Here is a 56678-nt window from a genome sequence, read left to right as displayed (position 1 = left end):
CACCAACCTGATCAAACAAACCGCGGCCCAGGACGATCCCTATGCCGATTGGGCCATCGTGCAACTCGAAGAAAAACTGATGCAGGCCAAGGCTGGGATGCGGGAACTGACCCAACAGCTGGATCGGATCAGACAGGACCTGCCGACACAGATCGACATGGGGGACAACCTCAACATCCACCCCGTCACCTTGCCGTTGTACATCGGCAGCCAGCTGGGTTTTCTCGCGGTCTACCTGCTGACCGACTACGACACCCTGGTGCGTCGTACCCTGTTGGCTCATCACACCGCCCTGATCGGCCGTATCGACATGGAAGCCTGGATCGACGACGGCGCCCATCTGCTGCGTAGCCTGTTCGGTCAGGCACAGCGCTATCGGCATGCCGGCGTCACGCGTGATGACATGGCGGCGAACAACGCCCGGGCCATTGCGGCCATTGAGAAACTGGGTTTGCCCCCGATGGACATTCTTGAGGGTCATCGCCGCTCCCAGTTTGCACCGCCAATCACTCGCCGTGGTGCGGTGGCAGTGGATGATGCCGACGCGTTGGCAGAGGACGCGGGAGAGCCCTCTGCGACAGTGGATGAGCCGGAGGACGAAGCATGAATCCGATGATCCCGGCTCAACCAATGCCCTTCGAAGCGTTAACACCGGATGCCTATCGACAGCTCGAACACGCAGCCTCCCTAAAAGGCCTTTTAAAACCTTTTAAGGGTAAGGGGGAGTTGGAGCACCTGGCGCAGGTGGCGAGGGAAATCGAGGCGCAGTTATGTCACCTGATGGAGGCTGTGGTGCAGCAAGCCGGACAGCCCCCTTACTCGCTGCTGGACATTCGTTTAGTGCTGCAGAACACCAGCGCAGGCAGCACCTTTTTGCGTTGGCGCACCCGTGACTTCGCCCGTATGGGGGTTGCGGTCTGGGAACGCCAGATCTGCAACAACGCCCTGCCGCAGGCCGTACGCGAGAGATTGCACCGCTTCGAATGCGATCGCATTGCACTGAACCTGCAGATGAGCGTGGTGCATTCGCTCTACCGCCAGGCCACGACCTGCGCGATCAACATGGCCAGTGCCGAACGGCTGCTGCGCCAGTTCACACCCGCAGTGGAGGTATCACGATGAGTACTTTTTTCGTTGGCGAAGGCAATATCGGCAGTGCGCCAGAATTCCAGGAGTTCGCCTCTGGCAATGACGAGCCGCGGCGTTTGCTACGGCTGAATGTGTACTTTGACAACCCCATCCCACGCGAGGGCAGCTATGAAGATCGGGGCGGCTATTGGGCGCCGGTTGAGCTCTGGCACCGTGAGGCTGAACACTGGAGCACCCTGTACCAGAAAGGCATGCGCGTACTGGTCGAAGGTCGTACGGTGCGCGATGAGTGGGAGGACAGCGAAGACAATGCGCGGGTGACCTTCAAGATCGAGGCCCGTCGAGTCGGCATCCTGCCTCACCGGGTGCACAGCGTGGTCATGCGGGAACGCTCCAGTGAACCGACGACCGCTCAAAATACTGAGCAGGCCAGCTCGCCGACCTCGAAACCCAGGAAACACAGAGGGCAATCACCTAAGGCCTGAACGACTTCAGGCATAAAAATTGCGCCTTTGCGCGAAGTTCCTGGCCTGTCATTGCTCGCGGCTCATGAAGCCCCCCACCCAGTTACAAACGCTCCAATAAGGTAGCAGCTTCAGCCCATTCAAAGCCGCCCTCACCGACTAATATGAGGAACCTGCCATTCGGGTTTCTCATATCTCGCACCTGCTACTTCGAACAACGCTGCTCCGAACTCAATCCGGAGTAGTTATATGCGCCTCTTCCTCTGCGAAAAACCTTCCCAGGGTCGTGACATCGCCAAGGTTCTCGGAGCCACTCGGCGTGGTGATGGTTGCCTAATCGGCCCCGAGACAACTGTCACCTGGTGTATCGGCCACCTACTGGAGACGGCCCCGCCTGAAACCTACGGCATTCAGTACAAAAACTGGTCGTTGGATCATCTACCTATCATTCCCGTGCAGTGGCAGGTCGAGGTCAAACCCAAGACTGCCGCGCAGTTCAAAATCATCAAACGCCTGCTCAGCGAAGCCACCACCGTTGTCATCGCAACCGACGCCGACCGAGAAGGTGAGATGATTGCCCGCGAGTTGCTGGAGCTCTGCAAGTATCCAGGCTCCGTTCAGCGCCTCTGGTTGTCCGCCCTCAACGAGGCGTCGATTCGCAAAGCCCTCTCCTCGCTGAAGTCTGGTCAGGAGACCTTCCCGCTCTATCACTCGGCCCTCGCCCGCAGCCGTGCCGACTGGCTGATCGGCATGAACCTCAGTCGTTTGTTTACCCTTCTTGGTCGGCGGGCAGGCTACGACGGCGTTTTGTCAGTGGGGCGCGTCCAGACACCCACCTTACGTCTGGTGGTCGATCGGGATCGTGCGATTGCCGGCTTCGTCCCGGTACCTTACTGGAACATTGAGGTACACCTATCGTCGATGGGCCAGCGATTCATCGCGGCGTGGTTACCGCCATGCTCAGGACGGGACGAGTCGGGGCGTTGCCTACAACAAGTGCTTGCCCATCACGCGGTCCAAACAATCACCGACGAGAAGTCCGCCACGGTAATCTCGTTACATACTGAGCACTTCCGAGAACCGCCGCCCCTGCCCTTCGACCTAAGCACGTTGCAGGAAGTCTGCTCGCGTAAGCTGGGGCTCGGCGTCCAGGAAACCCTGAACATCGCCCAAGCCCTGTATGAAACCCACAAAGCCACCACCTACCCGCGCAGCGATTGCCGCTATTTGCCAGAGAATATGTTCAACGAGGCTCCCGCGGTACTAGACGCCCTGCTCAAAACGGATCCTGCACTCAGACCTGCATTCGAGGACCTCGATCAATCATTGCGCTCCCGCGCATGGAACAATGCCAAGGTCACTGCGCACCACGGCATCATCCCCACCATCGAACCGGCAAACCTGGTGCGGATGTCCGAACAAGAACGCCATGTCTACGAACTGATCCGTAGCCACTACCTAGTGCAGTTTCTTCCGCATCATGAGTTTGATCGGACCCAGGTCGAACTGGCGTGTGGCGAAGAACGATTGACCGCTGTGGGCAAACTGATCTTGGTCCAGGGCTGGAAAAGCTTACTCTCCGAAAACACCGAGGAGGATGAGCCCAGTCACAAATCCCAAGTCTTACCCATCTTGCAAAAGGGAGCGCAGTGCGCAGTGGACAATGCCGAACTCAAATCCATGCAAACGGCCGCTCCTAAACCTCTCACCGAGGGTGATCTGATCAAGGCGATGAAAAACGTCGCCAAGCTTGTCAACGACCCACGCCTGAAACAGAAACTTCGGGACACCACCGGTATCGGAACCGAAGCCACACGAGCCGGCATTATCAAAGGGTTAATTGATCGCGGTTATTTGCTGAAGAAAAAACGCGCCTTGATGGCCACCGCCGCGGCCCATACCCTGATCGAGGCGGTACCAGCAGCAGTCGCAGATCCGGGTATGACCGCAATCTGGGAACAGGCGTTGGACGAAATCGAAGCGGGACGCCTGACCCTAGATGCGTTCGTTGCCAAGCAGGCGAACTGGATTGCGCAGTTGATCGCACACTGCCGCTCGCTCACGTTGGCAATAGCGCTCGAAACGAACCCAGGCTGTCCCATGTGCAACGCCTCAATGCTCAAACGAAAGGGCAAATCAGGACCGTTCTGGTCATGCTCCCGATATCCGGATTGCAAAGGCACTGTGTCAATCAGTAAAGATACGCGTCGCTCATAATGTTCCATGGGGCGATAACCATGAAAATGGTGCGTTCTCCGCCTTGACCTAGTCCCATCCTCTCTGCTGTAGTGGCTCAGGGTAATCGCCAACGGCAACCCAAGGCCGATTAGCTCCGGGCAGTTCGGTCAAACTCTTCGAGTTCGGAGTCTCCTCTTCTGCGGGATCTCGTTCCCGTTTTGTGCTCGACCTGATTGTGGTGGCGGATGACCACTGTTGCCTCTACCCGGCAATAGCGGTCATCCGCTTCGGCGATCGTATTCAGTCCCGGAGCCCACCGGGGAAACAAGGGGCACCCTTTGTGCGCGGATGCGTGCCAGCATGTTCCGACCCAGGCCACGACAAGGGTCGGTTGACGAATCATTGCGCAGTTCAACCAAGTTTTGCGAGGAGCTTGTCGACTGCGTAAGACCGTCAAAGGTGGCTTTTCTGTTCCTTGCCTGACACTCCGTCAGGCCCACTCTTCATTTTGTTCATGCCAGTGAATACCACTCTAATCCAGGCGTAAAAAATCGGGTTGCAGCGTCTTGACGCTCCCCTTTGACAGGCTTATACAAAGGGCGTGGTTCGCTGTCGTTGACAGCCCAGCCCAGGTGGCCAGAACCTTCAAGGCTACGCCACGTTCGTGGTGGTTTACCCAAGTGCGATTAGCGTTCGGAAGCTCGCGCGGTTGCCGCTTCAGCGGTGATGAATGCCGACTACTCCATGCCTGTGGATTACCACCGCAAACGCTCCTCTACTGCACAGCTATTCCTTCAGAAGCATCATTCTGATGGTCATCGGTTTGCCGGTGACGAGTCGTTCATCGCTCGACTTCATCTTACCCACCCTGACGGGGGCTCACTTTCCCGTCAGGGGCTGTGCGTCGCCGTTTTCCCTTGAAACAGGAGAACCACCATGGCCTACGCCAACCAATCCCAAGAAGCGACCTCTTACTTCAACCTGCACACCGTCGGTATCGGCTACCTCAACCGTGTTCGTGAAGTACAGGTCCGCCGCGGTCAGCCATTCATGGCCTGCGATATCGCAGCCTTGCATGGTGCCACTGATGCAGTGGAGTACACCCGCTTTGATTGCAAAGTCGCTGGTGGCGAAGCTGACCGTTTGATTCGTCTCTATATGGACGCCGTCAAGGCCGAGAAAAAGGTCTTGCTGTCGTTCCGTATTGGTGACCTGTGGATCGACCCATTTCTCTATGAGAAAGGCGATAAACAAGGCCAACCTGGCGCCAGCCTGAAAGGTCGTTTGCTGTTCATCGACTGGATCAAGGTCAATGGCAAGTTCGAATACAAAGCGCCCGCCAGGCAGGAAGCAACAGCACCTGCTGAGCAAGCGCCAAACCGTGAGCCGTCCCCAACTTCGGCTGATGCCGAAGTTGAGGATACCGACAACCCTACAGACTCCAGGATTGAACCGGAATCTCCAACCACTCCCCGCACGGCCCGCCGTGTCGCCACACGTGCTGTTCAGTCCGTCTGAACAATCCATGATGTTTTACATCAAGGCGCTCAATCGAGCGCCTTTTCTTCAACCAGCACAGGAGAACCAATATGGAATCCTTCTGGCTTTGCGACGACTGCCTGTTCGCTGCGGCTTACGAGGACTACAGCACGTTATCGCTGTATCACTCGCAGGATGAGGTCGAACAACGCATCGCCGCGATACATCGTGGGCTGGTTCGGTTGATGCCCATCAGTGCCGACTTCGATCCCGAAGCCGGATGGGGAATAAGAGCCTTTTCTCCATTGCCATGCGATGGTTGTGGTTCACATCTACACGGTCAACGCCATCGATTCACTCGGCTGTAAACAGCGCGTCACCTGCTAATGCCCACGACTCCACACCCACCTTGGGGATACCACTCCCCTCGGGCGTGTACCCCTGATTGTTCCCTTCGGAGGTACCGCCATGAGCATCCAACTCACACTGATTGAGCCCTCGGATTTCGAGGCTGATCGCATTGTCCAAGAAAACCAACTGATCGACGAAGCGCTGCATATTCTGGATCGTCGGCTGTTCGCCCGAGGCCCTATCCTGACGTCGCCTGACGCCGTGGCCTCATACCTAAAACTGCACCTTGTGCGACAAGAGCATGAAGTCTTCGGCGTGATTTTTCTCGATGCCAAGCACCGGGTGCTGGCGTTCGAAGTCCTCTTTCACGGCAGCATTGATGGCGCCAGCGTTTACCCCCGCCAAGTCGTTAAGCGGTCCCTCGCGCATAACGCTGCGGCCGCCATTTTTGTTCACAACCACCCCTCAGGGTGTACGGAGCCCAGCCAGGCGGATCTCATCTTGACCGCACGGTTGAAAGAGGCCTTGGCCTTCATCGACGTGTGCGTACTGGATCACTTCATCGTGGGCGAAGGTCGTCCTCTCTCCCTTGCCGAATACGGCTGGCTTTAACCCTCACAGGCGCCTACGGGCGCCTTGTTCATTTTCATTCTGGAGAACCCTCATGAACCCCACACGCCAAGCCCCTGCCCTGCTAACGGCCTCAAACCCATTTGTTCGCGGTTACGACAACCTTCGTATTGAACGGCTGCTACTGATCACCTACGAAGACGACTGCCCTCCCTGCTTTCGACCCTTGCACGACTCACAGGCCCATCTGTCCGACGATGAGCTGCAGCTGGTCCCCTGCCTGTTCAATGACGATTTCGCCTTGATCAGCGAAGGCCAATCCATTCCGGAGGAGTTGGATGAACACTGCCAGTGCACCGGACTGGTGCGCCAAGTGATTTACGCCGTGATGGGCGAGATGTTCAACAAGCAGCATCACGTCGGCGATCTGTACTCCCTGGAAGAAGCCCAAGCCATGGTCCATCGCTTACGCTTCGAAACGGGACACTACAGTCGAGCCTGGGAGATCAGTACCGCACACCTTTCTGAAGAAGCGATGTTCTATCTGGAAGGTTGGGTCAGTCACTCCGCTCCGAGGCAAACCAGTCTTTTGTTCGAGCTTTTCACGTTGCCGGATTGCTGCGGCATCGGCTGCAAGCTGATCGGCACACCATGGACGGACGAGAACTTGCTGAACATTGAGGGCAAACGTTATTCAAGCTTGAGACAAGAGCAACTCGACGCCGGCACACCGGAAGCCCTGGTTACGGTGTTGTACCTGGCCGCGTTGGCGGATGTGCGATTGTTGATCTTCGACCCCGACGCCACCGTCTTGGATGGACTCGCCATTTTTGATGAGTAACTACGCGTTCTGCTTTAACACGACCCGCTTTGAATCAACTTTCTCACTGAATCGCTCCTTCACCTCATGTCAGGTTCTGCACTGAATCTGACATGAGGTTTTTTCCATGGAGCGTTTTTTCACGCCTATCTGCCTACTGGGTTTGTTGAGCGCCTGCACCGCGCAAATCCCAGCCCCATTGCCGACCCATCCAGAAATCGGCAGTGGCTCCAATCAGGCACAGCACTCGAGGGGCACAGCTGAAGAAAGCCGTCCGGCAGAACTTCGTTATGGCCGCTATACGCTTGTCAGCACCAAGCCCACCACGGAACAACGCGATCTTCTCGCCCAAATCATCGAGGTGAGCATCCCGTCCAGTCTGAGCCCTTCGGTGCAGGATGCGTTGCAGTACGTATTGCAGCGCTCGGGCTATTCGCTCTGTCCCGTTACCGCGTCAGTAAGGGTGCTCTTTACTCGGCCCCTACCCGCGGCCCATTACCGGCTTGGGCCAATCCCTTTGCGCAGCGCGCTACAAGTGTTGGCTGGCCCCGCCTGGCACCTCACGACCAATGAAATCAACCGATCGGTCTGCTTCGAACAGCAGAAAACGGATGCCGGTGTCGCGCTGATCACACCCGTCTCGCCCCATCAGTCGGAGGCGCGACCATGAAAGCCTCGACGCTTCAAACCCTCATCATTGGATTGCTTTGCCTGGCAGTCGCAGGTCTGAGCGGTGGTTTGTACAACCAGTTTCAACGCGTGGCCGAGCTACAGAGTACGAACACTCAGCACCTACACACTTTGGACACCCTGCAACGTGATTCAAACGCCCTCAAGGACGCACAGGAGAAGCTGCAGTACGCGCTGAAAGACCTGAAGCAGATGGTCGATACCGGTGAGCAACAGGCCAATACCCTCGATCCGATGCTGGATCAGTGGGCGCAAGAGATACAGGAACTGCGCGACGGTCTGGCAACCCGCGCCACCGAGGCGGACATGACCGCGCTACGCGCACGCCTTGAGCAAGTCGAGCAACGGCTCCTGGAGTTCAAGACCCAACCATCACCCCCACCACCGACGTCTTCCGCGGCCAAACCGAAAAAGACCGCTCGCGTCAGGCCCGTCCCCCTCTCGCTACCGTTCTCGGTGTTGAGTGTCGAATCCCGCGGGGGTGAGCGCTTTCTGGCGGTCGCACCTCATGACAGTCGCTCTCTCACGGATGTCCGGCTGCTACATAGCGGTGAGCAGCAAGGGGCTTGGCGCCTGAAAATATTGGAGCCGAACTCAGCCATCTTCGCGGTGGCCGCTCAGCCAGATCAGACCGTGCTCCTCCCTTGAGAAGTGATCATGAACAGAGCGCTACTGCCCACCGTTGTCTGTCTCGCTTCGTTACTGGCCATGGGCGCTGCGATGGGCAACCCCGTCACGACACAGTCACGGACCCAGGACACGCAGTCTGCTCCGCTGGGGCGCTCTGACTCTGAACAGGCGGCGAACTGGGGTCTAACGAAGCAGGAGTGGACGCGCTTCGAACAGATCCAAGCCGGCCCGCGCGGTTTCTGGAGCCCGAACCTCGATCCGTTGACCGCACTCGGAGTCGAGGCCCAGACCGACCAAGAGCGCCAGCGCTATGCCGAATTACAGGTAGCGCTGGAAGCCAAACGCGCCGAGCGCGAGCTGGCCTACCAAAACGCTTACACCGCAGCCTGGGCCAAGCTGTTTCCTGGGCTACTGCCGATCCAGGGCATGGCATCCCAGTCTCCTGTCAGCTCGTCAGTCGCGCCACGCCAGGCCCTGTTTGTGGAGGACCATTGCCCGGCGTGCACCGCCGAAACGCAGCGTCTGCAAAGTAGTGGCGCTGCGTTCGATATCTACCTGGTGGGCAGCCAAGGCGAGGATGACCGCGTCCGTAGCTGGGCCCGGCAAGCACACATCGATCCGGCCAAGGTTCAACGTCGGCAGATTACCCTGAATCATGACCGTGGTCGCTGGTTCGGCCTGGGTGCCCCGGGGCCACTGCCTGCCACATTTCAAGAGGTGAACGGACAATGGCAACGCCTCGACTGAGTGGTATAGCGCTCATGCTGACGGTGCTCGCCGTCCAAGCTGACGAACTTCCGCCTCCTGCGTACCAACTGGCGGCGCATGGCGCCGAGATCCCTTCTACGGTGCTGTTCGCGATTGCTCTGCAGGAGAGTGGCATCCCCATCCATGGGCGACTGCTGCCCTGGCCTTGGACCTTGAACATCGCCGGAACACCCTACCGCTTCGCCACTCGCCAGGCCGCCTGTCACGCTTTGCTTCAGGCGCTCGCCCGACATGACGCCAAGCGGGTCGATGCTGGACTCGGACAAACCAACCTGGGTTACCACGGACAACGTTTTTCAAGCCCCTGCGAAGCCCTTGATCCCTACCGAAATCTCGCCGTGACCGCCGAGCTGCTGCGGGAGCATCACGTCGCCGTCGGTGATTGGGTGTTGGCTGCCGGACGCTATCACCGCCCGGCGGGAGGAACGCCGGCCGCGCGTTACCGCGCTCGCTTTTCCCGGCAGCTCGAGCGGTTGCTGGTCTCCTTCGAACAGGGCACACCACCATGAAGCAAATATCCTTTACCTGCTATTTCATCTTGCTCTTAGAACCTTTCGCCCAACCGGAACTGGCCGTAGCCTGGGATCAGCCTAGCGACTTCACCCGATCCCATTTTCAAGTTGCCAGGCCGTCAATAAACAACAAGATCCAACCTGATCGGGCCATGCATGCGGACCTGTCTACGTTTGCCGATGAAGCCTGGATACTGCCCATCCGCAGCTCCCACTTGAGCCCCGGCCAGATCACGTCTCGCGCCCTGAACATGCCGGGCTTGCGGCCATTTTTTCTGGTCGGTGACGATCCCCAGTCGCTGACTTGGCTGCGTCAACGCGCTGCTGAACTGCAGGAAATGGGCGCGGCTGGCCTCGCCGTCGAAGTGGCCGATAATGAAGCCCTGGCCCGGATTCGAGCAGCCGCTCCGGGCATCACCATCCTGCCGGTCAACGGCAACGACATCGCCACCCGCCTGCAGATTGAGCACTATCCCGTCTTGATCACTGCCACCTCACTGGAACAGTGAGTCCAGGTCATGGCCGAGCATGCGATGGAGTCCAAGCTCCGGCCAGCGGTGGAGCTGTATACCGTAGCAATCTGTATCGCTGCCGCGGTGTTGTGCGTGTACTCGCCCTGGGCTGTGGCCCTGTCACCCGAGATCGGTCTGGTTGCAGCGCTGGCCTATGCCCTGTTCGGCCTTATCCGGCTGCGACAAGCTTGGGAGGTGCTGCGTTATCGGCGCAATATCCGTCGGCTGCCCCGCTACGAGCTGACCAGTCGGCAGATTCCGGTCAGCCGCAAGCGTCTGTTCATGGGCCGAGGATTTCGCTGGACCCGCCTGCACACCCAGCGCTTGGTCGAGGCCCAGGATCCGGCGGTCGCCCACTATGTCGACCAACCGACCAGCTACCGCCTGGCCCGTGGACTCGAACGGCGCCTGGAGCATGCACCGTTTCCACTCTCGATACTGGCCCGTGTCACGGCCTGGGACAGTGCCTTCAATCCGTTGCGCCCTCTACCCCCCGTAGGTGGCTCGCCGCTGTTGCATGGAGTCGAGCCCGACGAAACGGAGGTCAGTCTACCGCTGGGCGAACGGGTCGGACACACCCTGGTGCTCGGCACTACCCGTGTCGGCAAGACGCGGCTCGCCGAGGTGTACATCACCCAGGACATTCATCGCATCGAACATGAGGTGGTCATCGTCTTCGATCCGAAGGGCGATGCTGACTTGCTCAAGCGGATGTGCGTCGAAGCTAAACGGGCCGGTCGGGAAAAGGAATTCTATGTTTTCCATCTGGGCTGGCCGGAAATCTCCGCGCGCTACAACGCGGTGGGACGTTTCGGACGCATTTCGGAAGTGGCGTCACGCATTGCTGGGCAGCTCAGCGGCGAAGGTAATTCCGCGGCCTTTCGCGAGTTTGCCTGGCGTTTCGTCAACATCATTGCCCGTGCCCTGATCGAGTTAGGCCGGCGTCCGGACTACCTGCAGATCCAACGGCATGTGGTCAACATCGACGCACTGTTCATCGAGTACGCCCAGCAGTTTTTCGCCAAGACCGACGCGAAGGCGTGGGAGGTGATCGTTCAGCTTGAAGGCAAGCTCACCGAGAAGAACATCCCCCGGCATATGATCGGGCGCGAAAAGCGTGTGGTGGCCATCGAGCAGTACCTGGCGGTGAAGCGGGTATTTGATCCGGTACTGGATGGACTGCGTTCGGCGGTACGATATGACCGTACTTACTTCGACAAAATCGTTGCCTCGCTACTGCCGCTGCTGGAAAAACTCACCACCGGCAAGACCGCCCAGTTACTGGCCCCCAACTACACCGATTTAGATGACCCGCGACCAATCTTCGACTGGATGCAGATCATCCGTAAGCGCGGCATCGTCTACGTCGGCCTGGACGCGCTGACAGATGCTGAGGTGGCCGCCGCAGTAGGCAACTCCATGTTTGCTGATTTGGTCTCGGTCGCGGGCCACATCTACAAACATGGCATTGACCACGGCCTGCCCCAATCGGGTAACAACAGTGACAAGTTGCCGATAAACCTGCACGCCGATGAGTTCAACGAGTTGATGGGCGATGAGTTCATTCCGCTGATCAATAAGGGCGGTGGCGCCGGCATCCAGGTGACGGCCTACACCCAGACCCTCAGTGATATCGAAGCGCGCATTGGTAACCGCGCCAAGGCCGGTCAGGTCATTGGTAACTTCAATACCTTGCAGATGCTCCGCGTACGCGAGACCGCCACTGCGGAGTTGCTCACCCAGCAGTTGCCCAAGGTCAACGTGCTGACCAAAACCCTGGTGTCAGGTGCCACCGACACCTCCGATCCTGAGGCCAACACGGATTTCACCTCGTCCTCACAGGACCGTGTCAGCAGCACCAGTGTGCCGCTGATCGAGCCTGCTCATATCGTCAGTTTGCCCAAAGGGCAAATGTTCTCCTTCCAGGCCGGTGGGCAGCTCTGGAAAGTCCGCATGCCATTGCCAAAACCCTCCAACGACGATGCCATGCCCAAGGACCTGCAGGAGCTCACCCAACGAATGCGGGCCACCTACAACGAGCAGGCAGGGCAATGGTGGAGCGCAAGCGGTGGCGGCCCAACAACAAACTTCGATCTGGATCAGGTGGGGTAGCCCGCCCCTGCCACAGGTTTCGATTCAGCAGAAAACTATCCAGAAGGTGTCGTGACGACATCAACACTGCAGCGCGCAATGGAGTGAACGATGGCGACTTCCGTCCAGAACACGCCGCCACAACCGATCCAGCGCCCGGGGTTGATCATCTCGGCGATCAGCCTGGTCCTGCGCATCATCGGATTGCTGATTGCCTCGTTGCTGTTCTCGATCCTCATCGAGTTCGCAGGTCTACTGCTGTTCTGGGGCGATCATGGCTGGCGACATAGTCAGGCCATGCTGACCAACGAACTGGGGTGGCTCAGCGAGCACTTCAAATCGTCACTGATCCTCCAACAGCCTGGGCAGACGATTGTCCAGTGGCTGGACCTCCTCAACCAATGGTTGTTGGTCAAGACTGGCTTTGCAGATTTTGCCCAGCAGGCGCGGGTGTCGAACCAGGGCAACGACTTCTGGAGCTGGATCAATCAGCTCTACCTAAGCATTGAGGATTTCGTGCTGGCGGCGGTGTATGTCACCTTCACCTTCGTGGTGCGCCTGACCATTCTAGTCCTGGCCACACCACTATTTTTGTTGGCCTCGTTCACCGGTTTTGTCGATGGCTTGATGCGCCGCGACCTACGCAAATTTGGCGCGGGCCGAGAAAGCAGTTTTGTTTATCACCGCGCCAAGCGCACGGTAATGCCACTGCTGTTCGTGCCATGGATCATTTACTTATCCCTGCCTTTTTCGCTCAATCCCATAGCTATTTTCTTGCCTTGCGCAGTAATGCTTGGAGCAGCAGTTGCGATCACAGCGACAACGTTCAAAAAATACCTCTAAGTACCTTTAGTTAAGACAATTCCTATAACTAGGCAGGATTCAGTGAACCCACTGATTCAAAGTGGAAAAACCACAGGCTTGCCCGTCTCAACGATAAGCCCGTAAGCCTTGGCAATCCGATAGATCGCGTGTGGCTATTCAGGCTGTTGATGTGTCCGGTCATGTCTGATTTATTGCCTGTCCGGTGGACGCTAAAGCGGCCCCCTTCTTGATCTAGCCCCGCGTTTGACGTCGAGTGTCTACGGCTGCCGACTTAGGCATCCTCAGTCGGAGGTGTTTCGACAGGAAACCCTACAAAGGCATAAATCTTCAAAAGCTCCTCGTTTTCTGCATCGCCCTTGACGGACCCGTCCTCATTGAAAAGATCCGGAAAAAGTTTGTCCGCTTTAACCGTCATTTCGTAAGTCGTCCTTGTAGAGTCGCCGATTTCGTCAGAAGTGACCTCGTTGATGAAAAAGTATTTATAAAAATCCTTCAGATGCGTATCGTCGGTGACAAAGTGAGTTCTGAGAAAACCACCTGGCGTTCTTCTTCCCTCTCCCTCGATCAACTGCGATAACTTCCCGATCCGTTGGATGATCTGAATGTCACCCAAGGCATTGCTTGAGCTGAACTTACTCGGGTCTTGCTTGAACTTAAAAACCTTTTTCGCAGCTACACAACCATAAATGCATGCCAGCGAAGCCAAAATCAACGGGTGACCTTTGTGAATCCCAAGGCTGCCTGCTTGATCACAGATCGCTTTGACCGTTTCGAGTCTTTTAGAAGCCGCAGGTTTATTGAAGATTTGCAGACTGTTAACGAAATTTAGAAACTCATGATAACTAGGGCCTAGGATTTCTGGATGTACACCCTTGAGGTCTGTCACGTACGTGGATACCAGTTCCACGCTCTCGACTAGCCTGGCATGCTTGAAAAACCGCTTAAGAGCGGTCAGATCTCGCCCAGCTTCGTCAATCAGCCCCTCTACACTGAAATTGCTATTTGTGTCGCTAGCCTTTTCCATGAGAGCAGGTAGGTAGGAAATCCCGTTTTGCGGCAGGTCATTCAGCCTTAAATCGGCTAAAGATGGCGGTTCTGTCAAGATGTCATCCGGGTCACGCTCAAGCGAATCCTTGATGTGACTGATCGTGCAAAGATCCAAAAAAAACAGTGTCGGTATTGCGGTGCTCCATTGCTGATAAAACTCTATGAACTCACGATTTTCGGGCGTGACCTGGATCTGCATGCTGAATTGCTGTTTCTTCATACCGTCAACTCTTTAGATGGTTATTATCTATGACGACCTATGCTGCAATTTCTTGTATCAAGCAGAATGCCCTGGATCGAGCAAGACAGATGGGGGTACTGTCCAAAAAATCAACCCCGTACTTCCGTTAAAATGACCACCGCAGAAAAAAATTCGTAGATGAGGTATTTATAGGGGCCAAACGTTCAAGGCCGTAAAAATGCCTTGGACACCTATGTTATCTCTAGATCTTGTGGACGCTGAACGGTCGTCCCTCTACCGACTTGGCCCCTTTTTTTGAGGCTGGGGTTTGTGGCGTACCTGGTGCGCAACTCCTTTAATCAGAAGCCAATTCCATTTGCATTACGTACGTCCCGACGTTCAAGCAACCTTCTCCAGCATAGCTGCCACCAATACGACGAAGCCCCCCTCACCCGCTCCTTCCCCAGAAAAAGCGATTCATCAGACGTCAAATTTCTTACGGAATAATTCGACTTCTGACTTGATTCTGCTCCCAGATCCATATGGGCCAGCATCATGCCAACTACCATCTTTCGCTGCTTGTTACTGCTCTCGCTGGCTATCGTCCATGGCAGCAGCTATGCCACGTCCGACCAAGAGCAGGTCCAACTCAGCCTTATCCAGCGGCAACTCGACACCATCGAACGCCTTGCCGCTCGTGCTGAGGCAGCCAATACGGCTGAACCACACGAACGCTATCGCTTCGACTATCCGCGCTTAATCCAGGATATCCAACGCATCCGTCACGGAGTCCAAGCCTACCTATCCCCATCCCGCGTTCAACCCCGCGACCCCAGTGAATTAGTCGGCGATTACCGCCTCGACACGCCGACCGCGGAGCCGTCGCCATGAGCATGACTGACGCGCAGAACTCAGCTTTCCAAAACGCCTCCGGCTTCGCACCGCAGAGCAGTTCGACCCTCTGGCTGTCCGTGGTTCTGGTCCTGGCGTTGCTCTGGTGTGCCTGGGTGGTATGGACGGCCTACCGGGGCTGGGCGACAGGAAGCATGCGCTTTGGTGCCTTTGGCGGCAGTACTGCGCGCGTACTGCTCGCCTTGCTGATTTTGATGTTCTTCACCCTGTCCTAATATCGGAGATCGCGATCATGCTCAAGTGCCTTGTCCCTATCAAAAACAACCTGCGTGATCGTACAAGCCAACGCTTGATCGGTCTGCTGCTGGTCCTTGGTCCAGGCCTAGCTTTTGCCGAGCTACCGACCATGGAAGCGCCTTCCCGCGGCGAAGGATCCGGATTGATCGAGACAATCAAAAACTACGCCTACGACGGCGGCATCCTGCTCGGTCTGCTGATCGCTCTGCTCGCATTTCTCGGTGTCGCCTGGCATTCGCTGACGGTGTATGCAGACGTCCAGAACCAGCGCAAGACCTGGAAGGATCTCGGCGCTGTGGTCGGCATCGGGGCCCTGCTGGTGGTAATCATCATCTGGTTCCTGACCAAGGCCGCCGCGATTTTGTGAGGTTGGCATGAACGACACTATCGAACGTCTTGCCGACGGCACCTTGGTCTTTCTGCCGGAGCGACTCAATCGTGATCCTGCCGTGTTGCGCGGTTTAACCAATGATGAGATGTGGGTAGCGCTCGGCACTGGCGCTGTCATTGGCCTGCTGCTAGGCGTTCCTCTGGCGATCGCCACCGCCTCCATTGCCGTGGCGCCGACCAGCATGATCGCAGGCATGGCGGTGGTGTTATTTGCCGGTGGCACACTACTGCGTCGGGCCAAACGGGCTCGCCCCGAGACCTGGTTGTACCGCAAGCTCGAATGGATACTCGCCAACCGTTGGCGCCTGGGGCGCGGCAGTTTGATTCTCCACTCCGGCGCCTGGACCGTTCGCCGTTCGCGTCGACTGCGCCCTGCCCTGTCCCGGTGCCAGCCATGAGTCGTTTTCGGAACAAGGTGGACGCCCAGCAGGCCCACATCTTCAGCCTGCGCCTGGCGGTAATGATCCTGACCCTGCTCTGTGCCGGGCTCTGGTATGGCTGGCGCTCGGCACCGACCGATCTGACCGTGCATGTGCCGCCAGATCTGCGCTCGGGCAGCACTCGCAAGTGGTGGGATATCCCCTCAGAGAATGTGTATGCCTTTGCCCTGTACATCTTTGGTCAGCTCAACCGCTGGCCCTCAGATGGCGAGCAGGATTATCGCCGCGCTATCTATGGCTTGCAGTCCTACCTGACCCCCTCTTGCAAGGCTTTCCTCGATGGTGACTATGAGTACCGCAAGGCTGCTGGCGAACTGCGTCAGCGGGTGCGTGGTGTCTACGAGATTCTGGGCCGAGGTTACAGCGAAGATCCGGAACTCAGGGTCAAGCAACTCGACCGCGACAGCTGGCTGGTCAGGCTCGACCTCAATGCCGATGAGTATTACGCCGCCGAACCGGTGAAACGGGTGGTGGTGCGATATCCATTGCGCGTGGTGCGTTTTGACCTGGATCCCGAACGCAACAAGTGGGGACTGGCGCTGGATTGTTATCAAGGCACTCCGGAAAAAATCTCCCTGCCTGGAGGTGAGCCATGAAGCGCATGTCTACCCTGGGACTCACCGTCGCACTGATGTTATGGGGAGCTGCAGCGCAGGCCGTCGAGTTGATGCGTTGGGAACGCCTCCCCCTCGCAGTCCCGCTGGTGATCAATCAGGAGCGGGTGGTCTTTGTCGATGAGGATGTTCGAGTTGGCGTGCCCTCAACCCTAACCGGCAAACTGCGCGTGCAGTCAACCGGAGGCACGCTGTACCTGCGCGCGTCGGAAGCCATTGCACCGACCCGACTGCAACTGCAATCGGTCACGACGGGCGAGATCATCCTTCTGGATATCGCGGCCACACCCGGCGATCAACCGCTGGAGCCCGTGCGCATTCTCAAGAATGTTACGGTGCAAGCTACCGAGGCTGAATCCAGCACCGTCCCTGTTCCAGAACGTACACCGATCCCGGTCGCTTTGACGCGCTATGCCGCACAGAGCCTGTACGCGCCGCTGCGCACCGTGGAGTCCCTGCCCGGCGTACGCCGCGTACCGCTCAAGCTGCGCACCGAACTGCCGTCTCTGCTGCCCACCGAAAACGTGTCCAGCACGCCCATCGCCGCCTGGCGACTCGGTGATTACTGGGTGACGGCGGTGAAGTTGCGCAATCGTGGTTCAGCGACAGTGCGACTCGATCCGCGTCGACTTCAGGCCACCCTGTTCGCCGCCACCTTCCAGCATGCTTTCCTCGGACCTGCCGGCAGCGCTGAAGACACCACGATTGCCTACTTCGTCACCCGCGGTGGCGGCCTCGAACACGCCGTGCTGCTCCCGCCCGTTGCGCGAGGTGCTGACGATGAAGGCTAACGCCTTGCTCAAATGGCTGGTACCGGCTGCGCTGCTGGCCGTGGTGGTGATCATCCTGAAAAGCTGGGTCGCGGGTAGTACTCCCTCTCCAGAGCACCCGGTTGATCAGGGCAATCTTCAGTTATCCGCCGAGCAAGCCAAGTCGCTCGGCATTGCGGGCGATACCCCACGCGACACGGTCGCCACCCTGGTCGGCCAGGTGAAGGCCATGCGCAGCGACATGCTCAGTTTGAAGAAACACAACGATTCGCTGTTGACGGAGAACAACCGCCTGCGTGAGCGGGAAAGCAGTGTTGATTCGCGCATCCAGACCGCGCTTGGCAGCGTGACTCAGCAGGTCGATGAAGGCCGCCGACAAGCCAATGAGGCCCGACTCAAAGCGGAACAAGACAGTCGCCAGGCTCGCGGTCTACTGACGCAATTGCAGGAACAGTTGTCGGGGCTGACCGGCAAAAGCAAGGACATGCCGATCGGATTGGGGCTAGAGCCTGGCGATGGGGCTCAGTTCGAAGGGCGACACTCTGCCACTGATACGCTGCAGTGGATTGAACCCTCGGATGCTTCGTCCACCAACGCCGGAGGCAAAACCACGACTTCCTCCGCACTGAGCCTGCCTACCGCTTTCAACTCTCTGGAAGGCTTGAAAGACAATGCGATTGATCGCAGCCAGAAACAGCTACGTGCAGTCACCCAGGGTGAACGTGACCTGACACGATCCGCTGATCGTACCGAAGGTGCGAAGCCGGTCTACACCATTCCTGAAAACGCCACGCTAATGGGCTCGGTCGCCATGACCGCGCTGATCGGCCGAGTGCCGGTGGATGGTACAGTGAATGATCCCTATCCCTTCAAGGTGCTGGTCGGTCCCGAGAATCTGACGGCCAACGGCATCGACCTGCCGGACGTCGCGGGCGCCGTGATGAGCGGCACCGCATCCGGTGATTGGACCCTGTCTTGCGTGCGCGGACAGGTCGAGTCAATCACCTTTGTGTTTACCGATGGCACCATTCGCACGGTGCCTCAGCCGAAGGCAGTCGCCAGCCGCAATGCCTCCACCACCCAGAGCTCGAACACCGACAAGATCCGCGGTGGACTCGGTTACTTGTCCGATCCGTATGGCATTCCTTGCATCGCCGGCGAGCGCCGCTCGAACGCCCAACAGTACCTTGGCAGCCAGAGCTTGATCACCGCAGCTGGCGCCGGGGTCGCTGCCTTGCTCGGGGATGAGCAGAACAACAGCAGCGTGATCAGTTCGGGGGGCAGTACGCTCGGGGTCACCAACAGTACGGGCAACAGCGCGTTGAATTCAATCCTCAGTGGTGGTGTCAGCGACATCCGCGAGTGGGTGAACAAGCTGTATGGCGAGGCCTTTGCTGCCGTGTACGTCCCCCCGGCAGCAAAAGTCGCACTGCACCTCGACCATGAGATCACCATCGACTACGAGCCCAAGGGCCGGAGCGTTCGCCATGAAAAAGACCATGCCTCTCTGCCTCAGCTGGATTAGCGTGCTCTGCGTGGTCCTGACGGGGTGTTCCACCGACAAGGAAACGCTTCTGCCTCACGGTGAGCAAACCATGCTGGACATCTGGAACGGCGCCGGTTCGCAAGGCACTCAGCAGCAACTGCTGGATGCTCGGCAGCAGTTACGCCGTCCGCTGGCCCAGCCAGATTTCTCCGTTGCTCTCCAGGAACCGTACACGCGCACAGCGGCGAACGAGATCCACAACTTGTTCCCTCGCCTGCCCAATCCCGATCTGGTGCTGTACATGTATCCGCATTTGAGTGGTACCGAGCAGGCACCGGTCCCGGGCTACTCGACCGTCTTTCCGTTCTACCAACGGGTGCAGTACGCATTGCCGGGTGAACGTCAGGAAGACTTGTAGTGCGTACCGGCGATTCGGGCAGCCGCACTCCTGCGTGGAAAGCCTGGCGCCACCCATTACGCCCGCGCGCCACGGTGGCCGATGACGCCGCACTCTATGCGCACAACCCCAGCCTCACCGATTACCTGCCTTGGGTCGAATACCTCGACACTGAGCAGTGTTTTCTACTGGATGACAATCGCTCGGTGGGTGCGGTGTTCGAGTTGCTGCCCATCGGCACCGAAGGGCGCGAACCCGATTGGCTGATGGCGGTCCGCGACGCCCTCGAAGACGCCCTGCAAGATAGCTTTGACGAGCTGGATCAAGCGCCTTGGGTGGCGCAGTTTTTCTGCCAGGACGACAACGACTTCACCCCCTACCTGACCCGGTTCACCGACTATATCCAAGATAGAGCACGAGGCACGGTCTTCACCGAGGCATATTTGGAGCTCAGCCGCCGTCATCTGAAGGCCATCGCCAAGCCCGGCGGTCTGTTTGAGGATCAGGTGGTGACGCGCCTGCCCTGGCGCGGTAACAACCGGAGGGTGCGCCTGGTGGTCTATCGCTGGCTTGAGTCCGATGCGCAGGAGACGGGACTCACTTCGGTACAATCCCTGCATCAGGCTTGCGAACGAATCGGTGCCTCGCTGCAAGCATGCGGGGTGCAATCGACGCGAGTCGATGGCCGAGGTCTGTATGCCTGGTTAGTGCCCTGGTTCAATCCGGCACCCACGCTCACCGATGAGGCGCCCGAGGCGTTCTACCGTCGCGTGGCCTATCCGGAGTCGGGCGACGGTGAGTCGCTGGAACTGCCCTTCGATCACGACTTCGCTGAACGGCTATTTTTCAATGAGCCGTGTTCGGATGTGCAGCGCGGACTTTGGTATTTCGACGATCAGCCCCACCGGGTGATGGTAGTGGACAAGCTGCGCCGAGCGCCCTTGATTGGTCAACTCACTGGCGAAACCCGCAAAGGCGACGCGGTGAATGCGCTGTTCGACCAGTTACCTGAAGGCACGGTGATGAGTCTGACCCTGGTAGTCAAGCCTCAGGACGTGCTTGAGGATCAGTTGAACCGCCTGGCCCGCAAAGCCATCGGTGAAAACCTGGCCTCGACCCAGACTCGTCAGGATGTCGAAGAGGCTCGCGCGATCATCGGCCGCCAGCACAAGCTGTACCGAGGAACCCTGGCGTTCTACGTACGCGGTGACGACGAACAGCAATTGCACCAGCGCTCGGTCAGCCTGGCCAACGCGCTGTTGGGCGCGGGGCTGCAACCGGTACGTGAAGGCGATGAGGTCGCCGCCTGCAACAGCTACCTGCGTTGGTTGCCGATGGCTTACAGCCCGGCCCGCGACACGCGTAACTGGTACACCCGCCTGATGTTCGCCCAACACCTGGCGAACCTCGTTCCAGTCTGGGGCCGCTGCACCGGTACCGGCCACCCGGGCATCACCTTGTTCAACCGCGGCGGCTCGCCATTGAGCTTCGACCCATTGTCACGCCTGGATCGGGCCATGAACGGTCATCTGCTGTTGTTCGGCCCGACCGGCGCCGGCAAGTCGGCCACATTGGTCACCCTGCTGATGCAGGTCATGGCCGTGTACCGCCCTCGCCTGTTTATCGTCGAAGCCGGCAACTCATTCGGCTTGCAGGGCGACTACTTCGCTACACAGGGCCTGTCAGTCAACAAGGTCCAATTGAAACCTGGTGCCTCGGTCAGCCTCGCCCCCTTTGTCGACGCTTGGCGTCTGGTCGAGCAGCCAGATCAGGTGGCAAGTCTGTCGGTTGATGAGTGGGATGATGAGGCGGTAGCCAGTCGCGAAGACCAGCGCGATATTCTCGGCGAATTGGAGATCACCGCCCGCCTGATGATCACCGGCGGCGAGGCCAAGGAAGATGCGCGTCTGAGCCGAGCCGATCGCAGCTTGATCCGTGAGTGCATTCTCGATGCGACGCAGACGTGTGCCGCAGCAGGCCGTCAAGTACTGACCCGCGACGTGCGCGACGCCTTGCTGCGCGTCGCTGCTGACTCGCGCTTACCGGAAAAACGTCGCGAACGTGCACAGGAAATGGGCGAGTCCATCGATCTCTTTTGCCAGGGCTTCGAGGGTGAGCTCTTCGACCGTGAAGGCACCCCGTGGCCGGAAAGCGATGTGACCATCGTCGACCTCGCCACTTACGCTCGCGAAGGCTATGAGGCGCAGATGTCCATTAGCTACATCAGCCTGATGAACACCGTAAACAACCTCGCCGAGCGCGACCAGTACTTGGGCCGACCAATCATCATGGTCACCGACGAGGGGCACATCATTACCAAGAACCCGCTGCTGGCGCCCTTCGTGGTCAAGGGCACGAAGATGTGGCGCAAGCTCGGCGCCTGGTTCTGGCTGGCGACGCAAAACCTTGCCGACTTTCCAACGGCTGCGCAGACCATGCTCAACATGATCGAATGGTGGATTTGCTTGAATATGCCGCCCGCGGAGATTGAGGAAATCGCACGGTTCAAAAAGCTCACGTCTGCGCAAAAAGCCTTGCTGCTGTCCGCTGGCAAGGAGCCGGGGAAGTACACCGAAGGGGTCGTGCTATCGAAAAAAATTGAGACGCTGTTTCGGGCCGTACCACCCAGTCTTTATCTCGCCCTGGCCATGACTGAGCCCGAGGAAAAAGCCGAGCGCTGGACATTGATGCAGGAGAACGTCTGCTCCGAGCTGGAAGCGGCATTTCGGGTAGCGGAACGAATCGATAGAGCGCGAGGAATAGACCCTGCATAGGTAAATCTATTCAGCGCTCTAAAACGAGATAACGGTTATTGCCGTACTCCCCGGAGACGCTGCTGAACCCTCAACAAAAATCCGGCTTCAAAGGCATCCTGACAGTCACCGACAGGGAAGGACTTGCGGGTTTGCGCCAGCTCCCACCACAGCGGAATTTCGCCAGGCGCATCAAGCCAAGCCTGGGCGCATTGCACGCCACGCTCAATCATTGAGGAAAATTCGCTACCCCACGGCGTCAAAAGACTTGGACAACCATCCGCCGGCGGAATTGAAATGTAGTTTTCGTCCATATACACCCTAAATTTCTGATTTATTTTCAGACGCAAAGGCCAGCTTCGAAAACATATAGGCTCTAGGTACCAGCCATAAGCATTCAAATCGCATAGAGCAATGCTAATGCAGACTATATCCCGTGGATTGAGAGTCCCTCAAGGCGCAATTTGCGCGCATGACTCAAGACTACGAACAGCTTCGTCTGCGGCTGGCGGAAAATATCCGCTTGATGCGACGCGTGAAAAACCTTAGCCAGGAGCAGCTCGCGCTCATGGCCGAGGTGGATCGCACCTACGTCAGTCAAATCGAACGATGCACGGGCAATCCGTCGCTGTTGGTTCTGTGCAAGCTCGCCAATATTTTGGAAATTACGGCAGATCAGTTACTTGTGGAACCCGACATCCTTCGCAGCTTCCTTCACGTCAAATAATAGTCTCACGTCTCGCAAACCCGATACACCCGCTTCCATAATTTCCGCTGACAATCTCCAGCCCCTCACCGAATCTGCCCAGGCCATACATATTGAGCCTGGATTATGACTGCCGTCTGCTCGTCAATATCTCCCGCAAAGCTAAGACCCTTGGCACTGAGCATCCTGCTGGCATGCGGTCCAAGCATGGCGCTGGACACCGGAAGCATCACGTCCTCCGTGCTTTCGCCAGACTGCCTCGAATACAGGGTCGTCGGCATTTGCTTCTGGCTGCTCTGCACACCGTTCGGCTGCACAGTCAAAACCTCGACCAAGGTTCGTCATTTCATTCCTGAACTGGTGGTCTCAAGCTACACCGCCACGGGCAATAACCCCTGGATCGAGATGGCCACCCTTTCCTCTCCCGTCAGCGGTGCGGAAGGTGGCGGCAACCTGATCACCCCGAACCCCCACCGCAACAACCTGCCCCGCTTCAAGAACGTTGATGGCATCGGCCACCCTGGTGGTTGGGTCGCCACGCAACTGGCTTCTCAATCCGGCTATGCCTGCGCCAGCGGTGCAACTGCATTCATGCCCTACTATTTGAGTACCTTGGACTCACTGGCCTGGCGCCATGGCATCCCGGAAAATTTCTACCCCGAGTCACTTGTGCCAGGGGTCCGCGAAGTCGGTAGTCAAGTTTTAGGAAACATGTGGGGCAACGTTTATCCCCGGCAGGGTTTTCTGGTACAGCCCGACGATTTCAAGGCAGCCGCAGTCATGGCACAACGGGCCGGTGATGTGATTACCCGCGGCTGGCAACCTCATGTGTACCTACCGCTCACGCCCGCCAAACGCGACGGCTACTGGCCGCCTGGCCCTATCGTTGAAAACGATGCATCAACCCACAAATGGCAATTGCTCTACCCCCAGGTGCAGCCTACGTGCGCCATCTTCCCCAGCGATCCGGAACAAAGCGCGGATGGCGGCTACGCCTGGTCGCTGTGGCGTCCTTATAGCTGCTGCAAACGTGAGGGACAGACCTTCCTGTTCAGCATCGACTTCGAAGGAGGCGCTTCATGAGTCGGCTTCGCGCGCGACCATGGTTGGGCGTGATGAGCCTGTTGCTCTGTGGACTGCTCGCCATGGGCACACATGCCCACGCCGCCGAGGGCGATTACCGCCTGGGTACTCAAGGCGAAGTACTCGACGACCGAGTCATGTACACCATTGGAGGCGGTTCGGCAGTCGGCTCACCGAGCTCGCTTTACCGACCCAGCGGTCTCGGTATCGGCGGATCTTGGCGAGCGAATATGATGTGCGGAAACATGAGCCTCACCAACACCCTTCAAAACCAGCTGAACGGCGTCACCGAAGGTTTTCAGCAGATCATGGGTAGCGTCGTGCAGAACGCGACCCAAGCGGTGATGTCGCTGCCGGCGTTGATCATCCAGCGCGCCAATCCAGGACTCTATGAGTTGCTCAGCAACGGAGTGATGCAAGGTCGTATCGACTTCGACCGTTCCAAGCTGACCTGTCAGGCCATGGCCGAAAAGATGGCGGACAAAGTAGGTCAAGCCGGCTGGGGTGCACTGGCCAAGAACCAAGAAATGCAAGGCAACCTGGAGCAAACCGGCGGCGATGCAGTGGCCGCGGTGAAAAATACCGAGGCCCATAACGGCAACAATGGAGTGACCTGGGTCGGCGGTTCGAAGGCTGGTGGTGATGGGCAGACGCCCATTCGGGTGACCTCCGACGTGGTGCGTGCGGGCTACAACTTGCTGCATAACCGGACGGTGGACGACAGTGCCTCGATCAGTAGCAGCGATTGCCTGGGTGGCGCTATTTGCCAGACATGGGCTTCGCCCCAAGAGGAGTCCGACTGGGCCGTTCGGGTGTTGGGCGAGAGCGAAGTCGCGACCTGCGACAGCTGCGAAACTCTGCGTGCGACCGCTGGCAGCGGACTGACGCCGCTGATCCAGGAGGCCTATAACGAGCGCCTCAAGGCCCTGCAAGGGCTGTTGTCTGGCTCTCTGCCGCCTACCCCTGACAACCTGGCGAAAGCCTCCAGCCCGATGCTGCCGGTGACTCGTGGTGTGGTTGAAGCCCTGCGCGACGATCCCGATCAGGATCTGTTGGCACGGCGCCTGGCCAGTGAGACGGCCTTGTCCAGCGTGCTCGACAAAGCGTTGCTGCTACTGCGCACCCTGCTGGCGGGCAGTCACGAGCCGAACATCGCTTCCGCCGAACCGGCCCAGACCGCCTTGACGAAAAACATCGACGCTCTGGAGCGTGAAATCCGCCTGCTGCAGACCGAACTGCAGGTCCGGCAGATGCTAACCACCAATACCGCCAGCCTGGTGCTCGATCGGCATGCCGGCGGTGCTGATGCTTCGCGCACCGTCGAGCAAGGCGACCCTGAGCCGGGCCGACTCAATGATGCTGACGCCAGGCGCAAGTGAGCCATGAAACGCTCACCGCTATTCACTTTGCTTGCGAGTTCGGGGATTGCCGCGGTGATGATCCTGACCGCCGCACTGGTCGCATGGATCGGCCGCGCTGTGCTGGGTAGTTTCGAGGCCTGGCAGCAGGCATTCGAATCCGTACGACCCTATCTGCGGTGGTGGCGTGCCCTGCTCTACGGCGCCCTCTTTGCGCTCTGGTGGGGTCTGCTTCGGCGCTACCGACATCGACCCCAGGATCGACTGCGCGTGAAACGCATCGGGACATTAGGGCTCGTGCTCATTACCTGCGTCGAACTCACCCGACTGTGAGGTCACCAACATGCTCATGAGCACCAACAGCTACCTGGAGTTTTACCTCTCCCTGCTGGCCTGGATCATCAACAACGGCCTCTGGAGCGTCCTGTCCGACACCGGGTTGTTTGCCGCGCCCTTCGGCGCGATCATTTTGCAAGAATGGTTATCGGCCCGTCAGCAAGGCGCGGATGAAGGCAACAAGGGGCTGCTCTCGGTACCGCGGATCGAGAACCGGTTGTGGCTGGCCTACATCGTCGTGTTGTTTGGCTGCGCGCCGGTCTTTCCGTTGAGCCTCTCGTCAATGACGTTCGATGATGTGGCGAGCCAGCGCTGCGGCGTGAGTGTGGCCCAACCGACGGAAACCGCCTGGGGGACGACCTTCAATACTATCGGCGAACGCTCCGCCAACGTGCCGATCTGGTGGTTTCTGGTGCATGCCTTGAGCAAAGGGGTGACCGCGGCGGCCACCGCCTCCATTCCTTGCGTACCGGATATTCGGCAGATGCGCATGGAGATCGACAGCTCGCGTATCGACAGTCAGGTACTGCTGCAGGAAGTCGCCGATTTCACTCGCGACTGCTACGGCTATTCCCGCTCTCGGCTATTCACCAACCGTCCGCTGTTGGACAAGGTACAAAGTCACGACGCCTCCTGGATCGGCTCAAGTTATTTTCTCGACACACCCGGCTACTACGATACGGATCGCTCACGCACACCGAGAGTCAGCTGGCCGTATGACGACAACCGCGATGTTTCCCTGCCGCGGTTGGAGAATGGCGCGGGCTACCCCACCTGCAAGCAGTGGTGGAGTGATAGCGGTGTTGGCTTGCGCGAGCGCTTGATCGAGCAGGTCGCCCCCTCGCTGCTGACTCAGCTGAAAGGTTGGTTGACTGGACGTTCGAGCAACGAGATCGAAGATGCCACCCTGCGCGAGCTGGTCAGCCCGCGCCAGCAATCGATGTCCATGTCGCCCGGACAGGTGTATCAGGACTACGGCTCCAGCGCTCGTGGCGGTTCGATCAATCAGGGGCTCAATAACCTGGCCACCAACACCGGCTTGGCCCTCGGTTCCTTCAGCAACTTCCCGGCAATGAATGCACTACGCGCCGCCTTGCCGATGGTGCAGGCGTTCCTGATCATGGGCGTCATCATCAGCTTGCCGCTGATCCTGCTGGTCAGTACCTACCAGCTGAAGACCGTCATGACGGTGACGTTTGCGCTGTTCACCTTACACATGCTGAGCTTCTGGTGGGTACTGGCTCGCTGGGTCGACTCCAGCATGCTCGATACCTTGTACAACCAGGTTTCGGCTTCCAATCAACTGCTGTTGTCGCTGCCTACGTCCGGGTTTATGGATGGGACTGTCACCGCGCAGGTGATCGAGTATGTGATGGGGGCGATGTTCTTGGTGCTGCCTGGACTGTTTTTGGTCGCCATGAGCTGGGCTGGCTACTCGATCGGCAACAGCCTTGAGGGGATGCTAGGTGGTGCAAGCAAAGCCGCGCATGGTGCAGCGGGCAAAGGAACGGATCAGTTGATGGGTGCTACGAAGAAGCTTACCTGACGTCATCAGATGATTTGAAATGACCTATGTAATGGCCATTGTCATCGTAGTTGCCAAGATAGGAGTTAGCCCCAAGGTAGTCAGGACCTGGATTCACCTCTTCAAAATCCGTGTCGATGACAGACTTGGACTGCAGAAGGGCAATCACAGCGATCACCACCACAACAAAAGCGACCAGCCAGAAACCGATAAAGAGCAGCCCTCCGATAATTGCCAGTTTGGCAATCAGAAAACTCCCGCGAACAAGTAATTTACCTGCGGGCATACCTGTCGTCTCCGCACGCTCAACCACTTGGGATTCAAATGTTTTCAAACTACGGTAACCACGCTTCACCGACATACCGCAGGCGTACGCCCAGCGGTGGGCACGCGAACTCTGAACAGGTTGCTGAGTCGGCATGGTTTCGCCCTCTTCTGAGCGTTTTCATGGTTGAGCCAAGAGTAATAGCCTACTACTGAAAACGGCCCATGCCTGACCGCTTATCAGTTTCCCCGGTCGAAAAATCCTCATTGGAAGCCAGAAGACAAGCCCCGTGAAACAGCGTCTCTACAGTGATTGACCCAGATAAATCGTCCGGCTAAATACAAGGTACGGATCGCTGTTATCGACAGCACTTTCCCAGGTAGCCAGAACCTTCAAGGCTACGTCACTTCAATGATGGTTCTCCCCAAGTGCGATTAGCGTTCGGTGGCTCGCACAGTGACCGTTGCTACGGTGATGAACGCCTACTGCGCTCCTGAACGCCTTTCGAGCGCTACTCGTGAGGTAAGCCCTCTTGTTTTTCTTCAACCCACCGCGGGGAAATCTTTCCCCGCATGGGACAGGTTTCTTCGCGTTTTCAACGGAGACATACCATGCCCGACTCACTTACACCGGAAACACTGAACACCCTTCGGTTGCCCATCGTGTTCACCCCTGGCGCGTGGCAACGCGCAGTACTGCTCGATCACTCCGATCACGCTGAGAAGCTGCAGGTCGATCGGTTGAGCCACGTACTGCGCGCAGCCTTCGAAGCCCACTTGGCCTTTCCACACCAGCCTTACGTGCTGTTCGAGGTAATCCACATTGAACCAACCGATCATTTAGACCACAACCCGTTGCTGCAATTGAGTCTGAGCCTACTCCAAGAACCGGGTCAGCCTGCCGCCTTGCTGATAGCGCTTGCAGGAGAACACCAGCGCTAGGCGCAATGGGCCGCACCCACCTCCACACTCAGACGGCATGCAAGACCTGCATCAATCCAACCCATGACCCAACCGGGGAACCCTCCCCCGACGGGCACGGCGTTCCTCCGTTTTTATCTCGAGGAAATTGCCATGCGCGATATCTACCAAGACGTAACTGACAAAATCGTTACTGCGTTAGACCAAGGCGTTGCTCCCTGGATCAAACCCTGGTCCTCAAGTGGCTCCGCTGACATCGGTCATCAACCTTACCCCATCAATGCCATCACGCGACGTCCGTATTCGGGCATCAATTTACCGCTGCTCTGGGCCGAGGCCAGGTTGCAGGGGTTCACTCAAGATCGTTGGCTGACCTTCAACCAAGCTAAAAAGGCCGGTGGGCACATACGTAAGGGTGAGCACAGCACTCTGGCGGTGCTCTACAAGCCGATGGAACGCGAGGAACAGACCGAGTCAGGCCAACCCGTACTCGATGAAAACGGGCAGCCCAAGGTTGCTCACTTCGGCATTCTCAGGACACATTTTCTGTTCAACATCGAGCAAACGGAGGGGCTCGAAATGCTCAATGAAACCCTGCTCGAGACGGAACAGAGTGATCCCTTCCAGCCCAACAGCGTTGCGGAAAGTCTGCTGTTAAGTTCAGGTGCACGTATCGTTCATCGGCCTGCCGACGAAGCCTTTTACCACCCGATCAGGGATCTCATCCAACTGCCGACAAAAGCACAATTTCACGATGAAAGCGGGTACTACGCCACGGCACTTCATGAGCTGACGCACTGGACCGGGCATCATGCTCGGTTGCAGCGCGAAGGCGTGACGTCAGCCTGTCCGTTCGGCTCGCCAGGCTACGCGTTTGAGGAGTTGATCGCCGAGATGGGCGCTGCTTTTTTATGTGCCTACGCCGGTATACAGGGGGACCTGCGGCACGAGAGCTACATCGACTCCTGGATCGGCCTGCTCAAGGCTGACAAACGCGCGATCTTCCGCGCCAGTCGCCAGGCCCGAAGCGCATCGGAGTATGTGCTCAACCTGGAGCAGCAACCGAAGCAAGTGGTCCTAGTCAACTCGCCATGCATGAACAATGGAGCTTAATCGTTACCTCACCACTGAAAACGCTTCACGGGGCCCGACACGGGTTGGGCCCTTTTTTCTGTGACCAGAAAAATCCCAATGCCTCGGGACTATGACGCAAAGAACATGAGATGTGCGCACACCGCCAGCATGCTGTTACGTATCCAGGTTTTGCGCCAGAAAATCCACCAACTCGAGCGGACTTCGGCTATCGATCACCTTGTAGATCAGATCGCGTTTACTGCGCGGTAATTTCTTGACCACGCTCTTCGCCGAGGCCCTGACGGCTTCGTCGGTCCCATGGATACGTGCCGCGAGCAGCAGCACGAGCGTGGCGTCAGTGAGGGTCATGATAGGACTCACAAAAATTTGCACCGTAGTGTACCAAGTTCTCCTTACCCAACACCAACTAGATCATCGATGTGCTCGCCCCACAGCAAGAGTGTGAGCAATATTTCAGTCTTTTATTAGCTGGATTCCTCACCAAAAGACATGAGCCAGCGCTTCGATGGTGGCCTGGATCTACCCCCTTGCTCTGCACCGATCTGCCGTACTCTGAAGTATGCGGCAAAGCCTCAAGCAGCACTTCGCCGGGAGTTGTTGCTCACCTCGAACAGGCCCACCAGTTTTTGCAACTTGTTGGCGTCGAGCCTTACCGTTTCAGCACTGGCCTGCAGCACGATAACCGTCTGGCGCATCTCTGCGGACGACTGGTCGACCTGTTTGATCGTTTTGCCATAGTCTAGGCTGCGTTCATTGAGCTGCTGAATGATGCTGAACATGCTTTCCACTGCCTGATGCAGTTGCACATTTTCCGAGGATGCCTCCTCGGCCAGGCGCAGGCTATTGTCAACATCCTTGACTCCGTTTTCCATAAAACCTACGGCTTTTTGCGTTTCGCTTTGCAGGCCTTCGATCATCTGCCGGATGTCGTCAGCGGCGCGGGATGTGCGCGAAGCCAAGGATCGGACTTCATCGGCTACTACCGCGAAACCACGACCATGTTCGCCAGCACGGGCGGCCTCAATGGCAGCGTTCAGCGCCAGCAGGTTGGTCTGATTGGTGATGTCGCTGATCAAGCCGGTGATATTGCCGATTTGTGCCATCCGGCTGTCAAGCAAACGCACGCTCGAAGAAGAGCGCTCCACGACATCGCGAATTGACTGAGTGCCCACCTGCACCGCGAGAAACTGCTCGCGGGCGCGGCTGACCACTTCATCCATCGCTTGCTTCATTTGTTTGGCACTGGCTGAGGCTTGTTGGATCTCGCCCAGTTGCTCTTCGACAATGATCATCATGCGATGCACCGCATCCGCGACTTCACCAGAGGTGAGGTTGGCTGCCTGGCTACGGCCAAGCATCAACTGGTTGGTCTTGCCGACGCTGTAGCTGGCCTTGATCACCTGCCCGACGACCGCATCCAGATGGTCGATAAAACTGTTGATCCAACGGCCCATATCTCCGGTCTCGTCGTTGGCCATACGCGTGGTGTCGAGGCGCTGACGCAGATTGCCCTCGCCTTCAGCGATGGTCCTGATCACACCGGTCATTTCATTTAGGCGCGCAGCCAACCGCTTCGGGCCAAAAGTGCTGAACAGGACCGCAGCCGCCAGCATGCTCAAAGTCTCGCAAGCATCGATCAGGCTCTGCCCCAGACCACTGTAGTGCTGGACCAGGAAATTGCAGGCGAACAAACCAACCATGGTTGCCAGGTAAGGTTTCATCAACCCGTAACTCAGCGAGCGCCGTCGATAGACTTCTTCCAGATCGGCTTCGCACATCATGCCCCAGCGGTCAGGCGAACCGGGCAGTTGGAAAGTAACGCCCTTGCCGACGACCGGAATGTGCCGGTAGTCCGAGTAGCCGGGATAGGTGACGAACAGATTGGAGCCGGTGCGAATGGTTTCTCGTACACCAGGGTGCAGTTGTTGGGTCGCCGGGTCAGTAAAGCGCAGCTCCAGTTCGGTGTGGCGCTGAATCTGCACACTCTTCCAGGGGGTACGTACGCCGCTCTTGAGGTTCTCCCCGTGAGTGAACGTACCGTCCTCGAAGCGTGAGCGGGACAGTGCGACACCAGGTTGGATCGCCGGGTCAAAGCGAGACTGAACCATGAACAGGTAGTTATCCCCCGACTCGGCAAAAATATGCCCGGCCTCACGCTGGATCAGGTCACCCAAGACATCGTTCGGCACGCGGCCGCAGAGACAGCCAAGTACTTTGCCGTCAGCCTTCAGGGGCTGGTAGAACATCAGCGTGACCTCATCGTGAAAACGCGATGATGAGGGACCAAGTTGCAAGGTCAGAGGGTCACTGTAGGGCCCGTGGAGAAACGGTGCTTTCAAACCTTCGGCCAGTGCTTTGGCGTTGCAGGGGCTGCTTTTGCCATGGCCACTCCAGGTCGAGGCGATGACTGCGCCACCGGTATCGACGACAAAGAGTTCGGAAAAGTCCTCGGCCTGGCCAAGCTTGTCCAGCAACAGATGATTGTCGAGATGGGAGAAGTCGCGGTTAAGGGTTACGGCCAGTTCAGCCAAGTGTTCCCACTGCTCCCGAGTCCAGTTGTGCAGCAATTTGACGCGGGTTTCGGCAATAGCCTCGAATGTCTGCTCAATCACCGGGTAGGCAGACCGATTGAGTCGGCAGGACCAGTTCATTGCCAGTTTTCCGGTCTTGCCAAACCAGGGTAACCAATGCTTTTCGGCGGAGGATAACTGCATGGAATTGCTTGATAGCGACATTCACTTCCCCAAGTACGACAGACGAATGCCGAAACTGCACGCAAATACCACGCCAATTCGAAAGCTTGCTATCCATCGCCAATGCTTAAGAACTTAGACTCAGAGTTGGCTTGCGGAGGATCTTCCAAAGTGAAGGTTGTCGGCGCTAGGTAGAAGCTCAGAGCGGCAGAAGGTTATTGAGCGAACTATCCGATCGGAACATCCGTGTTTCAAAAAAGTGCACGTTGCGATACACGCTCACTAACAGGGCGGAATACGGCTACCCAATACGCTGATAGCGCGATTGGTTCACTGCCCCCAGTCTCAATCAGATCGTTGATTTGAGCGCCCCACTGCTGGGAACCGGTGCCACCTCGCCGATCATTCTTAGTCGGCGACATGACGCTGGATCATTGCCTGCACCTGATCAGCGAAATCATGGCTCAGCATCTACCGGCTCCCTCCAAGCTTCGCTGCAAAATGGTACTTGGAGAAAATCGGTATTCCGATTGCCGCACAAAGGGACACACGCCAAAAGGACGGGTAAGGGTTGGAAGGGAATGGGGACTCAAGGGTAAGAGCTCTATCCGAAAAGGCTAAAAGGCCACTGACCCAGCGACTTCTCGGAGGTCACGATGCTCAGTCTGTTTCGCCACAAAAGGCAGAAGCCCCCTCCGCCACCGACCGTCAACGTCGCCGAAGGTTACCTACCCGTTGAGTCGGCCCACAGCTTGTTAGCGGCGGAGCACCGCCGTCAGTTGCTTGATCGGATTTGGCAGCACACCGCCCTCTCCCACGCGCAGTTCAGCCAGCTCTATTTAAATCCGATCCATCGTTACGCCGAACAGGTCCAGCAACTCCCGGCCAGCGAGACACACCACCATGCGTATCTCGGCGGCATGCTCGACCATGGCCTGGAGCTGGTCGCTTGCAGTTTGAAACTGCGTCAGTCGTATCTGCTTCCCACCGGCGCCGCACCCGAAGACCAAGCCGCTCAGACCGATGCCTGGTCGGCTGGCATCGCCTATGGCGCCCTGCTGCATGACATCGGCAAGATCGCCGTGGACCTGCAGGTCGAGCGTCGGGATGGCCATCTTTGGCATCCTTGGCACGGCCCCCTGGATCAGCCCTACCGTTTTCGCTATGTCAAAGGTCGCGACTATCACCTGCACGGCGCCGCTGCAGGTTTGCTCTACACCCAGATTCTCGACCGTCCGATCCTCGATTGGCTCAGTGGTTTTCCGGCGCTGTGGGCCAGCCTACTGTATGTCCTGGCCGGTCAGTACGAACGGGCCGGCGTGCTCGGTGAATTGGTGATTCAAGCCGACCGCGTCTCCACCGCGCAGAACATCGGTGGCAACCCGAACAAGGCACTGCAGGCCCCGACGCATTCGCTGCAACATCACTTGATCAGCGGACTGCGTCATCTGGTTCAACACCAGTTGAAACTCAACCAGCCAGGTGCCGCGGGTTGGTTGACTCAAGATGCTCTGTGGCTCGTCAGCAAGACCGTCACCGACAAGCTGCGAGCCTATCTACTGTCGCAATCAATTGAGGGCATTCCCTCCTCCAACATCGCGGTGTTCGACGAGCTGCAATCCCATGGACTGGTCGAGTCGACTCCGGAAGGCAAAGCCATCTGGAGCGCACTGGTGGCACAGGGCGATTGGCGGCAGAGTTTCACTTTTCTCCGGCTTCAACCGGCGTTGATCTGGGGCAACGAAGACCGCCCCGCGCTTTTCAGCGGAACGGTAAGCGTGGCCGTCGAGGACCAGTCGACTAACAAACCGGCATCACCAGTATCGTCCGAGGTTGTCAGCCCAAGCTCGACTCAAAGTCCATCGCAACCCGATCCACTGGCGATGGAGGATGCCGACTACCTCGGTACGTTGCTGGACATGTTCGAATCGGTGGAGCCCGAAATCAATGAGGCACCGCCAGAGCCCTCTATCGAAAGCTCAGGTCCCCCAGGTCAGGTTTTCCTGGACTGGGTCAAGGAAGGCATCCTGAGCCACCATCTGATCATCAACGACAGCAAGGCTAAGGTGCACACCGTGAGCGGTTTGGTGTTTCTGGTAACACCTGGCCTCTTCCAACGCTACGTTCAAGAGTTCCCTGGTATTTCACAGGGGGCCGATCAAGAAACTGAAGAGTGGCGTTGGGTGCAGAAGCAGTTCGAGAAATTGAAGATCCATAGGAAGCGTGACGACGGTCTGAACATCTGGGCCTGCCAAGTCCGAGGTCCCAGGAAGAAAACCATCTTAAAGGGGTATCTGATCGAGGAATCGAAGCTGCTTTTCGAGCCGATCCCCCCCGACAATCCTTTTCTTAAAATCTCAGAGCCTTAAATTTCCGTAACTGTACGCCCCTGCTCGGCGAGCAATTCAGCCAATGAAAGGATTTGCCTGAAATGGTGCATCCATAGGCTAACTCGCACTCCTTACCTCTCGCCTAAGCCACTGACCCACGACGCGAACAGGCTCGTGACGTCGGCGCTTCAGCTCATCCCGAATAGCCAGCAGCGTCGCACGCATTCGCTTCTTGACCGTCAGTCGCAGTATTTGAAACCCACCGCTTCTGTTGGTGCTACAGCAGTGTGTGAAGCCCAGGAAATCGAACGTCTCCGGTTTACCTAACGGGCGCAGTCTAACGTCGGCTTTGGGTATGAAAACCCGCCGTGACGGCGTTGCCCGATAGGCTCCACTGTGGAGCCTTGCGTGCAGATTGGTCACCCGCTGGAGAAGACCTTCTTCATATTCTCGCCACGACATGCCGTCCTAGCCCACCGCCGCATCGCGGCGAAGCGCATAAAAGCTCTGCGCCAGTAATTGCGGTGTGATGTGGTGCAGCAATGCCGTGAACTGCATGCCCTTTTCCCTTCGGGCTGCTTCACGTACACCTTCAAGCCCCATCGACGCGCAACTGATCCGGCTCTGTGCCCGGGGGACGTGTCGGTGTTTCCCTTGGCTACGTCCCTTTCCTCCACCATCTCCGCAGGGCTCGGCCCTTTGTTCGACGGCTTCTCAGGTACTACGGACGTATCCGACTTCTCAGCGACGTAGACAGTAGGGTTACGGATTTTGGCCTTTCCTACTCCGCCCGGTGCTTGCGCACCGGGCATCGCTGAGATCTCCCAGTTTCTGTGCAAAGGACGTCCCGACGTGCACAGGGTCTCCGACCGCGCGGGATCAGAGCATGACTGGCGTATAACGCCATGCTCCGTATTGCCTTCTGCTTCGGATAACAGCATCGGCATCCCGAATTCCTGATTACGCAGCTCAATGGCTGGCCCATCGGCTTCCCCTGTCAACGCTTCACCCTGCACCTCGCGGTGCAACATGCATGACTCGGGGTCTGATCGATTCGCCATTTCTTACCAGTATCGAACTTTCATCGACTATCCTCCGCCAGCTTTAACTGGCGCACTAACCGTCCGGCCAACACGCCTTCCTGAACCCGACGCCAAAGGCGATGGTGGATGACTGCGTCGTGCCTATCGATAATAACCACATCGAGCAGCAGATCCAGCCATGGGCTCTTGGACGCAAAGATTGGCTCTTTGCAGTATCGTTGCGCAGCGGCAAACGTGCGGCGGCGCTGATGAGCCTGATCCAGTCGGCCAAGCTCAATGGGCATGACCCGCATGCTTATCTGAAAGACGTTCTGGCGCGGCTACCGACGCAGCGAGCGAGTGAGATCGCCGAGTTGCTACCGCATAGGTGGCAACCAGTAGTCGAATTGGTCGAGTTTCGATCAGAGATCTCGTGCGCCTAATCTATCGCTTCTAACAGTTCAAACCTGAGCCACTCTATCAGCGAGTTGGTTTCTCTTCGCTCGGTAATAACAGGGCGTTTAAAAACAGATATCGCTTGCGGTAAAAACACGCTTTCAGCGCAAGGCTTTGTCAAGTCTCCGCTTTCAACCAATCTCCCGGCAGTTCGAGCCCAGCCGAGTGCAATACCATGTCCTTCCACTGCGGCTTGAAGCATCATCGGGTAACTGTCGAAATGACGATTTTTGGTGCGGCCATCCAGAACGATGCAGAACTCGGCTAGCCAACTGTCCCACTCCATCAAATGAGGAGGCGTAGCCCGGTGGTGCAAGAGCGTATGGTGTACCAAATCTGTGACTTTCAATGCGTCCTCTTGTTTACTGAGATAATCGGGACTGCACACGGGGAACACTTCGTCAGAAGCCGTGAATAACAGGTGATTTAATCCGCTTGCTCGACCAGTGCTCTGGAGAGCAACGTCGAAATGACCGCCGAATTCCGTCAACGGTTGGGTAGTGGTAACGACTTGAATCTCAATATCCGGATGGCGTTGGTGGAAGCGAGAAAGGCGCGGCATCAGCCAGTAGAACGCTTCACAAAGCTGGGAGAGCAATACGACCTGATGCCGACGGGCCGAGCCTCGCAAGCCCTCAGCGACTGAGCTTATTTGGTTTAACGCGGCATTCACGACAAGCCCAAGCTGCCGTCCTTCTGGCGTTAAAAAGACCGCACGGTTGCGCCTGTCGAAGAGTGCTACACCAAGATCCTCCTCAAGCCCTCGTATCTGTCGGCTTACTGCTGCCTGAGTGATATGGAGTTCGTCAGCAGCTCGTGAAAAGCTTTCCAGGCGGGCGGCCGCTTCAAAAGGCAACAAGCTAGCGAGTGGAGGAAGTGACTTACCGAGTAAATGCATAACCATGGCTTATGCATTGAGGGCTGATAACTCGTTTGTAGCATACATTCGGAAACGTTCAAAATTGCGATTACCAACCTTGGAGTCGCCTATGAACACATCAGCTCACACTTTTGTCCTCGGCATATTTTTTGCGATATTTGCAACATTATGCTGGGGTTCGAATTTCATCGTTCCGTATGTCACTGGGAACTACAGCATATTTGACTTTCTGGCAGTCAAATTCATGATCGTTGGAGTAGTCGGTATTATTTGGATGATCGTCGACCGCACAAACGTTCGAGGGCTGACACTTCCTATGCGGGCGATGGCGTTGGCACTGGGAGCCATAGGCTATCTAGGATACAGCGTCTGCATTGCATGCGGTGTCAAGATAAGCGGCCCCGTCCTGACGCCTGCATTCATCGCGGTGGTGCCTGCGCTGCTGGCTTTGCTTGGAAATGCGCAAAGCAAGATATTGGCGTGGCGAAAATTGGCATTGCCTTTGTGCATGCTGATATTCGGCCTGCTGCTCATCAATGTTATGGCTAATGAAACCTCGCTCGCCTCACAAGGCACAGCCGTGTTCGGGGTGCTTTTTTCTGTTTGTGCCGTGGCGTTTTGGTTAGCGTTCAGTGTGCTGAACCAGAAAGGTCTCAGCAAAATCTCAGTACACTCAACAAGCGCGTGGACAGGACTCATGATGGTAGGGAGCGCGCTGGGTATGCTTCTGCTTATGCCCTTGGGATACGCGTTTAACCTTTTTGAAATGCCTTCTCGAGGCGCTAGCTTTGCCAACGCTGGAGGCCTTTATGTGTGGGCATTTCTAATTGCAATTTTGTCGTCCGTATTGGGGGCATGGGCGTGGAACAAAGCGTCTCGGTATTTACCCATGGTACTTTCGGGGCAACTAATTGCTCTCGAATCTCTTTTCGCGACCCTATTTGGATTGCTTTTTGAACAACGTTTACCAACGCTGTATGAAGCCCTAGGTATTACGGCAGTGTTAACAGGCGCAATGCTGGCCATCCGAATGCTCTTCGCATCCCACGAAATGGGGCGAGATAACCTAAGGAAGGTCTGAAATAGGCAGACGTTTTTTACTGCCCCGCTACTTGAGGCTCAAAAAATGTCGATTCAAGCGAAAATCAGACCTTTTCCTCTCTCAATTCCCCTTTTTCTGCATATGAGCGCTTTTCAGCGCCCATTGTCCGCATCACAGGCGCACCTCGCCTGCATTCAACAGCCGTTTTCGCATCATCCACAGGTTCGACAAGGCAAACAGTGTGGTCTGCTGCGCAGTGTTTTTAACCAAGCCTCGGAAGCGGACTTTCGTATAACCAAACTGGCGCTTGATTACCCGGAATGGATGCTCAACCTTGGCGCGCAACTGAGCCTTGGCGTATTCGATTTTGCGACGCATGCGCCCGATCAGGGTCTTCTTTGCATGCTTTTTATAGCTGCTGGGCCGCGCAGCAATCGACCAGATCATTTGGCGATCTTGATGCTCGGGGCGCTTTTCGCCGCCGGTGTAACCGGCATCGCCAGAGACGTAGGTTTCTTCTCCGTGCAGTAACTGATCGACCTGGGTTACGTCCGCCAAATTCGCCGCCGTGCCCACCAGGCTGTGCACCAAACCGGATTCGGCATCGACACCGATGTGCGATTTCATACCAAAAAAGTACTGATTCCCTTTCTTGGTTTGATGCATTTCAGGGTCGCGTTTGCCGTCTTTGTTCTTGGTCGAACTCGGCGCATGAATGATCGTCGCATCGACCACGGTGCCTTGGCGCAGTAACAAACCACGGTCGCCCAAATAGCCATTGATGACCTGCAAAATCCCCCTGGCCAGTTCATGTTTTTCGAGCAATCTGCGGAAGTTGAGGATCGTGGTTTCGTCTGGAATCCGATCCAGATGCAGCCCCGGGAACTGGCGCAGAATCGTCGTTTCATAGAGTGATTCTTCCATCGCCGGGTCGCTGTAGCCGAACCAGTTTTGCATCAGATGAACCCGTAACATCGCCATCAACGGATAGGCTGGACGACCACCTTCGCCCTTCGGATAGTGCGGCTCGATCAGTTTGACCAAGCCATTCCAGGGCACAACCTGATCCATCTCGATCAGGAAGCGTTCACGGCGGGTTTGTTTGCGTTTGCCAGCGTATTCGGCGTCAGCGAAGGACATCTGCTTCATCGGGGCTCAACCGTTCAGTTCTTGGGACTGGGGTATTTCACCAAATTTGGAAGTCTTTTTCAGAGTTTCCTTAACGCATACTGTCATCCAGCGCCTTGAGGAGCTGGGGCCGGAGCATGTATTCCAGGCCGCCAGGCCTTGCAAGACTGCCGAAATCTGCTGGGAAGCCGCCCGGAATATCGAGCTGCCCAGGCTTACCCGACGCACACCGGCCGGAGGGCAATGGGTCGATGCTCATGCTCGCGACCGGCAGCACGTCAGCGGATTGCTCAGCCGGGCCTGAACTGCCTGCACATCCTCCAGAGTCTTGAGCCCCGGCGCGAACAGGCTATCGGCTCCGGCCTGCTGGTAAGCCAGCAGGCTGGTTTATCACTTCGTCCAGAGAGTACTCATCGGCACCCAGCAGGTAGTCGGTGCGCAGCTGCTCTTGAGCGGTGGACGGGCCGACGGAGACGACGACGATTTCAGTCGCAACGAGCCCTTCTTTTATAGAAAGTTCTTTCAAGCGTACGGCTTCTTCCACTGCGATTTCGCAGAACGGGTCCATCGACATCTTGACATTGGCAAGATCGACGCCGGAATTGTCCGCCTTGACGCGAACTGTCACGTTGTAGTCGACCACCCGTTTGATGGCTACGAGGACTTTCATGACAGGCTCCAATGGTGAAAACTGACCCGACAGTTCAGGTGGCTTGCGAGGTCATGCATATCAGCGTTCGCCAAGTTGCTCGATGACGCCGCGTGCCTTCAACTCGGACAGGCGTTCATCGTCCAGGCCCAACTGACGCTTGAGAACTTCATCCGTATGTTCACCCAGCATCGGTGCCGGGCGCAGATACTCCACCGGCGTGCCCGACAACTTGATGGGGCTGCCCACCGTCACGAAATCTGCCTTCAGCGGATGGGGGATGTTCACCAGCAAATTGCGCGCTTTCACCTGCGGCTCATCCAGTGCCTGGGCAATGCTGTTGATCACCCCTATCGGCACGCCCTGCGGGTGAATACGTCGCACCCATTCATCGGCGGTGGCGCCGAGAAAATGCTGCGCAAGAATCTCGATGACTGCCTCCCGATTCGTCACTCTGTCCGCATTGCGCGCAAAGCGAGGGTCTAAAGGAAGGTCCGTCAGACCGATAGCCTCGCAGAGTCCAACGAACTGGGAGTCGTTACCGCAGGCGATAACGAAATCCTGATCACTGGCGCGGAATACCTGATACGGGACGATGTTGGCGTGCGCATTACCGTAGCGGCCTGGGGCTTTACCGGAAGCCAGGTAGTTCTGACTCTGGTTGCACAGTGTGGCGACCTGAACGTCGAGCAGCGCCATATCGATGTATTGACCCTCGCCGCTTTTCTCGCGGCTGAGCAATGCAGCCTGAATGGCGACCGTCGAGTAGAGCCCTGTCATCAGGTCGGAGAACGCCACGCCAACTTTCTGCGGCCCGCCACCGGGTAGGTCATCACGTTCCCCGGTGATGCTCATCAGCCCGCCGATGCCTTGGATGATGAAGTCATAACCCGGCTCTGCAGCTCGCGGCCCGGTCTGCCCGAAGCCAGTCACCGAGCAATACACCAACCGCGGATTGAGCTGAGACAAGGAGGCATAATCCAGTCCGTATTTCGCTAAAGACCCCGCCTTGTAGTTTTCGATCAGCACATCACAGTCGGTGGCCAACGCGCGTACCAGCTCCTGGCCTTCGGCGCTCGCCAGGTTCAGCGCCACCGATAACTTGCCACGGTTGGTCGATTGGTAATAGGAGGCTTCACGTGTGGTCTCATCGTTTTGACCCTTCATCCATGGCGGCCCCCAACCACGGGTATCGTCACCCGCACCCGGTCGTTCAACCTTGATGACTTCGGCTCCCAGGTCGGCCAGGGTCTGGCCACACCAAGGACCGGCCAGCACACGGCTCAAGTCGAGCACGCGGTATCCAGTCAAAGCACCCATTTCATACCACCTTTTTTGCGCGCATTCAGACGCGCTCGATAACCATCGCCAGCCCTTGGCCGACGCCGATACATAGACTGACCACCGCGTAACGTTTGCCACTTAGCTGCAACGCCCGTGCGGTGCTCAGTGCCAATCGCGCACCCGAAGCGCCCAGCGGATGCCCTACGGCAATGGCACCGCCATGGGGGTTCACGCGAGGATCGTCGAAAGCAAGGCCAAGTCCTTTAAGACAGCCCAGAACCTGACTGGCAAAAGCTTCATTGATTTCGATGATGTCCATATCCGCCAAGCTCAGTCCGGCTCGCGCCAACGCCTTATGAATCGCCTCTACCGGACCGACGCCCATGATGCGAGGCGCCACACCAACGGCCGCTGCAGACAGGATTCGCACCATAGGTACCAGCCCATGGCGTTCGCCAGCGGCAGAGGAGCCAATCAGCAAAGCAGCGGCACCATCATTCACACCAGAAGCGTTGCCCGCAGTCACCACGCCGCCTTCGAGCAAAGGCTGCAAGCGAGTCAGTGCCGCGAAATCCGATTGCGGACGCGGGTGTTCGTCCTGTTCAATCACGTTGGGCGGAGTCTTTCGGCCGGTGGGTACGCTCACCGCAAGTAGTTCGTCAGCGAAGAAGCCAGCCTTGCGCGCTGCTTCGTACCGCGCTTGCGAGCCTGCGGCAAAAATATCGGCCTGTGTTCGGTCGATACCGTACTCATGGGCCACGTTGTCTCCCGTCTGAGGCATGCTGTCATTGCCAAATTCGGAGACGATTTTCGGGTTGGGAAAGCGCGCGCCGATGGTACTGTCGAAGACCGTCAAATCACGGCTGTAGGCGGCTTCAGCCTTGGCCATGACAAAGGGGGCGCGAGACATGCTTTCCACCCCGCCAGCGATGAAAAGTTCGCCTTCCTTGCAGGTCACCGCGCGGGCTGCGTCGATCACGGCGGCCAGACCACTGGCACACAATCGATTGACTGTCTGCCCCGGCACCGTCACTGGCAAACCGGCGAGCAGCGCCGCGTGGCGGGCGATATTGCGACTGTCCTCACCTGCCTGGTTGGTATTGCCGAGGATCACGTCCTCGATAGCGTCACCAGGGATGGCATATCGCGCAAGCAGTTCTCGAATCACATGAGCCGCAAGATCATCGGGGCGCACCGGTGCGAGTGCACCACCGTGACGACCGAAGGGAGTACGCAGCCCTGCGAAGATGTAGGCGTCGAGCATAAAAGTATCCTAGGCGTTAAGGTCAGGTCAGGTCAGTGTCGGCTCGGTGTGGCACAGCGATAGGCCGAGGGTCGCGCGTCGACGCAGCCAAGGGCTCGGCCGGTAACGCGGATCGCCGGTCAGTTCGGTCATGCGCTCCAGGATGGTCAGCAGGCGTTTGCTGCCAACGCTGTTACCCCAGGCCAACGGCCCCTTTGGATAACCCAGCCCTCGGCGAACACCTTCATCCAGGTCATCAACGCTGGCGATGCGCTGTTGGACGATATCGCCGGCCAGGTTGACGATCATGGCCAGCACACGCTGAGCGACGAAGCCGACACTGTCGTTGATCACGCTGACTCCGACGCCATCGCGAGCGAACACTGCATGTGCGGCATTTCGCATGTCGACTCGGGTGGCCGGGTTTAGCATCAACGTGCGGTAGCGAGCGCTGTCGAGCAGCGGGTCGATGCATACCGTGCGCGTCGGGTCGGTGGCAAAGCGTACCGCAGCGCTGGTGGCATCCAGGCCATAGGGCGCCAGCAGGCAGAGTGCTTCGCTGGACGGCGTGGCGTCCTGCTCTACCTGCGCGCCCAACTGCTCCAGCAACGCCATCAGGCTGACACGATCGGTCTCGTTCTCGGCCCCCAGCCACACCGGCGGTAGGGTCTCCATGATCGGCACTGCCTGCGCCGGGGGCGCATCGACCATTTGGCCATTGGCATACCGGTAAAAGCCTCGCCCGACCTTACGCCCGACGTATCCGGCCTCAAGCATCTGCCGAGTCAATGCGGCCGGGCGATAGCGAGGCTCCTGGTAAAACTGGTTATAGATCGACTCGATCACCGGGTGCGAGACATCCAGGGCCGTCAGGTCGAACAGCTCCAGCGGGCCCATGCGAAACCCCAGGCCTTCGCGCAGGATGCGGTCGATTTCGGCAGGCTCGGCCACGCCTTCCTTGAGTATTTGCAGGGCTTCGGTGCTATAGGCGCGTCCCGCATGGTTGATGATGAACCCCGGCGTATCCTTGGCCCGAATACCCCGGTGGCCCATGCGCGCCGCCAACGCCTGCAGGCGATCACCGACTAGCGGATCACTGGCCAGGCCGTCGATGACTTCGACGACTTTCATCAGTGGTACCGGGTTAAAGAAATGGAACCCCGCGACACGCTCAGGACGACGACACTCCCGGGCGATGCTGGTCACGGACAGCGACGAGGTATTGGTGGCCAGAATGCAATCGTCAGCGACGACAGCTTCAAGCTGGGCGAGCAACGCCTGCTTGGCATCGAGGCGCTCAATAATGGCTTCGACGACCAGGTCGACCTCCTTGAGCTCGGTCAACGCGGTCGCTACCTGCAGGCGATCAAGTGTGGCCTGTGCATCTGCGCCGAGGATCTTGCCCCTGCTCGCCAGCTTGCCCAACGTCTGTTCAAGGTTATCGCGAGCAGCCTGGGCGGCGCCTTCGCGGTTATCGAACAACAGCACCTGGATACCGGCCTGGGCTGCAATCTGGGCAATGCCGGTGCCCATGATGCCAGCCCCTACCACAGCCATACGGTTTATCTCGCATGTCATGCTTCACTCTCCCGAGAAGGTGGCTCTGCGTTTTTCAAGGAAGGCATTGGCGCCCTCTTTCTGGTCTCTGGAATCGAACAGCAACTGAAACGCCTTGCGCTCCAACGCCAGGGCGCTGTCCAGGGGCAAGTCAGCGCCGAGCAGCAGCACCTCCTTGATCTGCGCCACAGCCAGCGGCGGCAAGGCGGCTATTTCAGCGGCCAGCTCGAGGGCGCGCGGCACTGTGCGCTCGTCACTCACCACCTCGCTGACCATACCCATGGCCAGCGCTTCGGGGGCCGGGACCAGACATCCCGTGAGGGCGATACGCATCGCCTGGAATTTGCCGACGGCGCGAATCAACCGCTGGGTGCCACCGGCGCCCGGCATCAGGCCCAACTTGACCTCCGGCTGGCCAAAGCGTGCCGACTGCCCTGCAACGATGATGTCGCAGTGCATCGCCAGTTCGCAGCCGCCGCCCAGGGCAAAACCGTTCACCGCGGCGATCACAGGTTTAGGGCAACGAGAAATGGCCTCCCACAGGTACTCCGTGTGGCGGCGATACATCTCGATAGGGCTGGCCTCGGCGAACTCACGGATATCGGCACCGGCGACAAAGCACTGTTCACCACCGGTGAGAACGATCGCACGCACCCGTTCATTGCCAGCCAGGACGCGAAAGATTTCTGCCAACTGTTCGCGCACGGCGCTATTGAGCGCGTTCTTGACCTCGGGCCGCTGGATCCGTACGACAGCGACGGCGTCATCGCGAATGTGCAGAGTCACTACAGCGTTGGGCTGGGAGTCCATATCTACCTCTTATTATGTTTCGCCATACGAAACTGAATACCGTAATCATGATCAATCATAGAGACGCTTATAAATCCCTGTAAACCGGTAAACTGATAAATCTTGTTTAATCCTTTAAATACAAGGTTTTACTAGATAACTATAAATGGGTTGGTTTTTTTTAAAGCAGCGAATACAATTTCGCTAGACGAAACTGTATTTTATTTTCTTGCATTTCTCGAAAGCGAGGTTCTACCATGGGTCGCAACAAGGCAGATCACCAGGCCGTGGACCAGTCGAAAGGAACGGATGAAATCGGCTTGCTGAAGATGGGCATGCTCGATCCCGCCAGCGCGCTGAGCGATGACGAAAGCACTGGCCAGTTCGTGACGGCGTTGGCCCGCGGGCTTGAGCTGATGCGCTGTTTCACGCCGCGGGACAATGTGCTCGGCAATCAGGACCTGGCGCGGATGACCGGGCTGCCCAAACCGACCGTGACGCGGCTGACCAATACGCTGATGCGGCTGGGCTGCCTCAAGCGTGAAGTACATTCAGGCAAGTATCAGCTGGACGTCGGCGTATTGGGTTTCGGTTACGCCATGTTGTCGAACCTGGCGATTCGCACAGTGGCCCATCCGTTGATGGAGGATTTGGCCAATCACGCTCAGGCGGCCGTCGCGATGGCCGCCCGCGATCGACTGCAGATGGTGTACCTGGATGTGGTCCAGGGTCAGGGCAACATGACCATGCGCCGGCAGATCGGCAGCTACTTGCCGCTGGCACAGAGTTCGGTGGGCCGGGCGTGCCTGGCGGCGATGCCGGAAACCGAGCGGGAATTTCTGCTCGACCACATTCGCCAGCGTGAAACGGAGCAATGGCCAGCCATCCGCAAGGGCCTGGACAGAGCGTTCAGGGATTACGCCGACTACGGCTTCTGCCTGTCAGTCGGTGAGTGGCACCGCGACGTCAACTCCGTCGCAGTGCCGTTGCTGCACCCGCAGTACGGGTTGCTGACCTTCAACTGCGGTGGACCGAGCTTTCAGCTACCCCGTGAGCAGCTCGTGGACGATATCGGGCCTCGCCTGATCAACATGGTCAATAACATTGGCGCCGCTGCTCGCTGACGCACGGAGTAACGGCGCCCTAAAAAACCGGCTCGCTTGCGAGCCTTGGGAGCGCACATGATCCGTGATACCGAAACCCTGCAGATACTGCTGGATTCCCTTCGTCAGTTCGTCAGCGAAGTACTGATTCCCCGTGAGAACGAGGTGGCCGAGACCGACAACATCCCGGACGACATCGTCGTGCACTTGCAAGAGATGGGGCTGTTCGGCCTGACCCTGCCGGAAGAGTTCGGCGGCATGGGCGTGACCATGGAAGAAGAGGTCAAGATCGCCTTCGAACTGGGGCGTACCTCCCCGGCCTTTCGTTCTTACATCGGGACCAACAACGGCATCGGCTCTATCGGCATTCTGCTCGATGGCAGCCCGGAGCAGAAAGCCAGGTACCTGCCCAAGCTGGCCAGCGGCGAGCTGCTCAGTGCCTTCTGCCTGACCGAACCTGACTCAGGGTCTGATGCCGCCTCGCTCAAAACCACGGCCGTGCGTGACGGCGACAGCTATACCCTCAACGGCACCAAGCGCTTCATCACCAATGCGCCCCACGCCAACATCTTCACCGTGATGGCGCGCACCAATCCGAACATCAAGGGTGCCGGTGGCATCAGTGCGTTCATCGTCGAGCGTGACACGGTCGGGATTTCCCTGGGTAAACCCGATCACAAGATGGGCCACAAAGGCGCTCACACCTGCGACGTGATCTTTGAAAATGCCCGCGTTCCCGCCAGCCAACTGATCGGTGGCGTTGAAGGCGTGGGTTTTAAAACCGCCATGAAAGTCCTGGATAAAGGTCGCCTGCATATTGCCGCCCTGAGCGTCGGCGCCGCCGAGCGCATGTTGGCCGATTCACTGCAATATGCGATTGAGCGCAAACAATTCGGCAAGCCGATTGCCGAGTTCCAGCTGATCCAGGCGATGCTTGCCGACAGCAAGGCGGAAATCTATGCAGCCCGCTGCATGGTCCTGGATGCCGCACGCCAGCGTGACGACGGACTTAACGTCAGCACGCAAGCCTCCTGCGCCAAGATGTTCGCCACTGAAATGTGCGGACGGGTTGCCGACCGTTGCGTGCAGATCCACGGTGGCGCCGGTTACGTCAGCGAATACGCGATCGAGCGCTTCTATCGGGACGTCCGTCTGTTCCGCATCTACGAGGGTACCACTCAGATCCAGCAGATCGTCATCGCCCGCAACATGATTCGCGACGCACAAGGCTGACCCCTCAAACCTTCAAATACGCGTTAAAGCCCCCCCTTCCCTATAAATACAATAAGGAAACGTTATGGAAGCTTCTGCTCATGTCGGCGCAAGTGCGCAGGCCAAGACAAACACTTGGGTGCTGGTATTTATCTTCTGCTTTCTAGGACTTTTGATCGACGGTGCCGATCTGATGTTTCTTTCCTACAGCCTCAGTAGCTTGAAAGCCGAATTCGGTCTGAGCAACATAGAGGCCGGCAGCCTGGGAAGCTTTACCCTGGCTGGAATGGCGATCGGGGGCATTTACGGTGGCTGGGCCTGCGATCGTTTCGGTCGAGTGAAAACGGTAGTCTGGAGTATCATACTTTTTTCAGTTGGCACGGCAGTGCTCGGCATGACGCATAACTATTGGCAATTCGCGATCACCCGTTTTGTGGCCTCGCTAGGGATCGGTGCACTGTATGTGGCTTGCAATACGCTGATGTCTGAATACGTACCCACTCGCTACCGCACAACTGTACTCGGCACGCTGCAAGCAGGTTGGTCAGTAGGTTATATCGTTGCGACGCTACTGGCGGGCTGGATCCTACCGATCCATGGCTGGCGCTGGCTATTCTACATTGCCATTATCCCGGTGATTTTGGCCGTAGTGATGCAACGCTTTGTCCCAGAACCACAAGCGTGGATCAACGCTCAGGCTGAGCGTGCCAAGCAAAAAATCGATGGCATCACGAAAGTAGCGAGCAAAAAAAGCGATAGTAAGTACAAACTTATTTTTAGCGACCCACAGGCTCGCCGCATGTTCATTTTTTGGGCTTTGACTGCTGGTTTTCTACAATTCGGCTATTACGGTGTCAACAATTGGATGCCAACCTACCTGGAAAGCGAACTGGGCATGAACCTCAAGTCCATGACGGCCTACATGGTTGGTACCTACACCGCCATGATCCTCGGTAAAATACTCGCAGGTCTGGCGGCTGACCGTCTTGGGCGCCGCGCCGTCTTCGCCTTTGGAGCATTGGGAACGGCACTCTTCCTGCCGGTGATCGTGTTATTTCAAAGCCCGGAAAATATCCTGTGGATGCTGGTGGTATTTGGCTTCTTGTACGGTATTCCATACGGTGTAAACGCCACGTACATGACTGAAAGTTTCGAGGCAAAATTCCGAGGATCTGCTGTAGGCGGTGCTTACAATATCGGGCGCCTGGGCGCAGCGATTGCTCCGGCAGCAATTGGATTTCTCGCCTCTCACGGCTCGATTGGCTTGGGTTTTCTGGTCATGGGCGCAGCCTATTTTATCTGCGGCGTGATCCCGGCGTTGTTTATCAGAGATAAGCAGTTCGACCCGCAAAAGCAATAGCGCTTTGTAATTCCGGGAGGCCTAGCGGTTCGCCGCCTCGCCTCTTTGCCTCGTGGCGGTGGAAACCTACGCGGCCTGGCACCATTGACTCACTCTGACGCCATCGGTTACCTGCTAATGCTGACGCTCGCTATGGACGTACTGCGGGCCCAGTCGCGTGCCATCTTGGTGAATAACTGGACGGCTGGTGACTGATTATTGCGGGCATGGATCATCGACAATGCCGTCGTCACATCACACCCTTCAATGCACCGAAACACCACGTCGGGCGGCATGAAAGTACGCGTCGATGCGGGCACGATTGCAACGCCAAAACCGGCCGCCACCATGCTGATCACGATCGACATCTGCGACGAAATGACTTCGACCCGCGGAACAAAGCCCGCAGCAGCGCAAGCCTTCATCGTTGTGTCATAGAAACCGATACCTTCCTTGCGGTGCACGCTGATGAGCGTGTCATCCTGCAAATCTTCCAGGCGCACGCGAGCCATTGCGGCGCAGCGATGATTGCTGCGCAGTGCCACCATCAACGGTTCGCGCAATACATCAAACAACGCCACCCCCTCGGGCAATGCAATGGGTGGACGAATAAACCCAACATCACACAGCCCCTTGGTCACAGCATCGATCTGTTCCTCCATATCCATCTGGTGCAGGACCAACTCGACGTGGGGCCTTTGCTGTCGATACAGGTACACGATACCGGGCAATGCACCTGACAACGCGGCCGAGGCGAGATAGGCGATCACCACCCGACCTGACCGGCCTTGAGCCACCTCTACGATGGCCGAATTGGCAGCATCGGCCTGACGTAGCATGGCAACCGCCTGGGCATAGAACACCTTGCCGACTTCCGTCAACTCCAAATGGCGTCGGCTACGCGACAATAGGCTGGCGCCCACGCGCTCTTCCAGTGCGCGCACTTGTTGGCTAAGTGCTGGTTGCGAAATGCCGCAGCGCTCGGCGGCCTTGGCGTAGTGCAACTCTTCGGCCAGCGCCAAAAAATAGCGGTAGTGGCGTAATTCAATTTCCATCACAAATAACCCATTTATCAACGGCTCTATAGACAGCCATTCCACCTAATTGTGATCCAGGTCGATACTGCCAGACATCATAAGACTAGCTTATAGAATCAAAACTTACGGTTGATTGATGTTATCAACTGCATTCCTGAAGATGAAGTCCTGCAAAGCGACGTGTTCAGGAGGCAATGCTGTGATTAACAAATATGTGGAGTCCCACACCGCAGCCATAGAGAACCTCAAAGATGGTTGTTGCGTGATGATCGGCGGCTTTGGCAGCGCTGGTTTGCCGACAGGGCTGCTTGAAGCAGTGCTCGACCAAGGTGCTCGGGATCTGGTGGTGATCTCGAATAACGCTGGCTACGACCGTGAAGGGGTGGCGATGCTGATCGCTGCCGGCCTTGTACGCAAGCTGATTTGCTCCTACCCCTTGACTGCGGGTGCGACTGTCTTCCGCAACGCCTACCGCGACAAGAAGATTGAATTGGAGCTGGTTCCGCAAGGCACCCTCGCGGAGCGGATACGTTGCGGGGGAGCCGGCCTCGGAGGCTTTCTAAGTCCAATCGGCATCGGAACCATGTTGGCCGACGGAAAAACCATTCACCGTGTCGGCGACGAAGACTACTTGATTGAGTTGCCCCTGCGAGCCGACTTCGCACTGCTGCGCGCGCGAGCGGCTGACCGTTACGGCAACTTGATCTATCACCTGACAGGCCGGAACTTCAATCCCCTCATGGCGACCGCCGCCGATCTGGTGGCCGTGGAGGTGGACGAGTTCTTGGAATTGGGGACAGTTGACCCGCAAGCCGTGGTCACACCCGGCATTTTCATCGACCGTGTTGTATTGGCCAATAAATCGGCAACTCAGGAGTACTTATGAACCCCGTTCTCAACCTTGAAAACGGGGTGACGCCGTGGACCCGTGAGCAGATCGCCGCACATGCCGCACAACACATACCGGATGGCGCCTACGTCAACCTGGGAATCGGTTTACCCACACTGGTCGGCAACCTGATGGCACCTGAGCGTGAAATTTTCCTCCACAGTGAAAATGGCATCTTGCATTTCGGCGCTCGCCCACCCGCTAACGAGGCCGACCCTTGCCTGATCAACGCCAGCAAGCAGCCCATTTCACTGCTGCCAGGCTCGGCCATTTTCGACTCGGCACTCAGTTTCGCAATGATGCGCGGCGGTCATCTTGATCTAGCGATTCTAGGCGCTTACGAAGTTGCTGAAAACGGTGATCTGGCTAATTGGACCCGGCTTGATCCTGGGACGCCTCCGGCCGTTGGCGGGGCCATGGAACTCGCCTTTGGCGCCAAGCAGGTATGGGTATTGATGGAGCACACCACCCAGGGTCGCCCTCGTCTATTGCGACGTTGCAACTTACCACTGACAGCTGCGGGTGTTGTGACGCGTATCTACACCAATTTGGCCGTGCTGGACGTCACCCAAGCCGGCCTACAAGTCAAGGCCATGGCGCCCGGCGTCACGTTCGACTACCTGCAGAGCCGTACCGAAGCCAACCTGCTGGCCTGACACCCACTACCACACGACGCTTAATCAGGAGACCTCATGTTATCAACCAACTTCACCCGAACCTTCGGGGTCATGCACCCCATCATCCAGGGCGGCATGCAATGGATTGCCCGCGCCGAGCTGGTGGCCGCCGTTGCCAACAGTGGCGCTCTGGGTTTTCTCAGCGCTCTGACGCAGCCCAGCCCAGATGATCTGCATGCGGAGATCGAGCGCTGTCGCCAGATGACGACTCAGCCGTTTGGCGTCAACCTGACCTTCCTGCCGGCGATCCGGCCGATCCCCTACGACGAGTACATCGACGTCATCATCCGCAGCGGCATCAAGATTGTCGAAACTGCAGGCAACAATCCGGTCGCCTATATGGACCGCTTCAAGACAGCCGGGATCAAGGTCATCCATAAATGCACATCGGTGCGGCACGCGCTCAAGGCCGAGCAGATCGGCGTCGATGCAGTCTCGATCGACGGCTTCGAGTGCGCCGGCCACCCGGGCGAGGATGACATTCCCGGCTTGGTACTCATCCCTCGTGCGGCCGACTCAATCAAAATCCCTCTGATCGCTTCGGGTGGTTTTGCCGACGCCCGCGGCCTGGTGGCAGCCCTGGCATTGGGCGCCGACGGCATCATCATGGGCACACGCTTCATGGCCACCCAAGAGGCGCCGGCTCACCCCGACATCAAGCGTCGTCTGGTCGAGGCTGACGAGCGCCAGACCGAGCTGGTTCTGCGCAGTTTCAATAATACTTGGCGCGTGCACAAAAATGCACTGACCGAACAGGTAATCAGTCTCGAAAAGCAGACGGGTACGCAGTTCCCGGATGTGGCGCCGTTGGTGGCCGGCACGCGTGGCCGCGCGGTCTACAGCAGCGGTGACTGGGACAACGGGGTATGGAGCGTCGGCATGGCCCAGGGTCTGGTTTACGACATCCCCACCGTCGAGCAATTGGTCTCGCGCATTGTCGGCGACGCGGGAGACTTGATTGCCAACCGGCTGGCTAGCCTGCGGACTGCCTGACCTTAGTCCGCCAGCCATCCTATTAAAACAATTAGAGGACGCAATCATGGCATTGGTAAAAGCCCAAATTGACACCTTAGCGCCTACGCAAGACAGGAAATAGATGCTGGTGTTCGGGTTTGCCTTTCTCGGTCTGATGGTCGATGGCGCCGACCTGATGTTTTTGTCGTACAGCCTGTCGAGCCTGACGAAAGAGTTCCAACTGACCAGTCTTGAAGCAGGCATGCTCGGCAGCATTACGCTGGTCGGAATGGCGATCGGTGGCATTTTCGGCGGTTGGGCTGCTGACCGCTATGGCCGGGTGCGGACTGTGGTCTGGACCATCGTCGTCTTCTCGGTCGGTACTGCCGCGCTCGGCATGACCCACAGCTACACCGAGTTTGCGGTATTCCACTTCATTGCTGCACTAGGCCTGGGTGCCGAATACGTGGTCTGCAACACGCTGCTGGCCGAGTATGTACCGACTAAGCGGCGCAGTACTGCCTTGTGCGCACTCCAGGAGACGTGGTGGCCACACTACTGAGCGGCTGGATCCTGCCGACCTACGGCTGGCGCTGGTTGTTCTACATCGCAATCATGCCAGTGTTAATGGCCGTAGTGATGCGCCGCGTTATTCCTGAACCACCTGCCTGGGTCGCTGGGCAGGCAAAAAGCGATGGTCAAAAGCACAGCGTCAGTCAGGAAAAACCTGAAAGCGCGATCAAGCTGATCTTCGGCAATCCGAAGCATCGCCGTATGTTCATTCTATGGTCGCTGACCGCCAGCTTTCTGCAGTTCGGCTACTACGGATCCAACAACTGGATGCCGACCTACCTGGAAAAAGAACTGCACATGAGCTTCAAGGCGATGACCCTCTACATGGTCGGCACCTATGTCGCCATGATCCTCGGCAAGGTGGTCGCCGGCTGGCTGGCCGACAAGTTCGGGCGGCGCGTGATGTACTCCTTCGGCGCGCTTGGCACTGCGCTGTTCCTGCCACTGATTGTGTTCTACCAATCGCCAGAAAACATTGCCTACCTGCTGATCTTCTTTGGCTTCCTGTACGGCATCCCTTATGGCGTGAACGCCACCTATATGACCGAGAGCTTCGAGACCAAGATTCGCGGCTCGGCCGTGGGCGGTGCCTACAACATTGGTCGCGTAGGTGCTGCGATTGCACCGGCCGGTATCGGCTATCTCGCCACCGGCGGCTCAATCGGCATGGGTTTCCTGGCGATGGGTGTTGCCTATCTGTTCTGCGGCCTGATCCCGGCGCTGTTCATTAAAGAGAAGCAATATGACCCGATGCACTGATGCCGGGCCCGCACGGCCCTCCTCTGACCAGCAACCTTCATCTTTAGCAGTCGGCCCCGTTCGAACCTGCGGAGAACACTCGATGAGCAATGCACAGATGCAATCGGCCAGCAACGCAGTCACTCTGGATCAATGCGGTAGTGTGCTAGTCGTCACGATGTCCGTGCGCAGCTTGACAGTTACATCCAGCAATCGGCGGCGACCTGCGCCGTAGCACTCAAAGGCGAAGTGAACGATGTTGCACTGCATCGGCTCTTTGCCAAGGCGATAAATCTGCATACCGCGCTGGAATACTCGGCGGCAGGCTCGACGGTCATGAAACACTCAATGGGCAGTTTTCAGGTCTGCACCGCAGCGACGTTTGCGCAATTGGCTGCGGCCCAGTCGCTGCAGGTAAAGCTTTCAAAAGCATCGCGAGTTGGCGGACTCGAACTGACGGGTGAATCGCAGGCATTGCTGGAAGCTATCGCCGTCAATCCATCAGCCATGCACATGGCTGTCGCATCACTGAACGAACGTGTCAAAGTGGCTTACTCGCGGGAAGCGCTCACCGTAGAACAGTTGCCCACGTCCAGGCTAATTTTGCTCGACCGGCTGAGCGTATTGCTCGAATCGCTACACCAGTCATTGGTACAATGGGAGTCGCTCGCTCATGGGAAGGCACGTGCGTTGCCATTGGCTTTTCACATCGATTCAGTCGCGCTGTACACAATGGTTTGCGAACGTTTCTTACCGTACTGCGGCAGCGTTGTTCTGCATTGTTACCGGCTGGTCGTCCGGTCCTGGTTTCGTGACGATCGTGAGTGTGATGTGCTCACTGTTTGCCACCCGGGCGGACCCCGTGGCGGGCGGTATCGGCTTCATGTCGGGCGCGGCTTGCGCGGCCGTCGCTGCGGCGCTGTGCAATTTCGTGCTGCTGCCTGCTGTATCCGACTTTGCCATGCTGGCGGTCATTACAGGCGGATTCATGTTTGCCGCAGGACTGGCAATGCGTCATCCACGTACCGCTGCGCCGGGGGCCAGTTTCGCGATTATTTTCTGGAGTCTGTCCCACCGCAAAACACATCGCAGATGTTCGACGCTGCCGGTTTCTTCAATGGTGTGCTGATACTGCTGCTCGGCATCGCATGCGGCACGTTGATTTTCGCCCTGATCTTCCCCTCCAACCTCCTTGCAACCCGATATCGGCTGCATCGCGCCGTCCGCAGGGATTTTAGGCGTATTGGCCGCCATCCGAACAGATGGTCTTTCAGGGGGTGGCAGACCCGGACCGCGGACCGTCTGGGCCGCCAACTAGCGACCGCCAACGGCGACATCGATACCCAGGCCGAACGTGAACTCCGAGGGCTCTTGGGCGCCTGGACGATAGGCTATGCCACCATTGCGTTACATTATCTCGCCGAAGATTTTCACCCGGTACGTCGGCCTGTGGTTGTCATCCTGGGGCGGCTCACCAACGCCGATTCATTGCGCCTGGCCACCGCAGCCCGTTCCAGTGCACGCAGTTTCACCTGGCAATCTCGTGGCGCCAATGAACGCAAACGCCAGGACCTGTTGCGCGCGGCAATTCTATCGTTATCCATTACCGAGGCAGCGACAGAACACGAAGATTTTCTGGGTGAGTGATCGCTTGAAGTATTGATATCACGTTTAGGCGCCGATCCTGCAAAAGGCCTGAAGGAGGCTCGACAAAAAAGCAGTGATAGATGTCGTTTACTGCGAGATGGCATTGACCCCTTACAAGCTCGTGACAACGAACGAGCTGTGCAACTCACTACTGAACAGCAACGAAAAAGCAAATCAATCAACTTCCAAGACGTGTCAGTCGATTAATTAGAGGCCCATCGTCCCGGCTGGGAAAACGTAAACCATTCTCAGCAATGGACAAACACACTGGCGACTTATGCCGCCCCCCATTATCGGTGACCTCGCAACAAACCAGATCACCACCGAGCATATTCTCGAAATTTTCAAACCCATCTGGGCCAGCAAAGCCGAAACTGCTAGCCGGGTACGCAATCGACTCGAATTGGTTCTCGATGCAGCTAAAGCACGCGGGTTGCGCGATGGTGAAAATCCAGCACGCTGGCGTGGACACCTGGACAAAGTGCTACCTTCAACATCCAAGACGAAACGGACTCAAAATCATCCCGCATTGCCCTACTTAGTGTTGTCTCGTTTTATGCGAGCGCTTGACCGTGTCGAAGGACAATCCGCTTGCGCACTCAAAATGACCATTCTCACGGCGTGTCGAACCAGCGAAGTCCTTGCCGCCCGCTGGAGTGAAATCGACTTGAAAGCCAAGCTATGGCTTATTCCCGCAGAGCGCATGAAAGCTGGCAAAACTCATACCGTCCCGTTCAGCGAAGCACTCGTAACATTGTTAAACGGGTGCCCCGATTCAACGATAGCTCGCTTCTATTTCCGGGTACACGCACGGGTAAGCCGATCATCAATATGGCCATGCTCATGACATTGCAACGCATGGATCAGAGGGATTTGGAAGATGGCGGTAAAGGTTGGCGTAACAACAATGACCGAATCATTACCGCGCATGGGTTTCGCAGCACATTCCGAGATTGGGCTGCGGATTCCACGACACTTGGACACTCAGCCCACGATCATTTGGACACTCGTTCCATGCTCACTTGGACACCTGATCCACGTCCACTTGGACAGGCAGTCGGAGCGCAGCGACGCAGGTTTGCATTGTTAGTCTGAAGTCTCTGTCGCCGTCAATTTCGTTGCGCGTCTGCGCATCGATTCGCCCTTCAGTTCGATCCGATAAGCGTTGTGCACCAGCCGGTCGAGGATCGCATCGCCCAAGGTCGGGTCGCCGATCAGCGCATGCCATTTGTCCACCGGCATCTGGCTGGTGACCAGCGTCGAGCGGTTGCCGTAGCGGTCGTCCAGCAGTTCAAGCATGTCGCGCCGCTGCGCAGCGGTAAACGGCGCCAAGCCCCAGTCGTCCAGGATCAGCAGGTCGGTCTTGGCATAGCCGGCCATGAGTTTGGCGAAACGGCCGTCGCCGTGAGCCAGGCCCAGCTCCTCCATCAAGCGCGGCAAGCGCAGGTAGCGCACGCTGTAACCGTCGCGGCAGGCCTTGTGAGCCAGCGCGCAGGCGAGCCAGGTTTTGCCTACGCCCGTTGGGCCGCCGATGATCAGGTTCAGGCCGTCGCGCAGCCATTGGCCGCTGCCCAGTTGCAGGATCAGGGACTTGTCCAGGCCGCGTGGGCTGCGGTAATCGATGTCTTCCAGGCAGGCGTTATGGCGCAGTCGTGCCAGTTTCAGGCGGCTGCTCAGACGCGTGTTTTCACGTTCGGTCAGCTCGCGGTCGACCATCAGGCCGAGGCGTTCGTCGAAGCTCAGATCATTGATATCGGGCGTGGCGTGTTGCTCGCTCAGCGCCTTGATCATGCCGTGCAGGCGCAGGGTTTGCAGCTTGTCGAGTGTCGGGTTGGGCAGCATTTTGGTGCTCCTTTTTCAGGTCAGTGGTAGTAGCCAGGGCCGCGCAGGTTGATGTGTTCGTCGGGCAGTAGCGGCAGGTTTTGCTGGGACAGCGGTAGCT

The 56678-nt window shown here is 57.7% G+C and carries 53 protein-coding genes and 4 pseudogenes (1 of these 57 running past the window's edge); 43 read left to right on the top strand and 14 right to left on the bottom strand.

Features of this window, described 5'->3' with window-relative positions; all coding sequences use genetic code 11:
• The 15 genes from K5E40_RS23745 to K5E40_RS23675 form a co-directional block, all read left to right on the top strand.
• Nucleotides 1–607, top strand: partial view of a PFL_4669 family integrating conjugative element protein gene (locus K5E40_RS23745; protein ID WP_221732893.1) — the 3' portion only. 149 nt of this gene lie to the left of the window's left edge; 607 of the gene's 756 nt are visible here — the last part of the coding sequence; the start codon falls outside the window, past its left edge; its stop codon occupies nt 605–607.
• The gene (locus tag K5E40_RS23740) at nt 604–1122 is read left to right on the top strand and encodes a DUF3158 family protein (RefSeq protein ID WP_042558372.1); all 519 of its coding nucleotides are present in this window, start codon (nt 604–606) and stop codon (nt 1120–1122) included. Before K5E40_RS23745 ends, K5E40_RS23740 begins: the two co-directional genes overlap by 4 nt.
• Nucleotides 1119–1574, top strand: coding sequence for a single-stranded DNA-binding protein (locus tag K5E40_RS23735; RefSeq protein WP_042558371.1), 456 nt, complete (start codon nt 1119–1121; stop codon nt 1572–1574). Before K5E40_RS23740 ends, K5E40_RS23735 begins: the two co-directional genes overlap by 4 nt.
• A gap of 228 nt (nt 1575–1802) precedes the next feature.
• On the top strand, nt 1803–3770 hold the full coding sequence (locus K5E40_RS23730; RefSeq protein ID WP_221732892.1) for a DNA topoisomerase III: 1968 nt from the start codon (nt 1803–1805) through the stop codon (nt 3768–3770).
• Nucleotides 3771–4667: 897 nt separating this feature from the next.
• A complete protein-coding gene (locus K5E40_RS23725; RefSeq protein ID WP_042558369.1) occupies nt 4668–5249 on the top strand; it encodes an STY4534 family ICE replication protein in 582 nt (193 codons plus the stop codon).
• A 71-nt stretch (nt 5250–5320) separates the two neighbouring features.
• Nucleotides 5321–5578, top strand: coding sequence for a hypothetical protein (locus K5E40_RS23720; protein ID WP_221732891.1), 258 nt, complete (start codon nt 5321–5323; stop codon nt 5576–5578).
• 100 nt (nt 5579–5678) lie between these two features.
• Nucleotides 5679–6173, top strand: a complete 495-nt coding sequence (radC, locus tag K5E40_RS23715; RefSeq protein ID WP_221732890.1) for a RadC family protein — start codon at nt 5679–5681, stop codon at nt 6171–6173.
• A 52-nt stretch (nt 6174–6225) separates the two neighbouring features.
• Complete coding sequence (locus K5E40_RS23710) at nt 6226–6972, top strand: ABC transporter substrate-binding protein (RefSeq protein ID WP_221732889.1); 747 nt, start codon at nt 6226–6228, stop codon at nt 6970–6972.
• Between the two features lie 106 nt (nt 6973–7078).
• Nucleotides 7079–7621, top strand: coding sequence for a PilL N-terminal domain-containing protein (locus tag K5E40_RS23705; protein ID WP_221732888.1), 543 nt, complete (start codon nt 7079–7081; stop codon nt 7619–7621).
• Nucleotides 7618–8289 carry a chemotaxis protein gene (locus K5E40_RS23700; RefSeq protein WP_221732887.1) on the top strand — a complete coding sequence of 224 codons (672 nt, stop codon included), beginning with the start codon at nt 7618–7620 and terminating at the stop codon, nt 8287–8289. The genes K5E40_RS23705 and K5E40_RS23700 overlap by 4 nt, the downstream gene beginning before the upstream one ends.
• A 9-nt stretch (nt 8290–8298) precedes the next feature.
• Nucleotides 8299–9018, top strand: a complete 720-nt coding sequence (locus K5E40_RS23695; RefSeq protein WP_221732886.1) for a TIGR03759 family integrating conjugative element protein — start codon at nt 8299–8301, stop codon at nt 9016–9018.
• Nucleotides 9000–9548, top strand: coding sequence for a lytic transglycosylase (locus K5E40_RS23690; RefSeq protein WP_221732885.1), 549 nt, complete (start codon nt 9000–9002; stop codon nt 9546–9548). Before K5E40_RS23695 ends, K5E40_RS23690 begins: the two co-directional genes overlap by 19 nt.
• Nucleotides 9545–10060 carry an integrating conjugative element protein gene (locus K5E40_RS23685; protein ID WP_221732884.1) on the top strand — a complete coding sequence of 172 codons (516 nt, stop codon included), beginning with the start codon at nt 9545–9547 and terminating at the stop codon, nt 10058–10060. The genes K5E40_RS23690 and K5E40_RS23685 overlap by 4 nt, the downstream gene beginning before the upstream one ends.
• Nucleotides 10061–10069: 9 nt before the next feature.
• Nucleotides 10070–12175 (top strand): type IV conjugative transfer system coupling protein TraD, encoded by a 2106-nt coding sequence (gene traD / locus K5E40_RS23680; protein WP_221732883.1) that lies wholly within the window; start codon nt 10070–10072, stop codon nt 12173–12175.
• Nucleotides 12176–12265: 90 nt separating this feature from the next.
• Nucleotides 12266–12997 (top strand): TIGR03747 family integrating conjugative element membrane protein, encoded by a 732-nt coding sequence (locus tag K5E40_RS23675; protein ID WP_221732882.1) that lies wholly within the window; start codon nt 12266–12268, stop codon nt 12995–12997.
• A 253-nt stretch (nt 12998–13250) separates the two neighbouring features.
• On the opposite strand, the gene K5E40_RS23670 is transcribed toward K5E40_RS23675, so the two are convergent.
• Nucleotides 13251–14246: a hypothetical protein gene (locus tag K5E40_RS23670; protein ID WP_221732881.1), complete on the bottom strand. Its 996-nt coding sequence runs from the start codon at nt 14244–14246 to the stop codon at nt 13251–13253.
• 516 nt (nt 14247–14762) lie between these two features.
• Here K5E40_RS23670 and K5E40_RS23665 point away from each other — a divergent pair.
• Genes K5E40_RS23665 through K5E40_RS23625 form a run of 9 tightly spaced genes read left to right on the top strand, consistent with a single transcriptional unit; the run spans nt 14763 to nt 22227 of the window.
• Nucleotides 14763–15098, top strand: coding sequence for an RAQPRD family integrative conjugative element protein (locus tag K5E40_RS23665; protein WP_221732880.1), 336 nt, complete (start codon nt 14763–14765; stop codon nt 15096–15098).
• A complete protein-coding gene (locus K5E40_RS23660; protein ID WP_221732879.1) occupies nt 15095–15334 on the top strand; it encodes a TIGR03758 family integrating conjugative element protein in 240 nt (79 codons plus the stop codon). Before K5E40_RS23665 ends, K5E40_RS23660 begins: the two co-directional genes overlap by 4 nt.
• A gap of 17 nt (nt 15335–15351) precedes the next feature.
• A complete protein-coding gene (locus K5E40_RS23655; protein WP_221732878.1) occupies nt 15352–15723 on the top strand; it encodes a TIGR03745 family integrating conjugative element membrane protein in 372 nt (123 codons plus the stop codon).
• Nucleotides 15724–15730: 7 nt separating this feature from the next.
• Nucleotides 15731–16144, top strand: a complete 414-nt coding sequence (locus tag K5E40_RS23650; RefSeq protein ID WP_221732877.1) for a TIGR03750 family conjugal transfer protein — start codon at nt 15731–15733, stop codon at nt 16142–16144.
• Entirely contained in the window at nt 16141–16782 is a 642-nt protein-coding gene (locus K5E40_RS23645) for a PFL_4703 family integrating conjugative element protein (RefSeq protein ID WP_221732876.1), read from the top strand. The genes K5E40_RS23650 and K5E40_RS23645 overlap by 4 nt, the downstream gene beginning before the upstream one ends.
• Complete coding sequence (locus tag K5E40_RS23640; protein ID WP_221732875.1) at nt 16779–17591, top strand: TIGR03749 family integrating conjugative element protein; 813 nt, start codon at nt 16779–16781, stop codon at nt 17589–17591. The genes K5E40_RS23645 and K5E40_RS23640 overlap by 4 nt, the downstream gene beginning before the upstream one ends.
• Nucleotides 17581–19095 (top strand): TIGR03752 family integrating conjugative element protein, encoded by a 1515-nt coding sequence (locus tag K5E40_RS23635; RefSeq protein ID WP_221732874.1) that lies wholly within the window; start codon nt 17581–17583, stop codon nt 19093–19095. Before K5E40_RS23640 ends, K5E40_RS23635 begins: the two co-directional genes overlap by 11 nt.
• Nucleotides 19058–19474 carry a TIGR03751 family conjugal transfer lipoprotein gene (locus K5E40_RS23630; RefSeq protein WP_221732873.1) on the top strand — a complete coding sequence of 139 codons (417 nt, stop codon included), beginning with the start codon at nt 19058–19060 and terminating at the stop codon, nt 19472–19474. The genes K5E40_RS23635 and K5E40_RS23630 overlap by 38 nt, the downstream gene beginning before the upstream one ends.
• Complete coding sequence (locus K5E40_RS23625; RefSeq protein WP_221732872.1) at nt 19474–22227, top strand: conjugative transfer ATPase; 2754 nt, start codon at nt 19474–19476, stop codon at nt 22225–22227. The genes K5E40_RS23630 and K5E40_RS23625 overlap by 1 nt, the downstream gene beginning before the upstream one ends.
• 35 nt (nt 22228–22262) lie before the next feature.
• Here K5E40_RS23625 and K5E40_RS23620 read toward each other — a convergent pair whose 3' ends face one another.
• Nucleotides 22263–22520 (bottom strand): LasR-specific antiactivator QslA, encoded by a 258-nt coding sequence (locus K5E40_RS23620; RefSeq protein ID WP_042558350.1) that lies wholly within the window; start codon nt 22518–22520, stop codon nt 22263–22265.
• 158 nt (nt 22521–22678) lie between these two features.
• Between K5E40_RS23620 and K5E40_RS23615 the strand changes: the two genes are divergently transcribed.
• The 5 genes from K5E40_RS23615 to K5E40_RS23595 all read left to right on the top strand — a co-directional run bounded on the left by K5E40_RS23615 (nt 22679) and on the right by K5E40_RS23595 (nt 27235).
• Complete coding sequence (locus K5E40_RS23615; protein ID WP_042558349.1) at nt 22679–22933, top strand: helix-turn-helix domain-containing protein; 255 nt, start codon at nt 22679–22681, stop codon at nt 22931–22933.
• A 105-nt stretch (nt 22934–23038) separates the two neighbouring features.
• A complete protein-coding gene (locus K5E40_RS23610; protein ID WP_221732871.1) occupies nt 23039–23995 on the top strand; it encodes a TIGR03756 family integrating conjugative element protein in 957 nt (318 codons plus the stop codon).
• A complete protein-coding gene (locus tag K5E40_RS23605) occupies nt 23992–25374 on the top strand; it encodes an integrating conjugative element protein (protein ID WP_221732870.1) in 1383 nt (460 codons plus the stop codon). The genes K5E40_RS23610 and K5E40_RS23605 overlap by 4 nt, the downstream gene beginning before the upstream one ends.
• A 3-nt stretch (nt 25375–25377) precedes the next feature.
• Nucleotides 25378–25686 carry a hypothetical protein gene (locus K5E40_RS23600; RefSeq protein ID WP_221732869.1) on the top strand — a complete coding sequence of 103 codons (309 nt, stop codon included), beginning with the start codon at nt 25378–25380 and terminating at the stop codon, nt 25684–25686.
• A 10-nt stretch (nt 25687–25696) separates the two neighbouring features.
• On the top strand, nt 25697–27235 hold the full coding sequence (locus K5E40_RS23595; protein WP_221732868.1) for a conjugal transfer protein TraG N-terminal domain-containing protein: 1539 nt from the start codon (nt 25697–25699) through the stop codon (nt 27233–27235).
• Here the strand turns inward: K5E40_RS23595 and K5E40_RS23590 are convergent.
• Nucleotides 27228–27635, bottom strand: coding sequence for a DUF3742 family protein (locus K5E40_RS23590; RefSeq protein WP_221732867.1), 408 nt, complete (start codon nt 27633–27635; stop codon nt 27228–27230). The genes K5E40_RS23595 and K5E40_RS23590 overlap by 8 nt on opposite strands.
• Before the next feature lie 455 nt (nt 27636–28090).
• Here K5E40_RS23590 and K5E40_RS23585 point away from each other — a divergent pair, with 455 nt between their 5' ends.
• Nucleotides 28091–28420, top strand: a complete 330-nt coding sequence (locus tag K5E40_RS23585) for a hypothetical protein (RefSeq protein WP_221732866.1) — start codon at nt 28091–28093, stop codon at nt 28418–28420.
• Nucleotides 28421–28552: 132 nt separating this feature from the next.
• Nucleotides 28553–29512: an ArdC family protein gene (locus tag K5E40_RS23580; protein WP_221732865.1), complete on the top strand. Its 960-nt coding sequence runs from the start codon at nt 28553–28555 to the stop codon at nt 29510–29512.
• 135 nt (nt 29513–29647) lie between these two features.
• Here the strand turns inward: K5E40_RS23580 and K5E40_RS23575 are convergent, their stop codons facing one another.
• Nucleotides 29648–29842 carry a hypothetical protein gene (locus K5E40_RS23575; RefSeq protein ID WP_093432593.1) on the bottom strand — a complete coding sequence of 65 codons (195 nt, stop codon included), beginning with the start codon at nt 29840–29842 and terminating at the stop codon, nt 29648–29650.
• Between the two features lie 224 nt (nt 29843–30066).
• Nucleotides 30067–30714: a methyl-accepting chemotaxis protein gene (locus K5E40_RS35700; RefSeq protein WP_409339146.1), complete on the bottom strand. Its 648-nt coding sequence runs from the start codon at nt 30712–30714 to the stop codon at nt 30067–30069.
• A gap of 2129 nt (nt 30715–32843) precedes the next feature.
• On the opposite strand from K5E40_RS35700, the gene mobH reads away from it, so the two are divergent.
• A complete protein-coding gene (gene mobH / locus K5E40_RS23565) occupies nt 32844–34556 on the top strand; it encodes a MobH family relaxase (RefSeq protein WP_221732863.1) in 1713 nt (570 codons plus the stop codon).
• A 1126-nt stretch (nt 34557–35682) separates the two neighbouring features.
• A pseudogene (locus K5E40_RS23555) lies at nt 35683–35982 on the top strand (transposase domain-containing protein); the annotation flags it as partial.
• On the opposite strand, the gene K5E40_RS23550 reads toward K5E40_RS23555, so the two are convergent.
• Nucleotides 35979–36893 (bottom strand): LysR substrate-binding domain-containing protein, encoded by a 915-nt coding sequence (locus K5E40_RS23550; RefSeq protein ID WP_221732916.1) that lies wholly within the window; start codon nt 36891–36893, stop codon nt 35979–35981. The pseudogene K5E40_RS23555 and the gene K5E40_RS23550 sit on opposite strands and share 4 nt — an antisense overlap.
• A 91-nt stretch (nt 36894–36984) precedes the next feature.
• Between K5E40_RS23550 and K5E40_RS23545 the strand changes: the two genes are divergently transcribed.
• Nucleotides 36985–37956 carry a DMT family transporter gene (locus K5E40_RS23545; RefSeq protein ID WP_221732862.1) on the top strand — a complete coding sequence of 324 codons (972 nt, stop codon included), beginning with the start codon at nt 36985–36987 and terminating at the stop codon, nt 37954–37956.
• Between the two features lie 132 nt (nt 37957–38088).
• Here K5E40_RS23545 and K5E40_RS23540 read toward each other — a convergent pair whose 3' ends face one another.
• The 6 genes and pseudogenes from K5E40_RS23540 to K5E40_RS23515 all read right to left on the bottom strand — a co-directional run bounded on the left by K5E40_RS23540 (nt 38089) and on the right by K5E40_RS23515 (nt 44588).
• The gene (locus K5E40_RS23540; RefSeq protein WP_221732861.1) at nt 38089–39066 is read right to left on the bottom strand and encodes an IS5 family transposase; all 978 of its coding nucleotides are present in this window, start codon (nt 39064–39066) and stop codon (nt 38089–38091) included.
• A gap of 373 nt (nt 39067–39439) precedes the next feature.
• Nucleotides 39440–39715, bottom strand: a pseudogene (locus K5E40_RS23535) (electron transfer flavoprotein subunit beta/FixA family protein); the annotation flags it as partial.
• A gap of 60 nt (nt 39716–39775) precedes the next feature.
• Nucleotides 39776–41014, bottom strand: a complete 1239-nt coding sequence (locus K5E40_RS23530) for a CaiB/BaiF CoA-transferase family protein (protein ID WP_221732860.1) — start codon at nt 41012–41014, stop codon at nt 39776–39778.
• Nucleotides 41015–41039: 25 nt separating this feature from the next.
• A complete protein-coding gene (locus K5E40_RS23525; protein ID WP_010562416.1) occupies nt 41040–42242 on the bottom strand; it encodes a 3-oxoadipyl-CoA thiolase in 1203 nt (400 codons plus the stop codon).
• 27 nt (nt 42243–42269) lie between these two features.
• Entirely contained in the window at nt 42270–43799 is a 1530-nt protein-coding gene (locus K5E40_RS23520; protein ID WP_221732859.1) for a 3-hydroxyacyl-CoA dehydrogenase, read from the bottom strand.
• A 3-nt stretch (nt 43800–43802) separates the two neighbouring features.
• Nucleotides 43803–44588 (bottom strand): enoyl-CoA hydratase, encoded by a 786-nt coding sequence (locus K5E40_RS23515; protein ID WP_221732858.1) that lies wholly within the window; start codon nt 44586–44588, stop codon nt 43803–43805.
• 236 nt (nt 44589–44824) lie between these two features.
• On the opposite strand from K5E40_RS23515, the gene K5E40_RS23510 reads away from it, so the two are divergent.
• The 3 genes from K5E40_RS23510 to K5E40_RS23500 all read left to right on the top strand — a co-directional run bounded on the left by K5E40_RS23510 (nt 44825) and on the right by K5E40_RS23500 (nt 48242).
• On the top strand, nt 44825–45691 hold the full coding sequence (locus K5E40_RS23510) for an IclR family transcriptional regulator (protein ID WP_010562413.1): 867 nt from the start codon (nt 44825–44827) through the stop codon (nt 45689–45691).
• A gap of 57 nt (nt 45692–45748) precedes the next feature.
• Complete coding sequence (locus K5E40_RS23505; protein ID WP_010562412.1) at nt 45749–46903, top strand: acyl-CoA dehydrogenase family protein; 1155 nt, start codon at nt 45749–45751, stop codon at nt 46901–46903.
• A gap of 64 nt (nt 46904–46967) precedes the next feature.
• A complete protein-coding gene (locus K5E40_RS23500) occupies nt 46968–48242 on the top strand; it encodes an MFS transporter (RefSeq protein WP_010562411.1) in 1275 nt (424 codons plus the stop codon).
• A 107-nt stretch (nt 48243–48349) separates the two neighbouring features.
• Here the strand turns inward: K5E40_RS23500 and K5E40_RS23495 are convergent, their stop codons facing one another.
• Entirely contained in the window at nt 48350–49276 is a 927-nt protein-coding gene (locus K5E40_RS23495) for a LysR family transcriptional regulator (RefSeq protein ID WP_010562410.1), read from the bottom strand.
• A 181-nt stretch (nt 49277–49457) separates the two neighbouring features.
• On the opposite strand from K5E40_RS23495, the gene K5E40_RS23490 reads away from it, so the two are divergent.
• The 6 genes and pseudogenes from K5E40_RS23490 (at nt 49458) to K5E40_RS35140 (ending at nt 55583) form a co-directional block, all read left to right on the top strand.
• On the top strand, nt 49458–50144 hold the full coding sequence (locus tag K5E40_RS23490) for a CoA transferase subunit A (RefSeq protein WP_010562409.1): 687 nt from the start codon (nt 49458–49460) through the stop codon (nt 50142–50144).
• Complete coding sequence (locus K5E40_RS23485; protein ID WP_010562408.1) at nt 50141–50803, top strand: 3-oxoacid CoA-transferase subunit B; 663 nt, start codon at nt 50141–50143, stop codon at nt 50801–50803. Before K5E40_RS23490 ends, K5E40_RS23485 begins: the two co-directional genes overlap by 4 nt.
• A 36-nt stretch (nt 50804–50839) precedes the next feature.
• A complete protein-coding gene (locus K5E40_RS23480; protein ID WP_221732857.1) occupies nt 50840–51817 on the top strand; it encodes a nitronate monooxygenase family protein in 978 nt (325 codons plus the stop codon).
• Nucleotides 51818–51920: 103 nt separating this feature from the next.
• Nucleotides 51921–53110 (top strand): annotated as a pseudogene (locus K5E40_RS23475) (MFS transporter).
• A gap of 652 nt (nt 53111–53762) precedes the next feature.
• A pseudogene (locus K5E40_RS23470) lies at nt 53763–54736 on the top strand (FUSC family protein).
• A gap of 277 nt (nt 54737–55013) precedes the next feature.
• Nucleotides 55014–55583, top strand: coding sequence for a phage integrase central domain-containing protein (locus K5E40_RS35140; protein ID WP_231998119.1), 570 nt, complete (start codon nt 55014–55016; stop codon nt 55581–55583).
• A 239-nt stretch (nt 55584–55822) separates the two neighbouring features.
• Here K5E40_RS35140 and istB read toward each other — a convergent pair whose 3' ends face one another.
• Nucleotides 55823–56578, bottom strand: a complete 756-nt coding sequence (istB, locus tag K5E40_RS23460) for an IS21-like element ISPre4 family helper ATPase IstB (RefSeq protein WP_034000379.1) — start codon at nt 56576–56578, stop codon at nt 55823–55825.
• Nucleotides 56579–56678 lie beyond the last annotated feature (100 nt).

The sequence above is a fragment of the Pseudomonas baetica genome, from assembly GCF_019733355.1.
Lineage (GTDB): Bacteria > Pseudomonadota > Gammaproteobacteria > Pseudomonadales > Pseudomonadaceae > Aquipseudomonas > Aquipseudomonas baetica_A.
The sequence above is the reverse complement of the archived record's forward strand: the minus strand, read 5'-3'. Positions and strand labels throughout refer to the sequence as shown.

What these genes read in the sequence shown, in the direction of transcription:
- K5E40_RS23585 (WP_221732866.1), top strand. Translation starts at nt 28,091, where the DNA reads ATGCCCGACTCACTTACACCGGAAACACTGAACACCCTTCGGTTGCCC.
- K5E40_RS23590 (WP_221732867.1), bottom strand. Translation starts at nt 27,635, where the DNA reads ATGCCGACTCAGCAACCTGTTCAGAGTTCGCGTGCCCACCGCTGGGCG.
- K5E40_RS23545 (WP_221732862.1), top strand. Translation starts at nt 36,985, where the DNA reads ATGAACACATCAGCTCACACTTTTGTCCTCGGCATATTTTTTGCGATA.
- K5E40_RS23630 (WP_221732873.1), top strand. Translation starts at nt 19,058, where the DNA reads ATGAAAAAGACCATGCCTCTCTGCCTCAGCTGGATTAGCGTGCTCTGC.
- K5E40_RS23660 (WP_221732879.1), top strand. Translation starts at nt 15,095, where the DNA reads ATGAGCATGACTGACGCGCAGAACTCAGCTTTCCAAAACGCCTCCGGC.
- K5E40_RS23485 (WP_010562408.1), top strand. Translation starts at nt 50,141, where the DNA reads ATGAACCCCGTTCTCAACCTTGAAAACGGGGTGACGCCGTGGACCCGT.
- K5E40_RS23605 (WP_221732870.1), top strand. Translation starts at nt 23,992, where the DNA reads ATGAGTCGGCTTCGCGCGCGACCATGGTTGGGCGTGATGAGCCTGTTG.
- K5E40_RS23690 (WP_221732885.1), top strand. Translation starts at nt 9,000, where the DNA reads ATGGCAACGCCTCGACTGAGTGGTATAGCGCTCATGCTGACGGTGCTC.
- K5E40_RS23670 (WP_221732881.1), bottom strand. Translation starts at nt 14,246, where the DNA reads ATGAAGAAACAGCAATTCAGCATGCAGATCCAGGTCACGCCCGAAAAT.
- K5E40_RS23655 (WP_221732878.1), top strand. Translation starts at nt 15,352, where the DNA reads ATGCTCAAGTGCCTTGTCCCTATCAAAAACAACCTGCGTGATCGTACA.
- K5E40_RS23635 (WP_221732874.1), top strand. Translation starts at nt 17,581, where the DNA reads ATGAAGGCTAACGCCTTGCTCAAATGGCTGGTACCGGCTGCGCTGCTG.
- K5E40_RS23640 (WP_221732875.1), top strand. Translation starts at nt 16,779, where the DNA reads ATGAAGCGCATGTCTACCCTGGGACTCACCGTCGCACTGATGTTATGG.
- K5E40_RS35140 (WP_231998119.1), top strand. Translation starts at nt 55,014, where the DNA reads ATGCCGCCCCCCATTATCGGTGACCTCGCAACAAACCAGATCACCACC.
- traD (WP_221732883.1), top strand. Translation starts at nt 10,070, where the DNA reads ATGGCCGAGCATGCGATGGAGTCCAAGCTCCGGCCAGCGGTGGAGCTG.
- K5E40_RS23740 (WP_042558372.1), top strand. Translation starts at nt 604, where the DNA reads ATGAATCCGATGATCCCGGCTCAACCAATGCCCTTCGAAGCGTTAACA.
- K5E40_RS23615 (WP_042558349.1), top strand. Translation starts at nt 22,679, where the DNA reads ATGACTCAAGACTACGAACAGCTTCGTCTGCGGCTGGCGGAAAATATC.
- K5E40_RS23515 (WP_221732858.1), bottom strand. Translation starts at nt 44,588, where the DNA reads ATGGACTCCCAGCCCAACGCTGTAGTGACTCTGCACATTCGCGATGAC.
- K5E40_RS23600 (WP_221732869.1), top strand. Translation starts at nt 25,378, where the DNA reads ATGAAACGCTCACCGCTATTCACTTTGCTTGCGAGTTCGGGGATTGCC.
- K5E40_RS23710 (WP_221732889.1), top strand. Translation starts at nt 6,226, where the DNA reads ATGAACCCCACACGCCAAGCCCCTGCCCTGCTAACGGCCTCAAACCCA.
- K5E40_RS23595 (WP_221732868.1), top strand. Translation starts at nt 25,697, where the DNA reads ATGCTCATGAGCACCAACAGCTACCTGGAGTTTTACCTCTCCCTGCTG.
- K5E40_RS23500 (WP_010562411.1), top strand. Translation starts at nt 46,968, where the DNA reads ATGGAAGCTTCTGCTCATGTCGGCGCAAGTGCGCAGGCCAAGACAAAC.
- K5E40_RS35700 (WP_409339146.1), bottom strand. Translation starts at nt 30,714, where the DNA reads ATGGATGAAGTGGTCAGCCGCGCCCGCGAGCAGTTTCTCGCGGTGCAG.
- K5E40_RS23610 (WP_221732871.1), top strand. Translation starts at nt 23,039, where the DNA reads ATGACTGCCGTCTGCTCGTCAATATCTCCCGCAAAGCTAAGACCCTTG.
- K5E40_RS23540 (WP_221732861.1), bottom strand. Translation starts at nt 39,066, where the DNA reads ATGAAGCAGATGTCCTTCGCTGACGCCGAATACGCTGGCAAACGCAAA.
- istB (WP_034000379.1), bottom strand. Translation starts at nt 56,578, where the DNA reads ATGCTGCCCAACCCGACACTCGACAAGCTGCAAACCCTGCGCCTGCAC.
- K5E40_RS23620 (WP_042558350.1), bottom strand. Translation starts at nt 22,520, where the DNA reads ATGGACGAAAACTACATTTCAATTCCGCCGGCGGATGGTTGTCCAAGT.
- K5E40_RS23510 (WP_010562413.1), top strand. Translation starts at nt 44,825, where the DNA reads ATGGGTCGCAACAAGGCAGATCACCAGGCCGTGGACCAGTCGAAAGGA.
- K5E40_RS23520 (WP_221732859.1), bottom strand. Translation starts at nt 43,799, where the DNA reads ATGACATGCGAGATAAACCGTATGGCTGTGGTAGGGGCTGGCATCATG.
- K5E40_RS23685 (WP_221732884.1), top strand. Translation starts at nt 9,545, where the DNA reads ATGAAGCAAATATCCTTTACCTGCTATTTCATCTTGCTCTTAGAACCT.
- K5E40_RS23580 (WP_221732865.1), top strand. Translation starts at nt 28,553, where the DNA reads ATGCGCGATATCTACCAAGACGTAACTGACAAAATCGTTACTGCGTTA.
- K5E40_RS23705 (WP_221732888.1), top strand. Translation starts at nt 7,079, where the DNA reads ATGGAGCGTTTTTTCACGCCTATCTGCCTACTGGGTTTGTTGAGCGCC.
- K5E40_RS23675 (WP_221732882.1), top strand. Translation starts at nt 12,266, where the DNA reads ATGGCGACTTCCGTCCAGAACACGCCGCCACAACCGATCCAGCGCCCG.
- K5E40_RS23650 (WP_221732877.1), top strand. Translation starts at nt 15,731, where the DNA reads ATGAACGACACTATCGAACGTCTTGCCGACGGCACCTTGGTCTTTCTG.
- K5E40_RS23725 (WP_042558369.1), top strand. Translation starts at nt 4,668, where the DNA reads ATGGCCTACGCCAACCAATCCCAAGAAGCGACCTCTTACTTCAACCTG.
- K5E40_RS23530 (WP_221732860.1), bottom strand. Translation starts at nt 41,014, where the DNA reads ATGGGTGCTTTGACTGGATACCGCGTGCTCGACTTGAGCCGTGTGCTG.
- K5E40_RS23700 (WP_221732887.1), top strand. Translation starts at nt 7,618, where the DNA reads ATGAAAGCCTCGACGCTTCAAACCCTCATCATTGGATTGCTTTGCCTG.
- K5E40_RS23665 (WP_221732880.1), top strand. Translation starts at nt 14,763, where the DNA reads ATGCCAACTACCATCTTTCGCTGCTTGTTACTGCTCTCGCTGGCTATC.
- K5E40_RS23695 (WP_221732886.1), top strand. Translation starts at nt 8,299, where the DNA reads ATGAACAGAGCGCTACTGCCCACCGTTGTCTGTCTCGCTTCGTTACTG.
- radC (WP_221732890.1), top strand. Translation starts at nt 5,679, where the DNA reads ATGAGCATCCAACTCACACTGATTGAGCCCTCGGATTTCGAGGCTGAT.
- mobH (WP_221732863.1), top strand. Translation starts at nt 32,844, where the DNA reads ATGCTCAGTCTGTTTCGCCACAAAAGGCAGAAGCCCCCTCCGCCACCG.
- K5E40_RS23720 (WP_221732891.1), top strand. Translation starts at nt 5,321, where the DNA reads ATGGAATCCTTCTGGCTTTGCGACGACTGCCTGTTCGCTGCGGCTTAC.
- K5E40_RS23480 (WP_221732857.1), top strand. Translation starts at nt 50,840, where the DNA reads ATGTTATCAACCAACTTCACCCGAACCTTCGGGGTCATGCACCCCATC.
- K5E40_RS23550 (WP_221732916.1), bottom strand. Translation starts at nt 36,893, where the DNA reads ATGCATTTACTCGGTAAGTCACTTCCTCCACTCGCTAGCTTGTTGCCT.
- K5E40_RS23525 (WP_010562416.1), bottom strand. Translation starts at nt 42,242, where the DNA reads ATGCTCGACGCCTACATCTTCGCAGGGCTGCGTACTCCCTTCGGTCGT.
- K5E40_RS23735 (WP_042558371.1), top strand. Translation starts at nt 1,119, where the DNA reads ATGAGTACTTTTTTCGTTGGCGAAGGCAATATCGGCAGTGCGCCAGAA.
- K5E40_RS23645 (WP_221732876.1), top strand. Translation starts at nt 16,141, where the DNA reads ATGAGTCGTTTTCGGAACAAGGTGGACGCCCAGCAGGCCCACATCTTC.
- K5E40_RS23505 (WP_010562412.1), top strand. Translation starts at nt 45,749, where the DNA reads ATGATCCGTGATACCGAAACCCTGCAGATACTGCTGGATTCCCTTCGT.
- K5E40_RS23730 (WP_221732892.1), top strand. Translation starts at nt 1,803, where the DNA reads ATGCGCCTCTTCCTCTGCGAAAAACCTTCCCAGGGTCGTGACATCGCC.
- K5E40_RS23575 (WP_093432593.1), bottom strand. Translation starts at nt 29,842, where the DNA reads ATGACCCTCACTGACGCCACGCTCGTGCTGCTGCTCGCGGCACGTATC.
- K5E40_RS23495 (WP_010562410.1), bottom strand. Translation starts at nt 49,276, where the DNA reads ATGGAAATTGAATTACGCCACTACCGCTATTTTTTGGCGCTGGCCGAA.